The sequence below is a fragment of the Streptomyces sp. NPDC005761 genome, assembly GCF_040630635.1.
GTDB lineage: Bacteria > Actinomycetota > Actinomycetes > Streptomycetales > Streptomycetaceae > Streptomyces.
In genome coordinates, this window is record NZ_JBEXXX010000009.1 from 1 (window position 1) to 57671 (window position 57671).

Below are 57671 nucleotides of genomic sequence, written 5' to 3' on the forward strand. Positions count from 1 at the left end.
AAACGCCCGGTTACATTCCGAACCCGGAAGCTAAGCCTTTCAGCGCCGATGGTACTGCAGGGGGGACCCTGTGGGAGAGTAGGACGCCGCCGAACAATCATTGTAGAAAGCCCCGTGCCCTTGTGGCGCGGGGCTTTTCTGCGTTCCGGACCAGAAGCGAGAGGACTACGTCCGTCGCGTGTCCGGTGAGTCCTCGACCCACGCAGGTTTCCAGGTCCCGTCGGCCAACCGGTCGGGCTGTGTGGAACGGAGATGGTCGCGCAGGGCGGTGAGCGCGGGGTGTGGGTTGTCGCGACGCCAGATCAGTGAGTGGGGATAGACAGGCGTCGGCTCCGTCACCGGGATGCGCCGCAGACCATGGCCGGCGGGCCAGATCAGGCGGGTGTTCTCTCCCATGAAGGTGGCAAGGGCCGGAGTGTCGGCGATGGTGTCCAGAAGCGCGTCCGAGCCGAAGTTGGGACCTGTCGCCTCGATGGTGAGGCCGTACTCGGCGACGAGGGCGTCGTAGTAGGCGCCCCACTCGGTACCGGGGACGATGCCGGGCATCCAGATCCGGTGCCCAACGAGCTGCGCGACGGTCACCGACCTGGCGTCCGCCAGCGCATGGGCAGGGCCGGTGAGGAGTTGCAGCGGCTCGTCGAGGACCCGGACGGACTCGATGTCCTCAGGAAGCGCTCGGCCAGGCGCACCGACAGCGCGGAAGGAGGCATCGATCGCACCGGATCTGATGGCGGTCACAGCCGCTTCGATCTCGAACAGCATCAGGACGTCGAGCTCGATCTCCGGGTGCGCGCCGTGGAAGCCGCGCATCAGCCCTGCCTGCGCTCCACGCGATGCGATCACGTCGACGCGAAGCGGCCGCCGACCGGCGCGCACAGACGCGACTGCGCGCTCGGCCACACGCAACAGGTCGCGCGCGTGGGGGAGGAACGCCTGCCCGTCGATGGTGAGCTCGGCGCCGCGCGGGGTGCGGGTGAACAGCCGAACCCCGAGACTCTTCTCCAATACGGCGATGCGCTTGGAGACGGCTTGCTGGGTGATCGACAGGTCGGCGGCGGCTTCCTGGAACTGGCCCGCGTCGGCCACGGCGGTGAAGGTACGCACAGCTTCGAGATCCATGCCGATTCACGTTAGTCCACAACAAATGGTTGTGCTGAGCCGCTGGAGGGGTTGTTTGACCTGCTGTTGTCCTGCTCGATTAGCTATCCCTGGTCAATGTCTGTTTGTTCGGTAAGGCATCAAGGGTGGGCTGAGGATGGTGGGCAGGAGACCGCTGGGCCGGCAGTTCGGGTGGCTGTGGGCGGCGTACGCCATCAGTACGTTCGGGACGCGACTGGCGTTCGACGCCTTCGCTCTGATCGCGATTCTTGTGCTCCATGCAGGGCCTACCCAGGTATCGGTGCTGGCTGCCACGGGGCTTGCGGTGGGGGCCGCAGTAGCGGTGCCGCTGGGGCCGTGGGTGGAGTTTCGTCGCAAGCAACCGGTGATGGTCGCGATGGATCTGACCCGGTTCGTAACGTTGATGAGCGTTCCTGCCGCATACGTACTGGGTCTGCTGGGCTTCGTGCAGCTCATGGTCGTGTCGGTCGTCGTCGGTGCGGCCGACATCGCTTTCAACGCAGCCAGTGGCGCGTATCTGAAGGCACTCGTGCGACCGGAGGACCTGCTCGTCGCGAACGGACGGTTCGAGTCCACGACCTGGACCGCCACCGTGCTCGGGCCGCCGGCCGGTACGGCAGCAATCGGCTTCTTCGGGCCGGTGGCGACGGTGGTCGCCGATGCGGTCAGCTATCTGCTCTCAGCCGTCGGGATCCACGCGATCGGCGCCAGCGAGTCGCGCCCCGTACCCAGCGGTGGGCACAAAGCGCGACTCCGGCCTCGTGACCTGGGCGGAGGATGGCGCTACATCCTGACGCACCCGGCCCTGCGGCCCTTGTTCCTGAACACGGTCCTGGTCAACGGCCTGATCATGGCAACGTCGCCGCTGCTCGCCGTCCTCATGCTCGGCGACCTCGGCTTCGCCCCCTGGCAGTACGGCCTCGCCTTCGGCCTGCCCTGCGTCGGCGGCATCATCGGCTCACGGCTTGCCCGACCGCTTGTCGGACGCTTCGGACGGCACAAGGTCCTGGTGTCCGTCGGTGCGCTGCGCGCTTGCTGGTCGATCGGGCTGGCCTTCGTCCGGCCCGGCGCCGTCGGCCTGGTGCTCGTCATCGCGGTCGAATTCGGACTGATCACCTGCATGGGCGTGTTCAACCCGGTGTTCGCCACGTACCGGCTCGATCAGACAGCGACGGACCGGATCGTCCGCACTCTGTCGGCGTGGTCGGTCACGAGCAAGGTGACCATCGCGGCCATGACCGGGCTGTGGGGCTTGCTGGCCGGTGCGACCGGCCCCCGCACCGCGATCGCCGTCGCCGGCCTTCTCATGCTGTCTACCCCGTTCCTGCTGCCCCGGCATGACCGCGCGCCGTCCCACGAGCCGGATCCGAATCGGGTCCGAACATGACGCATCGCGGTTTTCGGTAGCCAAGGCGGCTGAGTTCATCCCCCCTCCCGTCCGGCCCGGTCCGCAGACAGCTGCGGTGGGCCGGCGACGTCACAGGCGCCCGGCCGCCTTGAGAGCCAGATAGGCGTCTGCGAGGGACGGCGCGAGACTGTCCGGGGTGGCGTCCACGACGATCACGCCATGACGCTGGAGTTGGTCCGCAGTCCGACGCCGTCCTTCCTGGGCCCGGGCCCCCGCGGCGGCCTCATAGATAGCGTCCACTGTGCCCCTCGCGGCTGCCATCACCTCGATGTGCGGGTCTCGTACCGCTGCCAGCAGTACGGTATGACGCTGGGTGAGACGTGGCAGCAGAGGCAGCAGACCCTCTTCGACAGGGGCTGCGTCAAGGCTGGTCAGCAGCACGAGCAAGGAGCGCCGAGGCGCGTTCGCCAACGCGGCGGCGCTGAGACCTCGGGCGTCGGTTTCCACCAGTTCCGGCTCCAGCGGGGCCAGTGCGTCGACCATGGCCGGCAGGACGTCGCCGGCCCCGCGACCCCGGACCTGGGCGCGTACACGGCGGTCGTAGGCGAGAAGGTCCACACGATCGCCCGCTCGGGTCGCGAGGGCGGTGAGAAGCAGTGTCGCGTCCATCGACGCGTCGAGACGGGGCACATCACCGACCCGGCCCGCCGACGTGCGGCCGGTGTCGAGGACGACGAGGATGTGCCGGTCGCGCTCGGGGCGCCAGGTCCTTACAGCGACCGCTGACTGGCGCGCGGTGGCTCGCCAGTCGATCGAGCGGGTGTCATCGCCGGGAACGTAGGCGCGCAGGCTGTCGAACTCCGTGCCTTCGCCCCGGGTGAGGACACTTGTGCGGCCGTCGAGTTCGCGCAGCCGGGCGAGGCGGGACGGCAGGTGTTTGCGGCTCGTGAAGGGCGGCAGGACACGTAGCTTCCATGGGACGTGGTGACTGCCCTGGCGGGCGGCGAGCCCCAGCGGACCGTAGGAGCGGACCGTGATCCGCTCGGCCTGACGGTCGCCACGTCGGGTGGGGCGCAGAAACGTGGTGACGCGGCGCCGTTCACCGGGCGGGACATCCAGTGTGTGGCGAGACGCCGACTGGTCCGTGCCTGTGGACCAACTGCTGGGCGGCCATGCGTCACGGAGGTGTGCGCGCAGGCGACGGCGGGAAGGATTGGCTACGGTGAGTAGCACTTCGGCCGCGTCGCCGAGTCGAACGGTTGTGTCACCGGATCGGGTGAAATGGAGCGGACGCACTGGCGCTGCCAGGGCGTAGTCGCACAGAATTGCTAGAGCAAGCGGGGCATCGACCGCGAGCATGCCCGTCCAGCTCGGGGCCAGGATGCCTACCAGGAGTGACCCCAGGGCGGCAAGCAGGGCGGTGCGTCCGGTGAGGGCCACCATTCACCGCCTCAACGGGGTACGGGGACATGGGCGAGAACTGCGGTGATGACGGAGTCGGGAGTGACCCCCTCCATCTCCGCCTCGGGCCGCAGCTGCAGGCGGTGCCGGAGCGTGGGGAGCGCGAGGGCTTTCACGTCGTCGGGGGTGACGTAGTCGCGGCCGGTGAGCCAGGCCCAGGCCCGGGCGGTGGAGAGCAGCGCAGTGGCGCCTCGGGGTGAGACCCCGAGGGAGAGCGAGGGGGATTCGCGCGTGGCACGACAGATGTCTACGACATAGCCGGCGATCTCGGGGGAGACGGTGGTCTTGGCAACGGCGGTACGTGCGGCCTCCAGGTCGGCAGGCCCGGCGACCGGTCGTATACCTGCCGCCTTCAGATCGCGGGGGTTGAAGCCGTCGGCATGGCGCGTCAGGACGTTGACCTCGTCGTCGCGGGACGGCAGCGGGACCGTCAGCTTGAGGAGGAACCGGTCCAACTGGGCCTCAGGCAGGGGGTACGTGCCTTCGTACTCCACGGGGTTCTGCGTCGCTGCCACGAGGAAGGGGTCCGGCAGGGGGCGAGGGGTCCCGTCGACGGTGACCTGACGCTCCTCCATCGCTTCCAGGAGGGAGGACTGAGTCTTGGGAGGAGTCCGGTTGATCTCGTCGGCGAGCAGGAGGTTGGTGAACACCGGTCCCGGCTGGAAGGAGAACTCGGCGGTCCGGGCGTCGTAGACGAGTGATCCGGTGACATCGCTCGGCATCAGGTCGGGAGTGAACTGGACGCGCTTGGTGTCGAGTTCGAGCGACGCGGCGAGTGCCCTGACCAAGAGGGTCTTGGCCACGCCGGGGACACCTTCTAGCAGCACATGGCCGCGGCAGAGCAGGGCGACCACGAGACCGGTGACCGCCGGGTCCTGGCCGACCACGGCTTTCGCGATCTCGGAGCGCAGCGCTTCAAGGGAGGCGCGGGCCGCAGCGTCGCCGGTGACGCTTTCGGTCGTCCCGGCGGAAATGGGGGGCGGGGCGCTCATGAGGTACGGACCTCTCTTTCGAGGGTGTCGAGTTGTTCTGCCAGAAGGACGAGAGCGGCGTCGTCGGAGGGGACCGAGCCGAAGAGCAGTTCATGCAGATGGAGGTCGCCAGCACCGCGCCGCGCGGATACGGCGGGGAGAAGCGTCGCGGGGGAGTTCGCGTCGCGCGGGGAGACGCCGACGAGAGGGGCCATGCGGGTACGAGTGGCGTGGCGCAGAGAGGCAGCGGCCCGGTCACGGGCCTTGGCCTTGCGCTGGAGGCGGGCACGGCCCTCGGTCGATTCGGAGGCTCGGATGGCCACGGGCAGCCTTTCGGCGACCACGGGCCCAAGGCGCCGTGCCCGCCAGACAGCGGCAAGTACGGCTGCAAGAGTGAGCTGGAGCGTTCCCCAGCGCCAGCCCGACGGGAACAGGTCGATGAAGCTGCTTTCGTCCTCCGCGCGGTCGTCGTTCGTGCTGTTGTCCTTGTCCCCGCTGCTGCCCGCGGCGGAGGGATCACTGAGCGAGGGGAGGTACCAGGTCAGATGTGGGCGCGAGCCGAGGAGTTGAAGGGCCAAGGAGGCGTTGCCCTCGTTGGCCAGACGTTCGTTGTAGAGGAAGTCGGGGGAACCGAGCAGAACGGTGTCACCCGATGCCGACTGCTCCAGCATCAGCAGCGAGGGCAGTCCGGCGGCCGGGTAGCAGGCGAGGGCGCCGAGACCGTCCGACGTGTAGCGGAAACCTCCGGTCTCGGCCTTGCCGGCCTGGCGTGCGGCGGGCAGAGGGCACTGCGGAGCACGTGGGGAGACCGCCACGGAGGATCGTGCGCGGACACCGGGAGCCAGTGCTCCCACGGAGGGCGGACCCGCAGCGAGGAGCACGGTCCGGCCGCCCGAATCGGTGGTCGCCGCACGGAGCGCTTCCTGCTGGAACGGCGTCAGCAGATTGGGGGCGGCGACGAGCAGTGTCGTGTCCGCATCGGCTGCGGAGGTGGCGGCCCGGAGCGTGGTGACGACGCGGACGGAGACGCCTCGATCCTTGAGCAGTTCGGCAACCGCCCTGCTGCCGTATCGGTCCGCGGAGCGGGGATCGAGACGACCGTGCTGATCCCCGGAGCGGGTGGCAGCGAGGGCGATGCCCGCGGCGACGAGCACGAGGAGGGCAAGCAGCAGTCCGCGAGCGCGGACCCAGACCTGACGCGGAGTGAGAGAGGCGGAGGTGGAGGGCGTGGTCGTCGCGGTCACTCCGCAGCCCCCGGAAACGTGCCGGACAGCTGGGGTGTCGTCGACTCGAGGTCGAGATCCAGGGCGAGCACGGTCAGGTACGTCTGCTGGTCGGCCGATCGGCCGCCGTACGTGACGTCGTCGAACGCCCGGGCTGCCGCCCGGAGCCGCGTGGCGTGCGCGGGAAGCGTGCGGCCCGCCTCGGCGGCCGCCTCATCGGCGGTGCGTCCGGGGCGGGCGTCGAGCAGAGCGCGTTCCTCCAGGGAGCGGACGATGGCGCGCATCCGCTCCTGGACCGCTTGGCTCCAGTGGCCTGCCGCGGCGTGGGCCTCGGCGGCGGCACGGTGTTCGGGCGCGCCGCGTAGGCCGCTTTCGAAGAGGGGGTCCGCTGCTCGCCGGGGGCGCTGTGGCGTGCCCAGGCGCCACAGGAGTGCGGCGATCAGGGCGATGACGATCACTACGAGCGCGACCAGCCCCACAGGCCCGCCCGGGGCTGCGCCGGAGGCGGTCGAGAGGAGATCGCCGATCCAGGTCCACACGTGGTCCAGAGCACGCTGGAGGGGGTTGGGATCGTTCTCGTGGTACATCGCTTTGGACAGTTCGTGCCGCGCGGCTTCGCGGGCGGGCACCCGTGGAGTATCCACGGGTATGCCGCCGCTTGCGCGGATCTGTAGCGCTGTTGCCGCTGTACCGCCCGCCCCCGACACGGTGTCAGCTCCTGTTGTCGTAGCCGGGCAGACCGGCTGCCCTGGCGAGGTCGAGGTCGAGTGCTTCGCGTCGGATGCGCTGGTCCACGTAGAGAAGGGCCATGACACCGGCGGACAGCGGATAGGTGATCGTCGCGACGACCACGTCGCCGATCGCGGAGACGATCAGGAACGGCCACCCGAAACTGGTGGCTCCGTCGGTGAGGAAGGAGCTCAGGCCGCCGTCGTCGACGGCCATGGCGATGATGCCGAACGGCATGCCGATCACGAGCGTCACGATGAGCGTCAGCAGCCAGGTGAGCGCGAGGATGCCGAAGGTACGCCACCAGGCGCCGCGCACCAGTTTGGCGGAGCGCCGCATCGATGCGGTGATCGACTGCCGCTCCAGCATCAGCGCCGGGGAGGCGAGACAGAAGCGGACCATGAGCCAGAGGAACACACCGCCGGCGGCGAGCAGCCCGATGAAGGCGAGGCCGACACCCGCCGTGTCGCCGATCAGGAAGCCCGGGAGGATCCCCGCGGTCATGATGGCCGCGGCCATGAGGGCCAGCAGGAGGGTCAGACCCAGCAGCGGCAACAGCCGGGGCCGGGCCTCGGCCCAGGCGTCGGAGAGCGTGACGGGGCGGCCCAGCACCGAGCGGCTGATCACCACGGTCAGCACCGCGGTGGTGAAGATCGTGGCGAGCATCGAGATGAGCAGGGGCGGAGCGGTGTTGAGCAGGCTGGAGCGGAGAGAGTCGGTGGCCTGGCGCAGGGCCTCCGAGCCGGTGGCATTCCGGTCGATCGAGGGGGGCTCGGGCAGCAGGTACTTCTGCACCAGCAGGATGGCGGTCTGAGCGATCACGGAGACGGCGAGAGTGATGCCGAGCACCGTGCGCCAGTGCGCGCGCATCGTGGATACGGCACCATCCAGGATCTCGCCGACGCCCAACGGCCGGAGCGGGATGACGCCGGGCTTGGCAGCAGCCGGCGAGCGCCCCCAACCGGGTTCCTGCGGGGGAACACCCCAGCCGGGATGGGGAGGCGGCGTGCCGGGGCCGGTTGCGGAATTGCTCGGTGGGGACCACTGTCCCGCGGGAGGCTGCGTGGAAGACCAGTTTCCCGCAGGACCGCTGCCGTCGACGGGCTCGGAAGGCCGGGGGACGCCTGCCTCCTGGTCGTCGGAGGGGGCAGATCCGGGCGAGGCCCAGCCCGGAGTGTCGTTCATTCTCGCTCCTTCACGGTCCTGTCCGCGCATCGGGGCGTCAGGTTGGCAGCCATCGTGCCACGCGTTGCACCCGTCCGGGCCTGGCGCTGTATCTCCTTCGTTCCTTCCGGTGCGGGCGTCCCTCGGGGCAGACTGGACGGATGGCTGATCAGGACGCGCAATCGCCGGTGGGCAGCGAGCCCGCCGCGCTTCCCGTACTTCGCTGGGACGAGCCCCCGGAAGGCCCGGTGCTGGTGCTTCTCGACCAGACCAGGCTGCCGGCGGAGGAGGCGGAGCTGGCGTGTACCGACGTCCCCGCGCTGGTGGAGGCGATCCGGACCCTGGCGGTGCGGGGAGCGCCGCTGCTGGGCATCGCAGGGGCCTACGGGGTGGCTCTCGCCGCCGCGCGGGGCTATGACGTGGCGGAGGCCGCGGGCCTGCTGGAGCAGGCGAGGCCCACCGCGGTGAACCTCGGGTACGGGGTCCGGCGTGCCGCCGGGGCGTACTGGGCGGCTGCCGACAAGGGCGCCGGTCCGGAGCACGCGGCGGCGGTGGCACTGGACGAGGCCCGGGCGCTGCACCGGGAGGATGCCGTGGCCAGTGGGCACATGGCGCGGTTCGGGCTCACCCTCCTGAACGAGCTGCTGCCCGGTGGCGGTCACCGGCTGCTGACCCACTGCAACACCGGGGCGCTTGTCTCGGGGGGCGAGGGAACGGCCTTCGCTGTGGCGCTCGGTGCGCACAGGGCGGGACGGCTCAGGCGGCTGTGGGTGGACGAGACCCGCCCGCTGCTGCAGGGCGCCCGGCTGACCGCCTACGAGGCGGCGCGCCACGGCATGCCGTACAGCCTGCTCACGGACAACGCCGCGGGCTCGCTGTTCGCCGCGGGGGAGGTGGACGCCGTGCTCATCGGGGCGGATCGCATCGCCGCGGACGGATCGGTGGCCAACAAGGTGGGGAGCTATCCGCTGGCGGTGCTCGCGAAGTATCACCACGTACCGTTCATCGTGGTGGCACCCACCACGACCGTGGATCTGCACACCGCGGACGGTTCCGCCATCACCGTGGAGCAGCGGCCGGCCCGGGAAGTGACCGAGGTCACACCGCCGCATCCGGGGGTCGGCGGAAGGAGTGCGGGCGGAGTGCCTGTGGCACCCGTGGGGGCCCCGGCGTACAACCCCGCCTTCGACATCACACCGCCGGAGCTGGTCACGGCGATCGTCACGGAGGAGGGCGTAATCTCCCCGGTCACAGGGGTCGGACTGGCAGAGCTGTGTGCCAGATCATCGCAGGTAACGATTAGCTAATGGGATGATGTCGTTTATGAAGGGACGCGTCCTTGTCGTCGACGACGACACCGCACTGGCCGAGATGCTCGGGATTGTGCTGCGTGGTGAGGGGTTCGAGCCGTCGTTCGTAGCGGACGGCGACAAGGCACTTGCTGCATTTCGTGAGGCAAAGCCGGACCTGGTCCTGCTGGATCTCATGCTGCCCGGTAGGGACGGCATCGAGGTCTGCAGGCTGATCAGGGCCGAGTCCGGTGTGCCGATCGTCATGCTCACTGCCAAGAGCGACACGGTTGACGTGGTGGTTGGCCTGGAGTCCGGGGCCGACGACTACATCGTCAAGCCGTTCAAACCTAAGGAGTTGGTTGCCCGGATCAGGGCACGTTTGCGCAGGTCCGAGGAGCCGGCACCCGAACAGCTGACCATCGGTGACCTGGTCATAGATGTGGCCGGGCACTCGGTGAAGCGGGACGGGCAGTCCATCGCCCTGACCCCGCTGGAGTTCGACCTGCTGGTCGCGCTCGCCCGTAAGCCGTGGCAGGTCTTCACGCGTGAGGTGCTCCTCGAGCAGGTCTGGGGATACCGCCACGCCGCTGACACCCGTCTGGTGAACGTGCACGTGCAGCGGCTCCGCTCCAAGGTCGAGAAGGACCCGGAGCGGCCGGAGATCGTCGTAACCGTCCGAGGTGTCGGCTACAAGGCCGGACCGAGCTGACATGACCCTGGGTAGCACTGCTCCGAAGCCCGGGGAGCCGGGAGTCCGTGCGGAGCGGGCTGCCGGTTCAGGGCACACGTCATCTCCGCTGGGGCGCTTCCTGCAGGGCGGCCGGTTGTTCCAGGACCGGGCGCCCGGCGGGCCGGTGCCGCGGCTGCTGATGCGCTGGGTGCGGCGTCCGCTGCTGCCTGCCGTACGGCTGTGGCGTCGCAACCTCCAGCTGCGGGTCGTCGCCGGCACGCTGCTGATGTCGCTCGGTGTGGTGCTGCTCCTCGGCCTCGTCGTGATCGGGCAGGTCCGCAACGGCCTGCTGGACGCGAAGGGCAAGGCCGCCCAGACACAGGCCGCCGGAGGGTTCGTGGCCGCGCAGGAGAAGGCGAACGCACCACTCCCCCCCGGACAGGGCGGTGACACCGCGGACGGCACGACGGCCAACAACTCCTGGCGGACCGAACTCGTCGACCAGCTGGCCAGCGGCGGGAAGAACGCCTTCAACGTGGTGGCGCTCAGTGCCGACCAGGGATCCCGCGCGCCGCGCGGCTCGGGCAGCGTCGAGGCCGCCAGCATTCCGCAGAAACTGCGCGAGTCGGTGAACAAGGGCCCGGGAGCGTTCCAGACGTACTCCCAGATCAAGTACGCGAACGGGCAGGAGCCACAGCCCGGTCTCATCGTGGGCAAGCGGCTCTACGACATCGACCGCAATCCGTATCAGCTGTACTACGTCTTCCCGCTGACGCAGGAAGAGAAGTCCCTGACCCTGGTCAAGGGCACGCTGGCGACCGCGGGTCTGTTCGTGGTCGTGCTGCTCGGGGCCATCGCGTGGTTCGTGGTGCGCCAGGTCGTCACGCCCGTACGCATGGCGGCGGGGATCGCCGAACGGCTCTCGGCCGGCCGGCTCCAGGAACGGATGAAGGTCACCGGCGAGGACGACATCGCCCGGCTCGGTGAGGCCTTCAACAAGATGGCGCAGAACCTCCAGCTGAAGATCCAGCAGCTGGAGGAGCTCTCCCGGATGCAGCGGCGCTTCGTCTCGGATGTCTCGCACGAGCTGCGGACGCCGCTGACGACCGTGCGGATGGCAGCAGACGTCATTCACGAGGCACGCGTTGACTTCGACCCTGTCACGGCACGTTCCGCGGAACTGCTCGGGGACCAGCTCGACCGGTTCGAATCACTGCTGTCCGATCTGCTGGAGATCAGCAGGTTCGACGCGGGCGCCGCGGCGCTGGAGGCGGAGCCGATCGATCTGAGGCAGGTCGTGCGGCGGGTGATCGGTGGCGCCGAACCACTGGCCGAGCGCAAGGGCACCCGGATCCGGGTGGTCGGCGACGAGCAGCCGGTGATCGCCGAGGCCGATGCGCGACGGGTCGAGAGGGTTCTGCGCAACCTGGTCGTCAATGCCGTCGAGCACGGCGAAGGACGCGATGTCATCGTGCGCATGGGTGTGGCAGGTGGAGCGGTGGCCGTGGCTGTCCGGGACTACGGCGTGGGGCTGAAGCCCGGTGAGGCGACCAGGGTGTTCAACCGCTTCTGGCGGGCCGACCCGGCTCGTGCCAGGACGACCGGCGGCACCGGCCTCGGGCTGTCCATCGCCGTCGAGGACGCACGGCTGCACGGCGGCTGGCTGCAGGCCTGGGGTGAGCCCGGCGGCGGCTCCCAGTTCCGGCTGACGCTGCCGCGTACGGCGGACGAACCGCTGCGCGGGTCGCCGATACCGCTGGAACCCGAGGACTCGCGGCGCAATCGGGAGAACCGGGAGCGGGCCGCATCCGCTCCTGCCCAGGGCAGCGAGCACCGGTTGATGGCGGTGCCTTCGCAGCCGGGCGGCACGGACCGGGCGGCACTGCCCGTACCGGCCCGCGCCCCCGTGCCCGCCCGGACCGCGCCGATATCGGTGCATCCGGCGGCCCTCCCCGGCAACGGCGCACGTGTGGTGCCGCGGCCCGCAGGGGAGCGGCCGGACCGTCACAGCGAATCTCCGGGGCAGGATCCGGGGCGGGAGGACACGACTCGTGGGCACTGACCGTCGTCAGGGCGGCCGTGGACGTGCGGTGGGGGCGACCGTGCTGCTCGGATGCGGCGCCGTGCTGCTGTCCGCGTGCGGCTCGATGCCCGTCACGGGTGACGTCAAGGCCGTGGACGCTTCGCAGCCCGGTGACTCCCAGGTGCAGGTGTACGCGGTCGCACCGCGTGACGGCGCCACTCCGAACGAGGTGGTCGACGGCTTCCTGGAGTCGATGACCAGCGACGACTCCGATTTCCGGACGACGCGGGAGTACCTCACGAAGGAGGCGTCGAGCAACTGGAAGCCGGGCGCGCTCACCACGGTGCTGGCCAAGGCTCCGAACCGGAGCGACCGGCCGGTCCACGAGAGCGATCGCAGTACCACCGAGGTGAGCTACACCCTGACCGGCGAAAAGGTGGCGACGGTCGACGACCAGAGCGCCTACCAGCCGATCGCCCCGGCGGACTACTCCCGCACCCTCCACCTGGTCCGGCAGAACGGTCCGGACGGCAAGGAATGGCGCATCGACATCGTGCCGGACGGCCTGGTTCTCGGGCAGTCCGACTTCAAGCGCCTCTACCGTTCCGTCAACAAGTTCTACTTCGCCACCGGGCCGACCGAGGCGCAGTCCACGCTGGTCGCCGACCCGGTCTACATCCGTAACCGGACCGATCCGGCCACCGGCATGGACACGGTGACGCAGGCGGTCCGCAGCCTTCTGAGGGGGCCGACCGACTGGCTGCGTCCGGTGGTCACGTCCCGCTTCCCCGCGGGCACCGGACTGCGCAAGGGCGTCACCTCCCTGACTCCGGACGACCGCAACGTGCTCAAGGTCCCGCTCAACAAGAAGGCGGACGGGGCCGGACAGCGCTCCTGCCGGATGATGGCTTCGCAGGTGCTCTTCACCCTCCGTGATCTGACATCCGCGCGGGTCGAGCAGGTCGAGCTGCAGCGTTCCGACGGTTCGGCGCTGTGCGTGCTGGGAGCGGACCAGGCCGAGGAGTACGCCCCCGACGGTTCGTCGGGCGGGCCCGACAGCCAGTACTTCGTCGCCAAGGGGCATGTGGAACGCATCCCCGGGAGTACCCGGGGCAGTGGTGAGCCGGAGCCGGTGGCCGGCCCGTTCGGCAGTGGCCCGCTGCGGGTGAGCGCGGTGGGAGTCGCCCGGGACGAGCAGTCGGCGGCAGCGCTCTCGCAGAACGGGGGCGCGCTCTACGTAGCCTCCATAGCCAGGGACGGGCAGCTTCCGGCACCGGCGCTGACCAGTAGGGCCGAGAACGCCGGGGACCGGCTGACGGCGCCCAGCTGGGACAGCCGGGGTGACCTCTGGGTCGCCGACCGCGACCCCGACAACGCGCGGCTGCTTCGACTGGCCGATGGCACGGGCAAGCCCCAGGAGGTCACTGTGCCGATCCTGGACGGCAGCCGGATCACGGCACTGCGCCTGTCCTCGGACGGGGTGCGCATCGCGCTGCTGCTGACCCGGGGCGAGCGGACGACGCTGAAGATCGGCCGGATCGAGAGGCAGGGCCCGCAGGGCAAGGAGCAGGTATCCGTGGTGGACCTGCGTCAGGCCGCGCCGCAGCTGGCCGACGTCACCGCGATGTCGTGGTCGGGCGGCAGCCGCCTCGTGGTGGTGGGCAAGGAGGAGGGAGGGGTGCAGCAGGTCCGCTATGTGCAGGCGGACGGTTCGACACCCTCCTCGGGCGTGCTGCCCGGCGTCAACCAGGTACGGGCCATCGCGGCAGCGGACGACGAACAGCTGCCGCTGATGGCGGACACGGTCGGCGACGGAATAGTGAAGCTGTTGCCCGGCGACAACTGGCAGACGGTCCTGAAGGAGGGCTCGGCGCTGGTCTACCCGGGCTGACCTCCGCCGCAAGTGCTCCGAGGCGGCCCGGCCGTTGTCCACAGGGGTGGTCCGGCTGCCCCGGTGCGGGCACAGTGGAGTCATGCGCGGGTGGTGGCGGGAGATCGCCGGCTTGGTCCTGCCGGTGGACTGCGGGGGCTGCGGCAGGCCGCGGACCGAGCTGTGCGAGGAGTGCGCCGCGCAGTTGTACGGCCGGGTGCCCCGCCGGGTGAGACCCGACCCGGAGCCTGCGGGCCTGCCCGTCGTGCATGCGGCCGCGGGATACGAGAACGCGGTACGCGCGGTGCTGCTGGCCCACAAGGAGCGGGGCGCACTTGGCCTCGCCGGAGCTGCCGGAAGGGCGCTGGCGGGTGCTGTGAGGGCCGGGGCAGGGGCGTTGCCCGACGGGGGTCCGCTGTTGCTGGTACCCGTACCGTCGGCGCGGCGGGCAGCCGCCGCCCGCGGGCACGATCCGGCCTGTCGGATCGCCCTGGCGGCCGCGGCGGAACTGCGGCGGGCGGGCCTGTCCGCGCGAGTGGCGGGCGTGCTGCGACAGCGGCGTCCGGTGGCCGACCAGTCGGGGCTCGGAGCCCGGGACCGCCGGGCGAATCTGGCGGGGGCGCTCGGGGTCGTGGCCGGGGGCGGGAGGCTGCTTGCCGCCGGACGGGTGGTGCTGGTGGACGACTTGTTGACGACAGGCGCCTCGCTGGCCGAAGCGGCCCGGGCGATCGAGGCGGACGGCGGATGGGGAAGCGCCGGGACCGGGGTGCGTCACGCGGCCGTCGTCGCAGCTTCTCCCGCTGCCTACGAAATAAACCGGAACTGGAACTGAACTTGCATCGTTGCTGGTAGTGAGTGGGTAAAGAGACCTGAACGGAGGTACGTGCGAGTAGCGGGTGCCGACATCCGTCCTGGCAGGCTATGTTCGGTTGTGAGGAATGGTGAATGCCAGGTCTCGAGGAATGCACCACCAGGTTTCGGGCAGGCGACCCACCGAAGTTCGGAAACCGGGAATTCGGTGGGGTGGAGACCTTGCCGACGGGGGAGGAGGAGGTGGAAGTCACCGAGTCCGCGGCTCCGGTCAACACCGGGGCCTGGTGCAAAAGGGAGATGCTCCGCCGCTGAGCGGAGCGATCCGGGAACGGAGTTCTGCGTGGACATCGTCGTCAAGGGCCGCAAGACCGAGGTGCCCGAGCGGTTCCGCAAGCACGTGGCCGAGAAGCTGAAGCTGGACAAGATCCAGAAGTTCGACGGCAAGGTGATCAGCCTCGACGTGGAGGTGTCCAAGGAGCCGAATCCTCGTCAGGCAGACCGCTCCGACAGGGTGGAGATCACGCTCCGCTCGCGTGGACCGGTCATCAGGGCAGAAGCGGCCGCAGGCGACCCGTACGCAGCGTTGGACCTGGCCACAGGCAAGCTGGAGGCGCGGCTGCGCAAGCAGCACGACAAGCGCTACAGCCGCCGCGGCACGGGGCGTATCCCCGCTGCGGAGGTCGGTGAAATGGTGCCGGACGCGGCGTCGTTCAACGGCGACGGCGAGCTGGTCGCCGACGAACCGGCACAGCCCGTCCCCACCACCAGGATCGGCTCGCTCGAGGTACAGGGCGAAGGACCGCTGGTGATGCGTGAGAAGACGCACGTCGCGGCGCCCATGTCGCTCGACCAGGCGCTCTACGAGATGGAACTGGTCGGTCACGACTTCTATCTGTTCGTCGACTCCGAGACGAAGGAACCCAGTGTCGTCTACCGACGGCATGCCTACGACTACGGTGTCATCCATCTGAGGACCGACCCGCTGGCCGCCGATGAGGCGGGCGGCGCGGGCGGCGCGCTCGGCGGCTGACGCCACCACTTCGTGGTGCCCCTGGAGCGTCTGTGCGCCCCCAGGGGCACCCGCGTGCGACCACGGGATCACCGCTCCGACGTCCAGGCATGAAATCATGGCGGCCCAAGCCAATCGGTGCTCTGTGAACTGCCGTTGGCGGACAGTTTGTGAACTTCAGGCCGTGGCCTTCAGGGGGAGGAACGATGGCGGACACCTTCGGGCCCGTGCGCGATGCGAATGATGCCGACGACGCCGGCGGTGACCGTACCGGCGCGGACGACGACAACGGTTCCCGCAGGGAGCCGATCCGAGTCCTTGTGGTCGATGACCACGCCCTGTTCCGCAGAGGCCTGGAGATCGTCCTCGCGCAGGAGGAGGACATCCAGGTCGTCGGCGAGGCGGGCGACGGGGCGGAGGCGGTCGACAAAGCGGCCGATCTGCTGCCCGACATCGTCCTGATGGACGTACGCATGCCCAAGCGGGGGGGCATCGAGGCCTGCACCTCCATCAAGGAGGTGGCACCCAGCGCGAAGATCATCATGTTGACGATCAGTGATGAGGAAGCGGACCTCTACGAAGCCATCAAGGCGGGTGCCACCGGTTATCTCCTCAAGGAGATCTCCACGGACGAGGTCGCCACCGCGATTCGCGCCGTCGCCGACGGGCAGTCCCAGATCAGCCCGTCCATGGCGTCCAAACTCCTCACCGAGTTCAAGTCGATGATCCAGCGGACCGACGAGCGTCGGCTGGTCCCGGCGCCGCGGCTCACCGAACGTGAGCTCGAAGTCCTCAAACTGGTTGCAACGGGCATGAACAATCGGGATATCGCGAAGGAACTCTTCATTTCCGAGAACACCGTGAAGAACCACGTCCGCAACATTCTGGAGAAGCTCCAGCTGCACTCCCGGATGGAAGCCGTGGTCTACGCCATGAGGGAGAAGATCCTCGAGATCAGGTGACCGGGGCCGGGGTAAAGCCCCGGGAATGGCTCCTCACGCCAGGACGCGGGCGATTTCCCGGGTGAGCGGCCCGCGCAGCTCGGGCGCGTCCACCCGCTCCAGCCGCACCTCCGTGCAGCCGACCCAGGAAGCGGCTTCCGCCAGCGCCTGCGCCATCGGCGCCACGGCCTTCGCGCCCGCCAGGGACACCTGCCGGGCGACCAGCGTCGTGCCCTCGCGGGCCGGGTCGACCCGGCCCTGCAGCCTGCCACCCGCAAGGAGCGGCATCGCGAAGTAGCCGTGGATCCGCTTGGGCTTGGGGACGTACGCCTCAAGACGGTGCGTGAAGCCGAAGATCCGCTCGGTCCGTGCCCGCTCCCAGACCAGCGAGTCGAACGGCGACAGCAGCGTCGTGCGGTGCCGCCCGCGCGGCTCGGTGGCCAGGGCCTCCGGGTCCGCCCACGCAGGCTTCGCCCAGCCCTGCACCGACACCGGCACCAGACCGGAGTCCGCCACCACGGAGTCGAACTGCTCGCCCTTGAGGCGGTGGTAGTCCGCGATGTCCGCGCGGGTGCCTACTCCCAGTGACCGTCCCGCGAGCGCCACGAGCCGGCGCAGGCACTCGGCGTCGTCCAGATCGTCGTGCAGCACGGCGTCGGGCAGGGCGCGCTCCGCGAGGTCGTAGACCCGCTTCCAGCCACGCCGCTCGGTGCACACCACCTCGCCGTACATCAGGGCCCGCTCGACGGCCACCTTCGAGGCGGACCAGTCCCACCACTCCCCGCCGTTCTTCGCGCCGCCCAGCTCCGTCGCCGTCAGCGGGCCCTCGGCGCGCAGCTGCTTGATGACGGTGTCGTAGGCGCCGTCCGGCAGATCGTGATGCCACTGCGGGCGTGAGCGGTAGGCGCGGCGGCGGAAGGCGAAGTGGGGCCACTCCTCGACCGGCAGGATGCAGGCCGCGTGCGACCAGTACTCGAAGGCGCGACCGCCCGACCAGTACGCCTCCTCGACCGACTGCCGGCCGATCATGCCCAGGCGCGCGTACGGAATCAGTTCGTGCGAGCGCGCGAGCACCGAGATCGTGTCGAGCTGGACGGCTCCGAGGTGGCGCAGGACCCCGGGCACCCCGGCCCGGCGGTCCGGGGCGCCGAGGAAACCCTGGGCCCGCAGCGCGATCCTGCGGGCCTGATCGGCGGAGAGTTCGGCTGCGGGAGGCTGCACAGGCGTCATGCCACGCACCCTAGAGGGCGCCACTGACATCACGGCCGGGCCGGCGGCCCTGTCACGACCGGGCGGGGGTCTCCGCCGGCAGATAGGCGTCGGTGCCGGGCAGACCGAGGTCGGACGGCAGCAGCGCGCCGACCCACGTATCGCGGCGCACACCCTTGTTGATCAGCCCGGAGCGCTGGTCGCCCTCCATGCGGAAGCCCGCACGCAGCGCGACGGCCCGCGAGGGGAGGTTGCCGGTCTCGGCCCGCCACTCCAGCCGGTCCCCGGCGAGCGAGGTGAAGGTCCAGTGGGCGGCGCGCAGGACCGCCTCCGTCGTGTAGCCGAGACCGCGGTGCTCCTTGGCGGTCCAGAAGCCGACCTCGTACGTCCCCGGCCCGGTGCGCCGGTTGATTCCGAGCGCACCGGCCAGTGCGCCGCCGTCGCGCAGCACCACGGCGAAGTTGTACATGGAGTCGTCCTGCCAGCCACCGGGCGAGAGCTGCTGGGTGAAGAGCTCCGCGTCGGCGCGGCCGTAGGGCGAGGGGACGACTGTCCAGCGCTGGATGTCGGGGTCCTGGCAGGCCGCGTGCAGGGCGTCGGCGTCGCCCGGGACGAAGGGGCGCAGCAACAGGCGGTCGGTGGTGAGAGTGATCGGCTCCATGTACGGATTCTGGTGAGGGAACCGTCGTGTGGCGAGTACTTTTCGGGCTTCCCGGCACCTTCGGCGCCCTTCGGCCGTTGACTCGGAAGGGCACCGCGAGGTCAACGCGGTGGCAGCCCTCCCGGCGCGGCGGGGTCCTCGCTTACGATGGCCGTTGCGGTGGGGCCCACCTGCCGTGCCCGCGCCAGAGTCCATAACACGACCCAGTGCCAGGCCCGACCGGCAAGGAGACCAGCCTCAGTGTCCGTCTTCAACAAGCTCATGCGTGCAGGCGAAGGCAAGATCCTGCGCAAACTGCACCGCATCGCGGACCAGGTCAGCTCCATCGAAGAGGACTTCGTCAACCTCTCCGACGCCGAGCTGCGGGCGCTCACCGACGAGTACAAGGAACGGTACGCGGACGGCGAGAGCCTGGACGACCTGCTCCCCGAGGCATTCGCGACCGTCCGTGAGGCCGCCAAGCGGGTCCTCGGACAGCGCCACTACGACGTCCAGATGATGGGCGGCGCAGCCCTGCACCTCGGTTACGTGGCCGAGATGAAGACCGGCGAGGGCAAGACCCTCGTCGGCACCCTGCCTGCGTACCTCAACGCGCTTTCCGGCAAGGGCGTGCACCTGATCACGGTCAACGACTATCTGGCCGAGCGTGACTCGGAGATGATGGGCCGGGTCCACAAGTTCCTCGGACTGACCGTCGGCTGCATCATCGCCAACATGACTCCGGCCCAGCGCCGCGAGCAGTACGGCTGCGACATCACGTACGGGACGAACAACGAGTTCGGCTTCGACTACCTCCGCGACAACATGGCCTGGGCGCAGGAGGAGCTCGTCCAGCGCGGCCACAACTTCGCGATCGTCGACGAGGTCGACTCGATCCTGGTCGACGAGGCCCGTACGCCGCTGATCATCTCCGGCCCCGCCGACCAGGCCACCAAGTGGTACGGCGACTTCGCCAAGCTGGTCACGCGCCTCACCAAGGGCGAGGCGGGCAACCCGCTCAAGGGCATCGAGGAGACCGGCGACTACGAGGTCGACGAGAAGAAGCGGACCGTCGCGATCCATGAGCCCGGTGTGGCGAAGGTCGAGGACTGGCTCGGCATCGACAACCTCTACGAGTCGGTGAACACCCCCCTCGTCGGGTACCTCAACAACGCCATCAAGGCCAAGGAACTCTTCAAGAAGGACAAGGACTACGTCGTCATCGACGGCGAAGTCATGATCGTCGACGAGCACACCGGCCGTATCCTCGCCGGCCGCCGCTACAACGAGGGCATGCACCAGGCGATCGAGGCGAAGGAAGGGGTGGACATCAAGGACGAGAACCAGACGCTCGCCACGATCACCCTCCAGAACTTCTTCCGCCTCTACGGAAAGCTCTCCGGCATGACCGGTACGGCGATGACCGAGGCTGCCGAGTTCCACCAGATCTACAAGCTCGGCGTGGTGCCCATCCCGACCAACCGGCCGATGGTCCGGGCCGACCAGTCGGACCTGATCTACCGCACCGAGGTCGCGAAGTTCGCCGCCGTCGTCGACGACATCGCGGAGAAGCACGAGAAGGGCCAGCCGATCCTGGTCGGCACCACCTCGGTCGAGAAGTCCGAGTACCTCTCGCAGCAGCTCTCCAAGCGCGGTGTCCAGCACGAGGTCCTCAACGCCAAGCAGCACGACCGTGAGGCGACGATCGTCGCCCAGGCCGGCCGCAAGGGCGCCGTCACGGTCGCGACGAACATGGCCGGCCGCGGTACGGACATCAAGCTGGGCGGTAACCCGGACGACCTCGCCGAGGCCGAGCTGCGCCAGCGCGGTCTCGACCCGGTGGAGCACGTCGAGGAGTGGGCGGCCGCTCTGCCCGCCGCGCTGGAGAAGGCCGAGCAGGCCGTGAAGGCGGAGTTCGAGGAGGTCAAGGACCTCGGCGGGCTGTACGTCCTCGGAACCGAGCGGCACGAGTCGCGTCGTATCGACAACCAGCTCCGTGGCCGTTCCGGCCGCCAGGGCGACCCGGGCGAGTCCCGCTTCTACCTCTCGCTCGGCGACGACCTGATGCGCCTGTTCAAGGCGCAGATGGTCGAGCGCGTCATGTCGATGGCCAATGTGCCCGACGACGTGCCGATCGAGAACAAGATGGTGACGCGGGCCATCGCGTCGGCGCAGTCGCAGGTCGAGCAGCAGAACTTCGAGACGCGTAAGAACGTCCTGAAGTACGACGAGGTGCTCAACCGCCAGCGTGAGGTCATCTACGGCGAGCGGCGGCGGGTTCTGGAGGGCGAGGACCTGCAGGACCAGATCCGCCACTTCATGGACGACACGATCGACGACTACATCCGCCAGGAGACGGCGGAGGGCTTCGCCGAGGAGTGGGACCTGGACCGGCTGTGGGGCGCGTTCAAGCAGCTCTACCCGGTGAAGGTCACGGTTGCCGAGCTGGAGGAGGCCGCCGGGGATCTCGCCGGTGTCACCGCCGAGTTCATCGCCGAGTCCGTCAAGGATGACATCCACGAGCAGTACGACGAGCGTGAGAAGACGCTCGGCTCCGACATCATGCGTGAGCTGGAGCGGCGTGTGGTGCTGTCCGTCCTGGACCGCAAGTGGCGTGAGCACCTCTACGAGATGGACTATCTCCAGGAGGGCATCGGCCTGCGTGCCATGGCGCAGAAGGACCCGCTGGTCGAGTACCAGCGCGAGGGCTTCGACATGTTCAACGCCATGATGGAGGGCATCAAGGAGGAGTCCGTCGGCTACCTGTTCAACCTGGAGGTCCAGGTCGAGCAGCAGGTCGAGGAGGTTCCCGTCCAGGACGCGGCGACGTCCCTGTCCAAGGAGGACGCCGTTCCGGCGGCGCGTCCGGAGATCCGGGCCAAGGGGCTCGACGCTCCGCAGCGTCCGGACCGGCTGCACTTCTCCGCTCCCACGGTGGACGGGGAGGGCGGTGTCGTCGAGGGCGACTTCTCCAACAGCGACAGCGGGGCCTCCGCGGAGTCCGACGGACTCACCCGGGCGGAGCGGCGCAAGGCGCAGAAGAGTGGTGGCGGTGGGCGTCGCCGCAAGAAGTAGCGTGCGCTGATCGTCTGTCTGCGGCCGGGGCCGGGCACCGTTGGGTGTCCGGCCCCGGCCGTTGTGCGTTCGGTGGGGCGAGGTGCGCCTGCGGTGGGCCCCGCCCCTGCCCGCCCCGTCCGCAACCGGGGCTCCGCCCCGGGCCCCGCTCTCCTCGAACGCCGGAGGGGCTGGGAGTACGGGCCGGGGGAGACCTGAGGGTTGGGCGGGTTCGTTGGGGCCGGGGTGGCGGTCAGTGGGGTCGGAGGGTCCGGGGGCTGGTTCCTGCCCCAGAAAGGGGTCAGGGCCGGCGTACCGGGGTGTTGCCCAGTTCCACCGCGGCGCAGCGCCAGCGGAGGTCGGGGCCCTGTTCCAGGCGGAAGGCCATGGCGCGGACCTGTTCGCCCGCCGCGACGCTCGCGCAGGCCTCCACGACGCCGGGGGCCGGCTGGGCGCCTCGGCACATGCGAATGACAGGGCGGGCACCCCGGCTCCTGAGCGGGGTGGCCGGGGCAAGTTCGGCGAGTTGGTCGTAGGCCTCGCCGATCGTGTGGCCGAGCATCCAGTGGACGGGGCGCTGGCCGCTGAGCACCGCCAGGAGGCGTTCCGCGAACCAGTGGTGGGGCCGGATGCCCTGTGCGGTCCGGCGGCGTTGTGCGGGTACGGCTTCGGGCCTGCGTGCGTCGTGCCGTCCGGCGGGCCGGGTCCTGTTCGTGCTCATCTGTCGCCCCCGTGCTTCAGAGGCCCGGCTCAGTACCGGGCGGTAACTTCTGCTGTGGATCTTCTACGGGGACGGCGGAGGCGGCCGCAAGCGTCGGTAGGCCGGGGGTGGAAGGCCCCGGATTCACCTATCCGGGTGGCGGGGCCGGTGCGGTGAGGGGGCCCGGGGCGGGCCGGGCAGGGTGAGGGCCGGTTGCCGGGTGGACGGGGCGGGGGCCGGACACGTAACCCCAAAGGGGGACGCCCCACGTATCCTGAGGGCGTTCCGACTACGAAAGCGACCCCAGCCATGCGCGTGTACGTCCCCCTGACCCTCTCCGGGCTCGCAGCGGCGCACCGGGCGGGCGAGGTCGGCCCCGGCCCGCTGACCGCCTACGCGGTGACCCCCGCGCTGCGGGAGTGGTACGTCTCCGACGACATCGAGGAGCTGGAGTACGCGGCGCTCAACCGGGCCGCGTCCGCGTCGCTGCGGTTGGTCGCGGGAGACCCCGGGGTCGCCCGCCGACGTGTCGTCGTCGCCGTCGACGTGCCGGACGGGGCCGCGGTCGCCGATCCGGACCACATCCTGGACGCCTCCTCGCTCGGTGAGGTCACCATCGCCTCCGCGGTCGCGCTGGCCGAGGCCGCCGCCGTGCACGTCGACTCGGACGAGGCCGACAAGGACGTCACCGCCGCCGCGGCCGCCCTGGGAGCGGCCGACCTCGGCGACGACGACGCCCAGTTCACCGTCGACGGCGCCGAGGACCACGAGCTCCTGTGGTTCGGCATTCAGGAGATCCCGAATCTGATCGGGTGAGGGCCCGCGGACGGCCGTACGAAGGGCTGTTCGTCCGGTTGTCGGTGGCAGCGGGTATTTTTCTTCCATGGGGACGCACGGGAAGCACCGCACGCATCTGGTCTGGGACTGGAACGGCACTCTGCTCGACGACAACACCGCGGTCGTCGGTGCGACGAACGCGGCGTTCGTCGAGGTCGGTCTGGCGCCGATCACCCTGGAGCAGTACCGGGAGATGTACTGCATCCCGATACCCCGCTTCTACGAGCGTCTGATGGGCCGGCTGCCCACGGAGACCGAGTGGGAGCTGATGGACGGGGTCTTCCACCGCCACTACACCGAGCAGCGCACGTCCTGCGGGCTGACCGAGGGGGCCGCCGAATTGCTCGCACAGTGGCAGCTGACGGGCCGGAGCCAGTCCCTGCTGAGCATGTACGGGCATGAGCACCTGGTCCCCGTCGTGCGGGGATTCGGCATCGAGCGGCACTTCCTGCGCGTGGACGGGCGTACCGGGCCGTCCGGCGGCAGCAAGGCGCAGCACATGGAGCGGCACTTCGCGGCGCTGGACGGAATATCCCCCGAGTACACGGTGGTCATCGGTGACGCCGTGGACGACGCGGTCGCCGCGGCCCACGTCGGAGCGAAAGCGGTGCTCTTCACCGGCGGTTCGCACAGCCGGGCCAGTCTGGAGGCGGCCGGGGTGCCCGTCGTGGACACCCTGGCCGAGGCCGCGGCCCTCGCCCAGCAGCTGAGCGAGTAGCCGGCGGCCCGCGAACGGGCTCAGACGACCGGGGCCTTGGTGCGGAGCACGGCCAGGAAAGCACGCATCCAGGCCGAGTGGTCCGGCCAGGCACGGGACGAGACCAGGGTCCCGTCCACCACGACCTCGCTGTCCTCGAAGGCGGCCCCGGCCGTCTCCATGTCCGGCTCCAGCGCGGGATATGCCGTGACCCGGCGGTTCTTCAGCGCGCCGGCCGCCGCGGTCATCAGCGGGCCGTGGCAGATCTGCGCCACGGGGCGGTCCGTGTCGAAGAACGCCGAGAGGATCGTGCGCAGGTCCGCGTCGTTGCGCAGATATTCGGGGGCGCGGCCGCCCGGGACGACCAGGGCCACGTAGTCGTCCGGGTCGACCTCGGAGAAGGCCAGGTCGGCGGGCCAGGTGTAGCCGGGCTTCTCGGTGTAGGTGTCGAAGCCGGGTTCGAAGTCGTGGACCACGAAGCGGAGCGTCTTGCGGGAGGGGGCGGCGATGTGGACCTCGTACCCCTCCTCGCGCAGCCGCTGGTACGGGTAGAGGACTTCGAGGGACTCGGCGGCGTCGCCGGTGACGATCAGGATCTTCGGTGCCATGGCGGGGCTCCCCACGGTGCGTCGGCCTGTTCCGTTTACCGGTACCAGAGTGCGGTAGTCAGGGCCCGTGCGCTGTCCAGAGTGTCAAAGTTCGGCGCCTTCTTTTGTACACATACGGCTCGTGACGGTGACGGGGGCGGGCGAGATAGCCTGGACCCCGTGATCAGCGCGATACGCCTCGGGGGCAGCGAAGCCCCCGGCCTGAGCCCGGAGTGCCACAGCGCCCGGGCCATGACTGATCCCCTCAGCCCGGCCCGACCGCCAAAAATGGCCAATAAGGTCCCGGGCGTCTCTCATAGCGGCATAGCGTCGACTCAGACCGGAAACCCCGTGTCGCGGCGATACGTCGTCTTTTTCACCTACGTCACGCAACGGCGCGCGACAGGAGCCAGAGGACATGCAGACCAAGCTGGACGAAGCCAAGGCCGAGCTGCTCGCACGGGCTGCCCAGGTAGCTGACAACAGCCCGGGCGGTGGTGTCGGTGGCCCGGGCGGTACCCCCCGGGTGCACGTCGCGGCCAACGGCGCCGACGACGGCACGGGGGCCGGGCAGGAGCGCCCGGGCCAGGACGTACTGCTCGCCTATCTCCAGCGCTACTACCTCCACACCGCTCCGGAGGACGTCGCCGGCCGGGATCCGGTCGACGTCTTCGGCGCCGCTTCCTCCCACTACCGTCTCGCCGAGAACCGGCCACAGGGCACGGCCAACGTCCGGGTGCACACCCCGACCGTCGAGGAGAACGGCTGGACCTGCAGCCACTCCGTCGTCGAGGTCGTCACCGACGACATGCCGTTCCTGGTCGACTCCGTCACCAACGAACTGTCCCGTCAGGGCCGCGGCATCCACGTCGTGATCCACCCGCAGGTCATCGTCCGCCGTGATGTGACCGGCAAGCTGATCGAGGTCCTCACCGAGGGCGTCGGCATCTCGACGGGCCCCCAGACCGGCCGCAAGAACGCCAAGGGGGCGAAGGACGCCAAGGCGGAGCTGCCGCACGACGCGCTCGTCGAGTCCTGGATCCACGTCGAGATCGACCGCGAGACCGACCGCGCCGACCTCAAGCAGATCCAGGCCGACCTGCTGCGTGTCCTGTCCGACGTACGGGAGACCGTCGAGGACTGGGAGAAGATGCGGGACGCCGCGCTGCGCATCGCTGACGACCTGCCCGGCGAACCGCTCGACGACCTCGCCGACGACGAGGTGAACGAGGCGAGGGAGCTGCTGCGCTGGCTCGCCGCCGACCACTTCACCTTCCTCGGCTACCGCGAGTACGAACTGACGGACACCGACGCGCTGGCCGCCGTGCCCGGCACCGGCCTCGGTATCCTGCGCTCCGACCCGCACCACAGCGAGGACGAGGCGCACCCGGTCAGCCCCTCCTTCGACCGGCTGCCCGCCGACGCCCGCGCCAAGGCCCGCGAGCACAAGCTCCTCATCCTGACCAAGGCCAACAGCCGGGCGACCGTGCACCGCCCCAGCTACCTCGACTACGTCGGCGTGAAGAAGTTCGACGCCGAGGGCAACGTCATCGGCGAGCGCCGCTTCCTCGGCCTGTTCTCGTCCGCCGCCTACACCGAGTCCGTTCGCCGGGTGCCGGTCGTCCGCCGCAAGGTCGCCGAGGTGCTGGAGGGCGCGGGCTTCTCGTACAACAGCCATGACGGCCGCGACCTGCTGCAGATCCTGGAGACGTACCCCCGCGACGAGCTCTTCCAGACGCCGCCCGACCAGCTGCGCTCCATCGTCACCTCGGTGCTCTACCTCCAGGAGCGGCGCCGGCTGCGTCTCTACCTGCGCCAGGACGAGTACGGGCGCTACTACTCCGCGATCGTCTACCTGCCGCGCGACCGCTACACCACCGGTGTGCGCCTGCGGCTGATCGACATCCTGAAGGAGGAGCTGAACGGCACCAGCGTCGACTTCACCGCCTGGAACACCGAGTCGATCCTCTCCCGGCTGCACTTCGTCGTCCGTGTCGCCCCCGGCAGCGAGCTGGTGGGCCTGACCGACGCCGAGGCCGACCGCATCGAGGCCAGGCTCGTCGAGGCCGCCCGTTCCTGGGCCGACGGCTTCCAGGAGGCACTGGGCGCGGAATGCGGCGAGGAACGCGCGGCCGAGCTGCTGCGTCACTACGGCCATTCGTTCCCCGAGGGCTACAAGGCCGACCACTCGCCGCGTTCTGCCGTCGCCGACCTGGTCCACCTCGAAGCCCTCAAGCAGGACGAGAAGGACTTCGCCCTCAGCCTGTACGAACCGGTCGGCGCCGCCCCCGGCGAGCGCCGGTTCAAGATCTACCGGACCGGTGAGCAGGTCTCCCTGTCCGCCGTCCTCCCGGCGCTCCAGCGGCTCGGTGTCGAGGTCGTCGACGAGCGGCCGTACGAGCTGCGCTGCGCCGACCGTACGCACGCCTGGATCTACGACTTCGGGCTGCGCATGCCGCAGGCCACGTCCAACGGCGGGTACCTGGCCGACGACGCCCGCGAACGGTTCCAGGAGGCCTTCGCCGCCGTGTGGACCGGCGAGGCGGAGAACGACGGCTTCAACGCACTGGTGCTGAGCGCCGGTCTGAACTGGCGGCAGGCCATGGTGCTGCGCGCCTACGCCAAGTACCTGCGCCAGGCCGGATCCACGTTCAGCCAGGACTACATGGAGAGCACTCTCCAGAACAACGTCCACACCACCCGGCTCCTGGTCTCGCTCTTCGAGGCCCGGATGGCGCCGGAGCGCCAGAGCGCCGGCACGGAGCTGACCGACGGCCTCCTCGAGGAGCTCGACGGCGCCCTGGACCAGGTCGCCTCGCTCGACGAGGACCGGATCCTGCGGTCCTTCCTCACCGTCATCAAGGCCACGCTGCGCACCAACTTCTTCCAGCGCGCGGACAGCGGCAAGCCGCACGGCTACGTGTCGATGAAGTTCGACCCGCAGTCCATCCCGGACCTCCCGGCGCCCCGGCCGGCGTTCGAGATCTGGGTCTACTCGCCGCGCGTCGAAGGTGTCCACCTGCGCTTCGGCAAGGTCGCCCGCGGTGGTCTGCGCTGGTCGGACCGGCGCGAGGACTTCCGTACGGAGATCCTCGGCCTCGTCAAGGCGCAGATGGTCAAGAACACCGTCATCGTGCCGGTCGGCGCGAAGGGCGGCTTCGTCGCCAAGCAGCTGCCCGACCCGGCCGTCGACCGTGACGCCTGGATGGCCGAGGGCATCGCCTCGTACCGCACCTTCATCTCGGCGCTGCTCGACATCACCGACAACATGGTCGCCGGCGAGGTCGTGCCGCCCAAGGACGTCGTCCGGCACGACGAGGACGACACCTACCTCGTCGTCGCCGCCGACAAGGGCACCGCGAAGTTCTCCGACATCGCCAACGAGGTCGCCGTCGCCTACGGCTTCTGGCTCGGGGACGCGTTCGCCTCCGGCGGTTCGGCCGGTTACGACCACAAGGGCATGGGCATCACGGCCCGCGGCGCCTGGGAGTCCGTCAAGCGGCACTTCCGGGAGCTCGGTCACGACACGCAGACCGAGGACTTCACCGTCGTCGGCGTCGGCGACATGTCGGGCGACGTGTTCGGCAACGGGATGCTGCTCTCCGAACACATCCGGCTCGTCGCGGCCTTCGACCACCGGCACATCTTCATCGACCCCAAGCCCGACGCCGCGACCTCGTACGCCGAGCGTCGCCGCCTCTTCGACCTGCCGCGCAGCTCCTGGGCCGACTACGACAAGCAGCTGATCTCCGCGGGCGGTGGCATCCACCCGCGCAGCGCCAAGTCCATTCCGGTCAACGCACACATGCGCGAGGCGCTCGGCATCGAGGCAGGGGTCACCAAGATGACGCCCGCCGACCTGATGCAGGCCATCCTCAAGGCCCCCGTCGACCTGGCGTGGAACGGCGGCATCGGGACGTACATCAAGTCCTCCGCCGAGTCGAACGCGGACGTCGGGGACAAGGCCAACGACGCCATCCGCGTCAACGGCGAGGACCTGCGCGCCAAGGTCGTCGGCGAGGGCGGCAACCTCGGGGCCACCCAGCTCGGCCGTATCGAGTTCGCCCGTACCGGCGGCCGGATCAACACCGACGCGATCGACAACAGCGCCGGTGTGGACACCTCCGACCACGAGGTGAACATCAAGATCCTGCTCAACGGCCTGGTGCGGGACGGTGACATGACGGTTAAGCAGCGCAACAAGCTGCTCGCCGAGATGACCGACGAGATCGGCCGCCTGGTGCTGCGCAACAACTACGCGCAGAACACCGCACTCTCCAACTCGGTGGCCCAGGCGCCCTCCCTGCTCCACGCCCAGCAGCGCTTCATGCGCAGGCTGGGCCGTGACGGGTATCTCGACCGGGCCCTGGAGTTCCTGCCCACCGACCGGCAGATCCGTGAACTGCTGAACGCCGGCAAGGGGCTCAGCCAGCCCGAGCTGGCCGTACTGCTCGCCTACACGAAGATCACGGCGGCGCAGGAACTGATCGGGACGAACCTGCCGGACGACCCGCATCTGCAGAAGCTGCTGCACGCCTACTTCCCGCAGCAGCTGCGCGAGCGCTTCCCGGACGCGGTCGACGGGCACGCGCTGCGGCGCGAGATCATCACCACGGTCCTGGTGAACGACACGGTGAACAGCGGTGGTTCGACCTTCCTGCACCGGCTGCGGGAAGAGACCGGTGCCTCGATCGCGGAGATCGTACGGGCCCAGTTCGCGGCCCGGGAGATCTTCGGCCTCGGCGAGGTGTGGGACGCCGTCGAGGAGCTCGACAACAAGGTCTCCGCCGAGGTGCAGACCCGGATCCGGCTGCACTCGCGCCGGCTCGTCGAGCGCGGTTCGCGCTGGCTGCTCGGCAACCGGCCGCAGCCGCTGGAGATCGCCGGGACGATCGACTTCTTCCGCGAAGGGGTCGAGCAGGTCTGGGCCGAGCTGCCCAAGATGCTGATGGGCGCGGACCAGGAGTGGTACCAGGGCATTCTGGACGAGCTCACCGAGGCGGGTGTCCCGGACGCGCTCGCGCAGCGTGTCGCCGGATTCTCGTCGGCCTTCCCGGCGCTCGACATCGTGGCGATCGCCGACCGCACGGGCAAGGACCCGCTGTCCGTCGCCGAGGTGTACTACGACCTCGCGGACCGGCTGGGCATCACCCAGCTGATGGACCGGATCATCGAGTTGCCGCGGGCGGACCGCTGGCAGTCGATGGCCCGTGCCTCCATCCGCGAGGACCTGTACGCGGCCCACGCGGCGCTCACGGCCGACGTGCTGAGCGCGGGCAACGGGTCCTCCTCGCCGCAGGAGCGGTTCGAGGCTTGGGAGGAGACGAACGCGGCGATCCTGTCGCGCTCGCGCTCCACGCTGGAGGAGATCCAGGGGTCGGACGCGTTCGACCTGGCGAACCTGTCGGTGGCGATGCGGACGATGCGGACCTTGCTGCGTACGCACGCGTAGGCGGTGGCCCGGGGGAGGCGGCTGCCGGGTGCGTCCCGGTGGCCGCCTCGCCCTCGATCGCCGGACGGGCCGGACGGCCGGACGGGCCGGATCGCCGGACGGGCCGGAAGGTGCGGCCCGTCCGGGGCTCGGGCTCTGTCCTCGATCGCCGGCCGGGCTTGAGGGCGGGCTGGGATGCCGGGGCCGGGCTTGAGATGTCCCGGGCCGGGCTTGGGATGCCGACGCCGGGCAGCGGCTATTTCTTGCCGGTGAACTTCTCGTAGGCCGCCACGACTTCCTTGGCCGGGCCGTCCATCCGCAGGGTTCCCGCCTCCAGCCAGATCGCCCGGTCGCAGGTCTCGGTGATCGACTTGTTGTGGTGGCTGACCAGGAAGACCGTGCCGGCCTGTTCGCGCAGCTCGATGATCCGTTCCTTGCTGCGCCGCTGGAAGCGGGCATCGCCCGTGGAGAGCGCCTCGTCGATCAGCAGGACGTCGTGGTCCTTGGCCGCGGCGATCGAGAAGCGCAGCCGCGCGCCCATGCCCGAGGAGTACGTGCGCATCGGCAGGGTGATGAAGTCACCCTTCTCGTTGATGCCGGAGAAGTCCACGATGCCGGCGTAGCGTGCGCGGATCTCCTCGCGGCTCATGCCCATCGCGAGTCCGCCGAGCACGACGTTGCGCTCGCCGGTCAGATCGCTCATCAGCGCCGCGTTCACCCCGAGCAGCGAGGGCTGGCCCCGGGTGTGGACGCGGCCCTTCGTGGCGGGCAGCAGACCGGCGATCGCCTTGAGCAGGGTCGACTTCCCCGAGCCGTTGGAGCCGATCAGCCCGATCGCCTCTCCCTTGTACGCGGCGAAGCTGACCCCCTTCACGGCGTGCACCTCGCGCACCCCCGGGGTCTGCCGGCGCGAGACGATCCTGCTCAGGGCCGAGGTGGCGCTGCCCTTGCCGGTGCGGGCGCCGTTGACCTTGTACGTGATGTGGACGTCGTCGACGACGACCGTCGGTACCGCGGAATCCGTGCTCTCAGCCACGTCCGTAACTCTCCTCGGCCTGCCAGAAGTAGAGGAACCCGCCCACGCCGCACACCAGTGCCCAGCCGGTGGCGACGGCCCACACGTGCGGAGGAAGCTGTGCGCCGTGGAAGCTGTCGATGAGGGCGAATCGCATCAGGTCGATGTAGACGGCGGCGGGATTGATCTCCAGCGCCAGCTTCGCCAGGTACGGGACCCGGTCGCCCGCCAGGCTCGTGTCGAGGCTCCACATGACGCCCGAGGCGTACATCCAGGTGCGCAGGATGAAGGGCATCAGCTGGGCGATGTCCGGGGTCCGGGCGGCCAGCCGGGCGAAGACCATCGAGACACCGGTGTTGAACACGGCCTGCAGGCCCAGGGCCGGCACGGCCAGCAGCCAGGAGGTCTGCGGGTACTGGCCGAAGGTCAGCAGGATCAGCACCAGCGCGGCCAGTGAGAAGAGCAGCTGCTGGAGCTGTTGCAGCGCCAGGGCGATCGGCAGCGAGGCCCGCGGGAAGTGCAGTGCCCGTACGAGGCCGATGTTGCCGCTGATCGCGCGGGTGCCCGCGGTGATCGAGTTGCTGGTGAAGGTCCAGATGAAGACACCCGTGACCAGGAACGGGACGAAGTCGCTGACGCCCTGCTTCGTCTTCATCAGGACGCCGAAGATGAAGTAGTAGACCGTCGCGTTGAGCAGCGGCGTCATGATCTGCCAGATCTGGCCGAGTTTCGCCTGGCTGTACTGGGCGGTCAGCTTGGCCGTGGCGAAGGCGGTGATGAAGTGCCGCCGCCCCCACAGCTGCCGGACGTACACCGGGAGGGCCGGGCGGGCTCCGCTCACGGTCAGCCCGTGGCGGGCGGCGAGGGCGGCGAGCTCGCCGGGGGCGTGGAGGGGCGGGAAGACGGACGGCAGGGCGTCCGCCGGGGCCGGGGCTGTTGTCTGGCTCACCACGATCGCTTTCGAGGGAAGGCGGGCAGGGCGGGAAATGCTCGGCACTGCGACGGAACGGGACCGTATCGTCGCAACGCCGAGGGTAGGACGTGTCGACGTCGCTACGCAACCGTTTCGTCGTCGCGGACTATGATTCGGCCATGACCACCGACCCGGGAAGCCGCCGCCGTGTCCCTGCCGGAGCCGCTGTGCTGCGCGAGGACGTGACCGACGCGATCCGCAGCGCGGTCTTCGAGGAGCTGGCCGCTGTCGGCTTCGCCCGGATGTCCATCGAGGGCATCGCCCGGCGGGCCGGTGTCGGGAAGACCGCGGTCTACCGACGCTGGAAGTCCAAGCTGCACCTGGTCCTGGACCTGGTCTCGGCCGTCGCCGTGCAGGGCATGCCGGCCCCGGCCACCGGTTCGCTGTACGGGGACGTCCGCGCCGTGCTCGAACTGGCCGCCTACGCGCTCCGCCATCCGCTCGCCTCCCAGGTCATCCCCGACCTCCTGGTCGAGGCGGCCCGCAACCCGGAGATCTCCGCCACCATCAAGGCCGCCCTGCTCGATCCGCATCAGGGCATCGCCGCCGTGGTCGTCCGGGACGCCGTCGCGCGCGGGGAACTGCCGCGGGACAGCGACCCGGACCGCGCACTCGACCTGATCGTCGGGCCCCTCTACTGGCGGCTCGCGGTCGTCAGGGGCGAACTTCCCGCGGGCTACCTGGACGACCTGGCGGCCTCGGCCGTGGCCGCCCTCACCCGCTGACCGGGGCCGCGGCCTGGGCAGGGCAGGGGCTGCGGCACGGCGTGTCGGCGACCGGCGTCAGCATCGCGCCCCCGACATCACTCTTTGGGGACCGTAACCGGTGACCCCCGGCCGTTCACGGGGTTGAGCCATACGGATAGCCAGGCCCCCGATGAACGGACGTGCTCGCCATGCCGCCACGGCTCAGTGTCGTTGTCCCCGTCTACAACGTGGAACCCTTCCTGACGGACTGCCTGAAGTCCCTCGCGGAACAGTCCGTCACCGACCTCGAAGTGGTGATGGTCGACGACGGGTCCACCGACGGCAGTGCCGCCCTGGCCGCCGATTTCGCCGCACAGGACGACCGCTTCCGGCTGGTCAGCCAGAAGAACGGCGGACTGGGGCACGCCCGCAACACCGGCGTCCGCAACTGTGACCCGGAGAGCCGTTACCTCGCCTTCGTCGACAGCGACGACGTCGTCCCGCCGCGGGCGTACGAACTGCTGGTCGGCGCCCTGGAGCAGACGGGCTCGGACATCGCGTCCGGTAACGTGCTGCGGCTACGGGCCGACGGCAGGCTCCAGCAGTCACCCATGTTCCGGGCGCCCATGGCGACCACGCGGCTGCGCACCCACATCTCCCGCGACCGGGAACTCGCGGGAGACCGGATCGCCTGCAACAAGGTCTTCCGCCGCTCCTTCTGGGACGAGCACGGCTTCGCCTTTCCCGTCGGCGCGCTCTACGAGGACATCCCGGTGGTGCTGCCCGCCCACTTCCTGGCCGGTTCCGTCGACATCGTGAAGGACCCCGTCTACCACTGGCGGGACCGCCCGGGCTCGATCACCGCGGGCCGGGCCGTCGTCCGCGGCATCCGCGACCGGGTCGCGCACGTACAGGGCGTCTGCGCCTTCCTGGAGGAGAACCGCACGGCCGCCGACAAGAGCCACTACGAGGCACACGTCCTCGCCAACGACCTCTGGTACTTCATGGAGGTCCTGCCCGACGGCGACGACGAGTACCGGGACGCCTTCCTGGCGCACACCAACGCCTTCATCGACCAGGTCGACCCGACGGTGCTCGACCGGCTTCCGCTGAGGCTGCGGCTGATGTGGCACCTGGTGCGCGAGCGCCGCACGGACGAACTGCTGGCCCTGCTCGACTTCGACAAGCGCGAGCCCGGCGCGTTCGTCGTACGCGGGGTGCGCCGTCGGCGGGCCGTCCACCCGGCGCTGACCCGGCCGGTGCCGGGCCGGGTGCTGCGCGTCGGTGAACGCGATCTGCCGCTGGTCGCCCGGTTGCGAGAGGTCAGCTGGCGGGACGGCAAGCTGCACCTGAAGGGGTACGCGTACGTCCGCAACCTGCCCGTCGCCTCGGTCCCCTCTGAATTCCGGGCCGGCTGGCTGCGGGCCGGCGGGCGGCAGGTGGTGCCGCTCCGGCTGCGCAGGACCGGTGAGCCGGAGGCGACCGCGCGCTCCCGGCAGAGTCTGCACGACTACGACCGCTCGGGCTTCGAGGCGGTTCTGGACCCGGCCAGGCTCCGTCTCCCCGCCGAGGGCGGGCCCGGCCACGTCGCCTGGCGCCTGGAACTCGGCGTCGCGAGGAACGGGCTCCTGCGGCGCTCCGCGCCTACCACCGCGGAGGCCCCCGTGGCGCCGCCCGTGCACCGGCCGGACGGCGACCACCGGATCGTGCCGGTCTTCGACGCCGACCGCCTGGTCCTGCACGCCGAGCGGATCGACGCACGCTTCGAGACGCACCGCGCGGGCGAGTCGGCCGACGGGGCGGCCGCCGTCGTCGTCGACGGCATGCTCCGGAACCGGCTCGGTGGCCAGGAGCTGCGGCTGAGCCTCACCCACCGCTCCTCCGGCGCCGCCTTCGACTGCCCGGTGACGGTGCACGACGACACCACGCCCTCGGCGAAGGGCTGGCGGCGCTTCACGGCCGCGATCCCGCTCACCGCGCTCCTCGATGCCCGGCCGGCATCCACACAGGGGCGGTCGGGCATCCCGTACAGCGTCCATCTCATCGGCCCGGGCGGCCGGCGCACTCCCATCGATGTGCCGGGTCCCGTCCTGCCCGGCCGCTACCCGCTCGCACCGGCGGGCGACGAGCCCCGCGAGCTCGGCCTCAACGTGAGCGCGCGCGGCAATCTGCTGATCAGCGACCGCCCCGTCCAGCCCGCCGTCGAACTGGCCGCCTGGACGCAGGACGGGAAGCTGCTCCTGGAGGGCACCTTCCCGGACGACCCCGGGCGCCCGGTCGAGCTGGTGGCCCGGCACAGCGGCCACCACGAGGAGGTGGTCTTCCCCGTCGCGTTCACCGGACCGCAGGACGAGCGGCGGTTCACGGCCGAGCTGCGGCCGGGCGCTGTCGAGACGTGCGGGGGCGGCGAGCTGCCGCTGGGGGAGGGGAACTGGTACTTCTTCCTCCGCGAGAAGGGCGCCGCCGACGAGACCCGTGACGCGGCCCTGCGCCTCCCGGCCGCCGTCCATCACACCCTGCCCGCGGCCCGCACGCTGGCGGGCCGCGAGTACGTCGTCGAACGGCGCTTCCACGACCAGCTCCTGCTGAGCTGCGCGCCCCCGCTCGACGCAGCGGAGCGGGGCCCCCGTGCCCGGCGGCTGCTCAGCGCGGCCTACGCGGCACAGCGCACCGCGGCGCTGCGCGAGACCGTGCTGTTCAGCAGCTTCGACGGCCGGCAGTACTCGGACTCACCGCGGGCCGTGCACGAGGAGCTGATCCGGCGGGGGACCGGCGCGGAGCATCTGTGGGTCGTGCGCGACCGGCAGGCACGCATCCCGGCCGGGGCCACCGCTGTGGAGTACGGCTCGGCCGCCTGGCACGAGGCACTGGCCCGCAGCCGGCACATCGTCACCAACACCCAGCTGCCCGAGTGGTTCGAACGGCGCGAGGGCCAGACCGTCGTCCAGACCTGGCACGGGACCCCGCTCAAGCGCATCGGCCTCGACCTCGCCGGGACCGCCCAGGCGAACCGCGCCTACATCGCCACCCTCGAACAGCGTGCCCGCCAGTGGAGCTTCCTGGTCTCCCCCAACACGTACGCGACCCCCGTGCTGCGCCGGTCCTTCGGCTACGAGGGTGAGGTCCTGGAGTGCGGTTACCCGCGCAACGACCTCTTTCACGCCCCGGACCGGACCAAGGTCGCCGCCGCGGTACGGGAGACCCTCCAGATCCCCGAGGGCAAGCGGGTCGTGCTCTACGCACCGACCTGGCGCGAGGACCGGCCGAGCAACCGAGGCCGCTACACCATGGACCTGCGGCTCGACCTCGCCGCGGCCGAGCGGGAACTGGGCGCGGACACCGTGCTGCTGGTGCGCCGTCACTACCTGGTCACCGACCGGCTCCCGGACAGCGGCACAGGCTTCGTCCGCGATGTCTCGCGCTACCCGGAGGCCGGCGAGCTGATGCTGATCAGCGACGTGCTGGTGACCGACTACTCCTCGATGATGTTCGACTTCGCGCAGACCGGTCGCCCGATGCTCTTCCACACCTACGACCTGGAGCACTACCGCGACACGTTGCGCGGATTCGCCTTCGACTTCGAAGCGCGGGCACCCGGCCCCCTGATCCCGGACTCGGCGGATCTCGTCGAGGCCCTGCGCGACCCGGCCCGGGCGACCGCGGGACACGCGGGAGCGTACGAGGCCTTCCGGCAGGACTTCTGCGACCTCGACGACGGCCGCGCAGCCGCGCGGGTGGCCGACCGGATGCTGTAGCCCGCACCCTCCTGCCCTGCCGCACCCGGACGGGAAGGACGCGGGGTGAACTGCGGGGTGACGTGGCGGTGAACCCGAATTGACGCACAGCCCGTCCGAACTGCGTGAACCTTTCGAGTGATTCGGAGAACGTGGCGTTTGCACGGACGCGCAGGGAATCCGTGCCGTCAGCCGAATAAGTATGTTCATCGGTGCGTTGCATAGCGACGTCGGGTTGCTACGTTCTGTTTTCATGGGTATCCGAATGTGGTGCGAGACCTGGGATGTGCGACGGGCCAGAGCCGCTGTACTTGTTGCCGCGGCGGTCGGCCTTCTCACTCGCACGGTCATCGCGGCGAATGTTCCGGGCCCCGCCGACGTGCGCTTCTTCCAGGGGTTCGCCAAGGCCATCGCCGTGCACGGACCCATTCGAATCTATGAGCAGCCGCTGCCCGGACTGCCCGTCTACAACCACCCGCCGCTGGCGGGCTGGATGCTGCTCGGCCTGAACAGTCTTTCGGAATTCGGGACTTCGTTCGCCACGCTGATCAGATGGCCCGCGTCGATCGCCGATTTCCTCTGCGTCCTGCTCGTGTTCGAAATCGTCCGCAGACGCGCCCCGCTGCGCACCGCGGTGCTGTGCGGGACCGGCGTGGCCGTCAGCCCCGTGCTGATCGCCACGTCCGGCTACCACGGCAACACCGACTCGGTCGCCGTCATGTTCGCCCTGGCCGCCGCCCACCTGCTCGCCGACCGCAAGTCCCCGCTCGCCGCGGGCGTGGCCGCGGCCCTCTCGATCAGCGTCAAGTTCATCCCCGTCGTGGTGATCCCGGCGCTCCTCGTCGCCGCGCTGCGGGGCGGCCGGCCGGTGCTGGTCCGCTTCGCCGCCGGGTTCGCCGCCGTGTTCGCGCTCGTGTGGGGGCCGGTCCTGGCCACCGTTCCGCAGGACCTCCAGCGCAACGTGCTGGAGTACGCGGGCGGCAGCTACCGCTTCTGGGGGCTGGTCCGCTTCGCCGACCTGTCCGGCCTGCCGGAACCCGTCATCGCGTTCATGCAGGGCGGCGGTCACTTCCTCTTCGTCCTGCTGTGCGTGGCCGCCGGGGCCCGGCTCGCGTGGCTCCGGCCCGCACAGCTGCCGGGCGTGGTCGCCGTGACGCTGGGACTGCTGCTCCTGCTGTCCACCGCCTCCGGCCTTCAGTACCTGACCTGGGCGGCGGCCGGAATGTTCGTCCTCGGGGCCTGGGAGGGGTTCGCGTACAACGCCGTGCTCGGACTGACGGCCGCCCTCGGATACAGCGGACGCTCCGCCGTGCGCTGGAGCGAGCCGGTGCTGTACCTGGGCGCCGCCGGCTGGCTCGTCCTCGCGGCCGGACTGGCCACCGGCGTGCACCGCCTGCTCGCCCCACAGCCCGGTGGGGGCCCGGCCGGCCGCACCGGCCAGGAGCAACCCACCGTTTCCCGTCCCTCCCAGCCCTCCGGCTCCGCCGTCACCTGACCGCGACGCCGGAGCGGCACCCGCCAACGTCCCCTCCCCGACCCCAGCCACGAGCACCGAGCGCAACTGGAGAACGCCCCGTGAAGGAAAGCCCGAGCCCCAGGATCGGCATCCTGGTGGTCGCGTACAACGCGGAGACCACGCTGGAGAAGACCCTCGACCGGATTCCGGAGGATTTCCGGTCCCGGGTCGACGAGATTCTGATTCTCGACGACGCGAGTCATGACGCGACCTTCACCGCCGGCTGCCGCTGGTCGCAGGCCGAGGGAATGCCGCGGACCGTGGTGATGCGGCACACCAAGAACCTCGGATACGGCGGAAACCAGAAAGCCGGATACGCGCTGGCGGCCGCGCACGGACTCGACATCATCGTGCTGCTGCACGGCGACGGACAGTACGCCCCCGAATTGCTGCCCGAAATGGTCGCACCGATCGAACGCGGTGAATGCGAAGCCGTTTTCGGGTCACGGATGATGAAATCCGGCAGCGCCCTCAAGGGTGGCATGCCGATGTACAAGTGGCTGGGCAACCGCATTCTCACCCGGCTGGAGAACGGGCTGCTCGGATCGAAGCTCACCGAATTCCACTCCGGTTACCGGGCCTACAGCGTCGAGGCGCTGAAGAAGCTGCCCATCGACCGGAACACGGACGCGTTCGACTTCGACACCCAGATCATCGTCCAGCTGCTGAACGCGGGAATGCGGATCAAGGAGATCCCGGTCCCCACGTACTACGGGGACGAGATCTGCTACGTCAACGGCATGAAGTACGCGAAGGACGTGGTCAAGGACGTCCTCGAATACCGGCTGGCGGTGAAAGGGTTCGGCACCTGTGCCTGGATCCCCAAGCCCGTGGAGTACGCCTTCAAGGAGGGTGACGGCTCCTCGCACGCCGTCATTCTGGAGAAGATGCGGAAGATGCCCCCCGGCCGGGTCCTGGACCTCGGCTGTTCCGGCGGGCTGTTCGCGCAGCGCCTCGAAGCGCTCGGCCACGAGGTGACCGGGGTGGACTACGTCGAGGTCCCCGGGGTGCGCGAGAAGTGCACCCACTTCCATCTCGCCAACCTGGAGGAGGGGCTGCCGGCCGAGATCGGCACCGGCTTCGACTACGTCGTGGCCGGAGACGTCATCGAGCACCTCTCCCGGCCCGAGCGGGTGCTCCGGGAAGTCGCCGGCGTGCTGCGGCCGGGCGGCGAGGTGCTGCTCTCCGTGCCCAACTTCAGCCACTGGTACTCACGGCTGCGGGTCGCGCTCGGGGCGTTCGACTACGACCGCAGGGGCATCCTCGACGAGACGCATCTGCGTTTCTTCACCCGGGCCAGTCTGCGCCGCACCGTACGCGCCGCGGGCTACGACGTCCTGGACATCGCCTCGACCGGGGCGCCGTTCTGGTCGCTCCTGGGCCGCGGGCCGCTCGCCGCCGTACTCGGCGGGCTGTCGAGGCTGCTGACCCGGATCCGGCCGACGCTGTTCGGCTATCAGCACGTCGCACTGCTCACCCCGCATGCGGCCGAAACGATCATCGCTGGAGAGCACGTCGATGTACAGGACATCCTCAACCGACAGTACGTCCCCGCCGACCGGGTCGGCGTCTGAGGCGACGATCCCCGAACCCACCCCCGCCCCGGCATCCGAGTCCCGGGCCTCCGCCGTCAGGAGCAAGGCCTTGACCCTCCCCAGTCTGATCCTGCTGCTGTTCGCCGTGTTCTCGTCGGCGGGTGGCCAGATCATGCTCAAGCACGGGATGAAGGGTGCCGTCGCGACCGCCGGGCGGGACGGCGGCTCGGTTGCGCTGCGTGCGGCCACCAGCCCGTGGGTCGTCCTCGGCCTCGTGGTCTTCGCGGTGTCCGCCCTCGCCTGGATGTCGACGCTGGCCAAGGTCCCGCTCTCCATCGCCTATCCGTTCAACGCCCTCGGCTACCTGCTGATCGTGGGGGCCGGGGCGACGGTGCTGCACGAGCGGACCTCGATGTGGACCTGGGGCGGCTCGCTGCTCGTGGTGATCGGCCTCGCCACGGTCATGGCGGGTCAGCAACGCTGAGCCCGCGCATGCCGAAGGGCCCGCCACCCGGTGGCGGGCCCTTCGGCATGCGCGGGCTCAGGCCGTCGTGGGCTCCTCGCCCAGCAGCACCCGGCGCACCACGCGCTCGGCGGCCCGGCCGTCGTCGTACGGGCAGAAGCGTGCCCTGAAGGCCGTCAGGAGCTCCCTGTTCTCCGGGCTGTCCCAGCTGCCGTCGTTGAAGATCCGCGCCAGCTCGTCCGTGGTCGTCGCCACGGCCCCCGGGGTCTCGCCGGGCCTGCCGGAGAGCAGGTCGAAGACGACGCCGCGCACCGTGCGGTACGTCTCCCAGTCCGGGGCGTGCACGACGATCGGGCGGTTCAGGTGCGCGTAGTCGAACATCACCGACGAATAGTCCGTGACCAGCGCGTCGGCCGCCAGACACAGGTCCTCGATCCGCGGGTGGTCGCTGACGTCGATGACCGACGGGCTCGTGGGCAGCCCCGCGCCTCCGTAGAAGTAGTGCGCGCGCACCATGACCACGGTGTCCGGGCCGACGGACGCGCAGAACCGTTCCAGGTCCAGGCGGCTGGTGTAGGCGGCCTCGTAGTCGCGGTGGGTCGGTGCGTACAGCAGGGCGCGCTGTCCGGGGCGGATACCCAGACCCTCGCGGACCGCCCGGATCTGTTCGGGGGTCGCCGACGCGAGGACGTCGTTGCGCGGGTACCCCGTCTCCAGGCTCCGCGCCGCACCCGGGTAGGCGCGGGCCCAGACCTCGGTGGAATGGGGATTGGCGGAGACGCTCCAGTCCCACCGGTCGACCCGCTTGAGCAGCCGGTCGAAGTTCAGCCCCTGGGCCGCCGCCGGATAGTCCTGCTGGTCCAGGCCCATGATCTTCAGCGGGGTCCCGTGGTGTGTCATCACATGGACCTGGCCGGGCCGCTTGACCACGTGGTCGGGGAAGTTGACGTTGTTGAAGAAGTACGTGGCGCGGGCCATCGTCGCCCAGTAGCGGCGGGTCCCGGGCACCACGTGGTCGATGCCCTCCGGGACCGAGTCCACCTGGTTCTTCGAGACGACCCACACCCCGCGCACCCCCGGCGCCAGCTCCCGGGCCTTGCGGAAGACGGCCTCCGGATTGCAGCTGACCCCGCGGTTCCAGTACGCGGCGTAGACGGCGAGCCCGCGGTCCAGCGGGAGCTTGCGCTGCCACCAGTAGTAGCGCCTGCTCAGGCTGCGCTTGGCCCGGTCCCGCAGGGCGTCCGGCGCCGCCCGCAGCCCGCGGCGCAGGGCCAGGGCCGTGTCGAGGGCACCGAGCGCGGTGTACCGGCCGCCACCGATCAGCCGGGGACGCAGCCCGCGCGCCCCGCCCGCGAAGCGGTGCCCGGCGGGCCGGTACGTGCGGTGGAAGGCGGCGACGGAGCGTACGTACCTCCTGCGCCGTCGCGTGACCGTCGCATAGCCGGACAGCAGCTCCTGGACGGCCCGCTCGAACAGGAGCGGCTGCACGTCGAGCAGCCGGGGGCGCTCGCGGAGGAACTCCATCAGCCCGGCGTACGCGTCGACGAGGTCGGTGGATGCCGTGTCCGGCGTCGTCCCGTCGTCGAGGCCCGGCAGGTAACGCTGCTGGCGGTGTTCGACGCACGCGGTGGGAAGGACGGCCACGGACTCGGCGGCGGCGACGGTCTGGAGCGCGTAGATGCGCTCCCCGTGCCGTCCGGGCCCGAAGGCCAGCTTCTCGCCCTCGTGCAGGGCGCGGCGCACGGCCCGGTTCCAGGACACCGGGGCGATGTCGAGGAGCGCGGACTGTCCCGTCGCGGCAAGGGGGCCGTCGGAGAGCTCGCCCAGCCGCTCCAGCGACCTGCTGGGCCGGGACCGCCCGCGGAACGGCCGCTTGTGATGGCCGAACAGCAGCAGATCGGGGTCCCCAGCGGCCTCGAGCCGGCCGGCCACGGTACCCAGCGCGCCCGGCAGGAGGACGAAGTGCGCATCGAGGAACAGCAGGTAGTCCCCGACGGCCCGCTCGGCTCCGGCGTTGCGGCATCCGTCCGGACCCGCGCCGTCCGGGAGGTGGATCGCCTGTACCCGGGCGTCCCGGGCGGCGAACTCGTCGAGCAGCAGCCCCGATCCGTCCGGCGCCCCGTCGGCGACACCGATCACCTCGATGTCCGTGAACGGCTGGGAGAGCACCGACTCCAGGCATTCGCGCAGACTTCCCCGGGCGCGGCGGACGGGGATGATGACACTCAGGCGGGGCATACGGACTCTTTCTCGGACACGGGCGTACGGAACGACGGGGCCGGGACGCAGTGCGCACAGGGCCGCGCGTCGACGTGGAGGCGGGTACTCCGTAAACGCCCGATGGAGTGACAGGGTTACGCACAACCCTGTCGGCCACGCGAAACGCCAACGGGGGCATCCCTGTTGGAGTAATCAGAGATGCCCCCGGTTGACGTACCGGTGTGCGATTCGCCGAGAGCTGCGGCTATTTGACCGCGCCCGCCATCACGCCCGAGACGAACTGGCGCTGGAAGGCGAAGAACACCGCGAGCGGGATCACCATCGACACGAAGGCGCCGGGCGCCAGTACGTCGATGTTGTTGCCGAACTGCCGCACCTGCTGCTGGAGCGCCACGGTGATCGGCGGGGAGTCGGAGCCCGCGAAGATCAGTGCGACCAGCATGTCGTTCCACACCCAGAGGAACTGGAAGATCCCGAGCGAGGCGATCGCCGGTCCGCCCAGCGGCATCACGACCCGGGTGAAGAGCCGGATCTCGCCCGCCCCGTCGAGCCGCGCCGCTTCCAGCAGTTCGCGCGGGATCTCCGCGAAGAAGTTGCGCAGCAGGAAGATCGCGAAGGGCAGACCGAAGGCCGTGTGGAAGATGATCACGCCGAAGGTCGTCTCGAAGATCCCGACCGCGCCGAAGAGCTTGGAGACCGGGATCAGGGCGACCTGCACCGGGACCACCAGCAGCCCCACGACCACCAGGAACCACCAGTCGCGGCCCGGGAACTCCATCCAGGCGAAGGCGTATCCGGCGAGCGAGCCGATCACCACGACCAGGACCGTCGACGGGACGGTGATCATGACCGTGCTGAACAGGGAGTCGGTGATGGTCGAATTGTCCAGCAGCCGGGAATAGTTGTCGAAGGTCAGCTCGGAGGGGGCGGTGAAGATCTTCCACCAGCCGGTCGCCGCGATCCTGTCCGCGCTGCGCAGCGAGGAGAGGAACAGTCCGACCGTCGGCATCAGCCAGAACAGGGCCACCAGGATCAGGACGACCCGCATCACTCCGCCGCCGGCCAGGGCCGCGATCCTTGAGCCGAGGGACCGTCCGGTCCTGGCCGCGGAGGCGCCCGGGGCGTCGCCCGCCCCGGCGGGCGGGGCCGTGGTCGAGGGTGTCGTCATCGGCGCCCCTCCTTCCGTATCCGCCTGATGTTGAAGAGCATCACCGGGACCACCAGCAGCAGCAGGAGTACGGCGATGGCGCTGCCGATCCCCAGGTCCGCGTCCGTGCCGAACGAGGACCGGTAGAGCTGGAGCGCCAGGACGTTCGCGTCGTCCTGCGAGGATCCCGGCGCGATGATGAAGACGAGGTCGAAGACCTTCAGGACGTTGATCATCAACGTCACCAGCACCACCGCGAGGACCGGCGCGAGCATCGGTACGGTGATCCGGCGGAACACCTGCCACTCGTTGGCCCCGTCCACCCGGGCCGCCTCCAGTAGTTCACGCGGCAGACCCGCCAGGCCGGCCGCGATCAGCACCATGGCGAAGCCCGCCCACATCCAGACGTAGCTCCCGATGATGCCGGGGGTCACGAACGACGGACCGAGCCAGTCCACCCCGTTGTACGGCTCCTTGAAGTTCGAGGCCGGGAGGCGGAGTTCGGCCCCGTCCGCGGAGGCGGGCAGGGTGAAGACGCCGTCGGCGCCCGCTGTGGCGGAGGCGACCACCTTGCCGTCCTTGACGGCCTCCACCTTGATGCCCTTGAGCCCGAGCTCCTTGGCGTCGATGACGTTGGGCTTGCCACCGCCGCCCTTGGTGAAGTCCAGCCACGCGGTGCCGGTGATCTTCCCGTCCCCCCCTGTCTGCGGGGCGCGGGCCGGCTTCGCGTCCGTGGGCATCTTCGCGGGCAGCACTCCGACCAGCGGCAACTGGACCGGCTCCCCGGCCCGCACCGGCTCCTTCGTCACGAAGGAGCCGCCGCCCGCGGCCTTCAGCGGATGGACGGGCAGCGGATGTGCCTTGGGGAAGCCCGCCGACTCGGCGAACGTGTCGTGCACACCCACCCAGACGGCGTTGGCGACCCCGCGCTCCGGTGCCGCGTCGTACACCAGCCGGAAGATGATGCCGGCCGCGAGCATCGAGATCGCCATCGGCATGAAGACGATCAGCTTGAACGCCGTGCCCCAGCGGATCCGCTCGGTCAGCACCGCGAAGATCAGGCCGAGAGCGGTGGCGACCGTCGGTGCGAAGACCACCCAGATCGCGTTGTTCTTGACCGCCGTACGGATGGTGTCGTCCGTGAACAGCGCCTTGTAGTTGTCGAAGCCGGCGAATCCGGTGCCCGCCTGGTCGAAGAACGACCGGTAGACGGAGTACACGATCGGATACACCACGAGCGCGCCGAGCAGCACCAGCGCGGGCAGCAGGAAGAGCGCCGCGATGATCCTGCGGGTACCGGTCACGCTCCTGCTGCTGGGCACCTTGCGCAGGGGCGGCTCCCCGGGCACGGGCTTCCTGGGGGCGGGCACCGAAGTCCCGCCGGACGGTTGCGTGTCGGCGGGGAGCGCCTCGTCGGCGCCCCCCGCTGCGGCTGTCGTCATCGCGTCAGCTCTTGTACGCCTTGGCCGCGTCGGACTCCAGTTTCGCCTGGGTCCCCGCGATGTCCTTCGGGTTCTTCAGGAAGTCCTGGAGGGTCTTCCACTCGCCCTTCCCCGGCGTCCCGCCGAACGACTGCGGAGCCTGGTCGGACATGTCGAACCGGACGGCGTCACCGGCCGCGATCAGCGCCTTCGCCATCGTGCGCTGTACCTCGTTGGGGTACGCGGCGGCGTCCAGGGCCTTGTTCGGCGAGATGAACCCGCCCTGCTCGGCCCAGATCTTCGCCGCGTCGGTGGAGGCCAGCCAGGTCAGCAGGGCCTGGGCGCCCTTGCCGTCCTTCAGGGCCACCGCCGCGTCGCCGCCGGTCACCACGGGCGACTCGGCGCCGACCGCCGGGAACGGGAAGACCTTGGCGTCCGTGCCGATCTTGGCCTTCGTCTGCGCGATGTTGATGCCGACGAAGTCGCCCTCGAAGACCATGGCGCCCTTGGGCTGGTCACCGCCGGTGAAGGTCTGGGTGACCGAGGCCGGGAACTCCGTCTGCAGTGCGCCGTCGGCGCCGCCCGCGATCAGGGAGGGCTTGCCGAACAACTGCCCCAGCGTGGTCAGGGCGTCCTTGACGGACGGGTCCGTCCACTTGATCTTGTGCTGGGCCAGCTGGTCGTACTTCTCCGGGCCGGCCTGGGACAGGTAGACGTTCTCGAACCAGTCGGTCAGCGTCCAGCCGTCCGCGCCGCCGACCGAGACCGGGGTGACCCCCGAGGCGGACACCGTCTCCGCGGTCGCCAGGAAGTCCTTCCAGGTCTTCGGCTCGGATGCGCCCGCGTTCTCGAACGCCTTGGCGTTGTACCAGATCAAGGACTTGTTGGCGGCCTTGAAGTACACGCCGTACTGGGCGCCGTCGACCGCGCCGAGGTCCTGCCACACCTGGGAGTAGTTCTTGGCGAGCTGGGCCTTCGCCTCCGCCCCGACCGGCTTGGCCCACTTCTTCTCGACGGCCTGCTGAATGGCGCCGACCTGCGGGATCATCGCCACGTCCGGCGGCTGACCGCCCGCGATCTTCGTACCGAGGAAGTTCACGATCGGGTCCTGCGCCGGGACGAACGTCACCGTTGCGCCCGTGCGCTTCTCGAACTCCTTGAGGACCTTGACGAAGTTGGCCTGCTCGGGCCCGGTCCAGACCGCGGCGACCGAGATCTTCTCGCCGTCCAGTTTCGGTAATACGACGCTCGACGTGCTGTCGGCCCCCTTGGAGGAGCCACCCTCGTCCTTCGCGTCCTTCTTGCCGTCACCGTCGTCGCTGCAGCCGGTGAGGGCCAGTGCGCCGATGGCGGTGAACACCATGGCGGCCCTGCGAATCCGAAGCGTTGTGCGCATCCCTGCCCCGTCTCTCCTGTGCGCGTGCACGGAGCGGCACCGGCGGACTTCCGACGGCGCCGCTCATTTATCACGTCGTCCTGTGCGCACAGTCCTACGCCCGGTATCCGGGCGCCGCAATACCGCCAGTGGGCCCAACTCCTTGATCGTAATGGGCTCGTGACGTGAGGTCAGGGCAGGTATGGGGCGATTGAGGACGGCGGGTACGACCCGGTGGGCCCGCAGGCGCTCACGGGTGCGTGGGTGCCAGCGGGGGGAGGGGCTCGGCGTTCACCGAACGGGCCGCCCGCTCCAGCGCACTGGCCAGCAGCGCCAGGTCGGTGGGCCCGTTGCCCAGCTCGCGGACCGGGCGACGGGTGGGAGGATCGCCCATCCGCTCCCACTCCAGCGGCACGACCGTGGGCCGCAGCGTCGCCGTACGCGGAATGCGGCCGGTCACCCGGCCGCCCTGGAACGGCGTCACCCGCCCGTCGGGATGCCCCAGCCGCCCGCGGCCCGGCGACGGCTCGTCCGGCGACGGCGGCACGGCGGGCGGATCCAGTACGACGCGCAGCCGCGCCCCGCGGGCCAGTTCGGTGTCCTCCGTGCGGTCCGGGCGGGCGGATGCCGCCACCAGGTGGATGCCGAGCCGCCCGCCGTCCCTGGCCACGGCCTCCAGCGCCCGGACGACCGAACCCGCGGCCGGCCGGCCCGGGCTGCCCAGCGCGGGGGCTATCAGCGCGTCGTAGTCGTCGACGAGCACGACGAGCCTGGGCAGCGGCGAGGGGCCCGGGTCCGCAGCCCTGGCCGAGGCGGGCCGCAGCCGCAAGGTGCCGCTCAGCGCGGACTCGACGTCGCCGCGCTGCTCGGACGGCCCGGCGGGACGCTGTCCGACCATCCGCTGCGCCACCTCGTGCCGGCTGTGCCAGTCGGCGAAGCCGAGCCCGCCGAGGAGCTCGGCCCGCCTCTTCACCTCACCGCCGAGAGCCTGGGCGAACTCCCGCATCCGGACCGGATCGGAGGCCACCAGGTGCGTGAAGGCGTGCGGGAGTTCGGTGCAGGGGAGCAGACTCTCCCCGCGCTCGCCGCCTGCCCCGTCGACCAGCAGGAGACCCAGCCGGTCGGGCCGGTCGGCGGCGGCCAGCGACGCGGCGACCGCCCTCAGCAGTTCCGTACGCCCGCTGCCGAGGGGCCCCTCGATGAGCAGGTGCGGCCCCTCCTCGGAGAGGTCCACGCTCACCGGGCCCCGGGGCCCGGCCCCGAGCACCACGACAGGCCGCCCCGCCGCCCCGGCCGGCAGGCCCGCGACGGAGGCGGCCCGGGGACCGGACGCCCGCCCGGACTCGGCACCGCGCGCGACGACCTGGGGAGCGTCACCCTGGCGCGGCCCGCTGACCCGGCTCGAGGACCGCCCGGATCCGGCGCTGCGCAGACTGTCGGCGCCCTGGACGTCTCCGGCCCCGCCCCAGGAGCGGGTGTCCGAACCCGGCAGGGTGCGGGAACTCGGCGTGCCCCCCGGCCCACCGTCGTAACGCTGCGCCCCCACACGGGGGTACGGCGTGCGGCCGGAGCCCGGGGCATCGGCGGTTCCCGGGTACGGGGTGCGGCCGGAGCCGCGGGATTCGGGGTACGGGGTGCGGCCGGAGCCCGGCCCGTCGTACGCGTCGCCGGGGGCACGGCGCGGTACACCGGCGTGGGTGTCGTTGCTGTTACTGCCGGGGTAGGGCGTGCGCCCCGAGCCGCGGGATTCGGGGTACGGGGTGCGGCCGGATGCGTGGTCGTCCGCTGCGCCGGGGTACGGGGTGCGGCCCGAGCCCTGGGGGCGGCCGTCGTCGTCCGCGCCCCGTGGGGCGCCGGGGCGCGATGGGTCGGCGGCCGTGCGCTGGGTGCCGACGCGGGGGCCGGGGCCGCCCGGTCGGGCGGTGCGGGCCGAGCCGCGGGCGTCGTCGTCGGCGGCTTCCCTGCCGCCGGTCCAGCTGCCCGCTCCGCGGACCGTCGCCCCCGGCTGTTCGTCCGCCGCCGAGGCCCAGCGGGCCATCAGTGAGGCCGGCGTGGCGCGGGCCAGGCCCAGCTCGTCCAGGAGGCGTGCGGACGGCGGGAGCGCCACCGATGCGCGGTGGCCCGGCAGCGCGTTCGAACCCTCGGCCCGCAGGGGAGCCAGTGCCCGGGCGAACCGCTCCGCCCAGTGTGCCGACACCGCGTCCACCGCGGCCACCGTGCCGTGGCCGGCCGCACGGCCGCCCGCGGTGCGCAGCAGCCGCAGGGCTGTTGCCACATCACCGCTGAGCATGGCCACGGCCCCGCACTCCCGGAAGGCGATCGAGGCATGGCACGCCGCCTCGTACGTCGCGGCGACCGGAGAGGTGGGGGTGGCTGCCGGGGTCTCCGCCAGACAGATCAGATGGATGCCCGCCGCCGCACCGGCCGCGGCCAGCCGTGCGGTGTTCTCCCGCAGCACCGCGGAACCGGGGTCGCCGTCGACGACCACCACGGTGAACGGACCTTCGTAGTGACGGGCGGCCTCGGCGACCGTGCCGGGATCGAGGCTCGCCCAGCCGGGGCCGAGCGGGCCCTCGTCCAGCCGGCGCACCAGCTCCGTCGTCCGGGCGACCGCCTGCTCACGGTCGTACGCCAGCAACAAGCGGCAGTCCTGACCGTGCATCGGCCGCAGATGCGGCAGCCAGCCGAGCCAGGCCCACTCCCGGCGCCGCTCGTCCGCGCCGCGTGCCCGGTCCGTGCTGATCAGCACGATCTCCAGATCGGCGGGGGAGTGCAGGGCGGCCAGCTGGGCCACGGCGGAGCGGGCGAGCCCCGCCAGCCGTTCCCGCGGGCCGGCGAGCCCGAGCGAACCGGCCTCCCGCAGACCCACCGTCACCGGCACGGCGGGCAGATCCGCCCGGTCGGTCGTGCCCAGCCGGACCACCAGCGCCTCCGGGTGCGCGGTGTCGCGCTCCCACAGCCGGGGCCCCGGGCCGAGCGCGGTCAGCAGGACGGTGGCCGGATCCGGCCAGGTGCCCTCGGGGGCCGTGGGCAGGGCGGTGAACGTCGCGGCGGGGTCCGGGGGGCCGGCCTCGTCGGTCGCGCTCTCGTGCACCGGATCGGCCTTGCCGCCCGCGAGCCGTCGGGCCCAGGCGCCTATGCCACTACGCCGGGGCGCCCCGTCGTCAGGCACCCGGCCCGTACGCCCGGAGCCGGAGTGCGGCCGCGCCGGGGCCGGACTGTCGGGGCCCGACGAGGGCTCGTGCTCATGGGAGGCGTCCGGCCCGCCGCGCTCCTCCGGTGTGTCGTAGGCGGGTCCGTACGCGTGGTCCGGGGCCGCCGGGGCGGCCGGTGCCCGGGCCACCCGCAGATGGCCCTCGCCGTCCGGCGCCGTATCCAGCGCCGGCGTCCGCGCACCGGAGGTGAGCCGGAGCGTCGACTCACCGAGGCGGAGCAGCGCGCCGGGACTCAGCCGGACCGGACGGTCGCGGACGTCCGTGCCGTCCAGCGAGGTGCCGTTGGTGGAACCGAGGTCGGCGACGGAGACCCGGCCCTCCGGGGAGACCGTCACCGCGCAGTGCAGCCGGGACACGTCGGGGTCGTCGAGCGGGACGTCGGCGTCGGCCGAGCGGCCGATCCGGATCTGCCCGCCGTGCAGCAGGTGGACCCCGCCCGCGTCCGGCCCCGCGATCACGTGCAGTTGGGCAGGGACGGCGTCGTCCGGCGTCTCGTCCTCGCCCGGGACCTGGAGCGAGAGCACCGCCCCGTCGATCAGGGGCGGCTCCCCGAGCGCGCACCGCTGCGCGTCGAGCCTCTCCCGTCCGGCGAACAGCACCACCGCGCCGCTGCCGAGAGAGCCGTCGGGCCCGGAGACGGAGGCGGCCAGGTGGGACGCCACGGCGGCCAGCGCCGTCCCCGCGGGGGCGGTCACCAGCACGTCGCAGGCGCGCGCCGGGGTCTGGCCGCTGCGCGGCGCGAGGACGGTCAGCCGGATCTGCATCGCGTCAGCGGTCCCTTCTGCGCGCGGTGTCCGGCAGGGGATACGCACTGTGATTCCCCCCACCCGGCACGGACGCGTCGTCCGGTACAGGTTCGTCACGTACCGCAGAGCTCCCGCCCCCACAGTTCCGTGCTGGAGGCATCCTCGCACCTGCCACTGACAACACGCCCGGGGGTCGCCGCTAAGTGATCTTGAAAGGTCTGCTGTGCGCCCAAAAGTGCCTGCTTGGCCGGTTCCCGGAAGGGCTCGCAGGCACCCGGACTCCCCTCTGCGCGACCCGGACCGGCGTCCGGAGCCGTTCGGCCGGACTTCCCGGCGGCAACCACCGGCCCGGGACGAGCGTCTTTCTCCGCGGCCTGCCCGACCCGGTCGTCCACCCCGGTCGCCCCACTAGAGTGGGCCGGAAACTCCGGACGTGTCCGGGGACCGCAAGCACCACGATCAGCAGGGAGCGCATGACGTGCGGCCGGTAGGCAGCAAGTACCTGCTCGAGGAGCCGCTGGGACGCGGCGCCACGGGCACCGTCTGGCGCGCCCGCCAGCGTGAGGCCGCGGGCGCCGAGGCGGCCGTCGCCGGGCAGCCCGGCGAGACCGTGGCGATCAAGGTCCTCAAGGAGGAGCTCGCCAACGACGCGGATGTCGTGATGCGCTTCCTGCGCGAGCGCTCCGTCCTGCTGCGGCTGACCCACGAGAACATCGTGCGTACCCGCGACCTGGTCGTGGAGGGCGATCTCCTCGCCCTCGTCATGGACCTCGTCGACGGACCCGACCTGCACCGCTACCTCCGCGACAACGGCCCGCTCACCCCGGTCGCCGCCTCGCTGCTCACCGCGCAGATCGCGGACGCGCTCGCCGCCAGCCATGCCGACGGCGTCGTCCACCGCGACCTGAAGCCCGCCAACGTGCTGCTCGACGAGCGCGACGGCCAGATGCATCCGATGCTCACCGACTTCGGCATCGCCCGGCTCGCCGACTCCCCCGGTCTGACCCGGACCCACGAGTTCGTCGGGACGCCGGCCTATGTGGCGCCCGAGTCGGCCGAGGGCCGCCCGCAGACCTCCGCCGTCGACATCTACGGCGCCGGAATCCTGCTGTACGAGCTGCTCACCGGCCGGCCGCCGTTCGCCGGCGGTACCGCGCTCGAGGTCCTGCACCGGCACCTCAGCGAGGAGCCCCGCCGCCCCAGCACCGTCCCCGCCCCGCTGTGGACGGTGATAGAGCGCTGCCTGAGCAAGGACCCGGACCGCCGTCCCAGCGCCGAGAACCTCGCCCGTGCGCTGCGTACCGTCGCCGCCGGCATCGGCGTGCACGCGAACTCCGCGCAGATCGCGGCCGCCGACGGGGTGGGCGCCCTGCTCGCGCCCGACCCGGCGCCCACCGCCGTCCCGGAGACGCCGGGAGCGGCCGACCCCACGCAGGTGCTCCCGAGCAACGCGGGCTCGTACGACCCGAACGGCTACGACCCCAACGCGGCCACCAGCGTCATGCAGCACAACGCGGGGCCGGGTGGTCCGCACGCCGACCCGACCGCGGTCATGCCGCCCGTCCCGCCGCGCCCCGAGGGGACGCCGCAGTCCGACGGGCCGCACCCGTGGCAGTCCCAGCTCCAGGCCGCTCGCGACCGCAACGAGCAGACGCAGGTCCAGTACCTCGACCCGAGCCAGGACCCACTGCGCCGCCGCCCTCAGCGCCAGCAGCAACAGCAGCCGCAACAGCCGCGCCGCCAGCAGCAATACCCCCAACAACAGCAACAGCAACAGCAGCAGCAGTACCGCCAGCAGCCTCAGCAGCAGCAGTACCAGCCGCAGCAGTACCAGCCGCAGCCTCAGCGCCAGCAGTACGCGCCCCAGCAGCCCCAGCAGCCCCAGCAGCCCCAGCAGCCGGACCGGCGCCCGCCTCGTGAGCCGAGGCAGCGCGGCGCCAACCCGATGAAGATCCCCGGCCTCGGCTGCCTGAAGGGGTGCCTGTTCACGCTGGTGCTGCTCGTCGTCGCGAGCTGGCTGATCTGGGAGCTCACCCCGCTGAAGGACTGGATCGGCCAGGGGCAGAGCTACTGGGACGCGATCACCGACGCCTTCTCCACCGTCACCGACTGGATCTCGAAACTGGGCGGCGACAGCGCCGACAGTGGCAGCGGAACCTGACGGGACTCTGTAGCCATATCGACTTCTGCGGACCAATTCCGCGGCAATTCGCCCGCAGAAGTGAAGGTTGGCGCCATCCAGGGCACGCAACCCCCCGATCGCCGCGTAGCTTTGTCGACCGGGGGTTGTTGTGCGAGGGTCCATCGCCAGCCGCTGAGGGAGCAGTCTTGGCACGGAATATCGGCAGCCGGTACACCGCCCACCAGATTCTGGGGCGCGGCAGCGCCGGCACGGTGTGGCTCGGCGACGGCCCCGAGGGGCCCGTCGCCATCAAGCTGCTCCGCGAGGACCTCGCGTCCGACCAGGAACTCGTGGGCCGCTTCGTGCAGGAGCGCACCGCCCTGCTCGGGCTCGACCATCCGCACGTCGTCGCCGTGCGCGACCTCGTGGTGGACGGAAACGACCTGGCCCTGGTGATGAACCTGGTCCGCGGCACGGATCTGCGGACCCGGCTCGACCGCGAGCGCCGGCTGGCCCCCGAGGCTGCCGTCGCGATAGTCGCCGACGTCGCCGACGGCCTCGCCGCGGCGCACGCCGCCGGGGTGGTCCACCGCGACGTCAAGCCGGAGAACATCCTGCTCGACATGGAGGGCCCCCTCGGACCCGGCAACTCCCACCCCGCACTGCTCACCGACTTCGGTGTGGCCAAGCTGATCGACACCCCGCGCCGCACCAAGGCCACCAAGATCATCGGAACGCCGGACTACCTGGCCCCCGAGATCGTGGAGGGCCTCCCGCCGCGCGCCGCCGTCGACATCTACGCGCTGGCGACCGTGCTGTACGAGCTCCTCGCGGGCTTCACCCCGTTCGGCGGCGGCCACCCCGGAGCCGTCCTGCGCCGGCACGTCACCGAGACCGTCGTGCCGCTGCCCGGCATCCCCGAGGAGCTCTGGCAGCTGCTGGTCCAGTGCCTGGCCAAGGCCCCGGCCTCCCGGCTGCGCGCCTCGGAGCTGGCGGCCCGGCTTCGCGAGCAGCTCCCGCACCTGGCCGGCATCCCGCCCCTGGACGTGGACGAACCGGACGACGAGTCCGAGCCCGAGCCGCACGGCCAGGCCTACGACGAGCAGCAGTACACCCCGGCGTCCGAGGAGCCCCGGCGCCGCGGTGCCGTGCCGCTGGTCCCCGGTTCGTCACCCGACTCCAACCGGGACACCCACACGAGCATGCGCGTACCGGCTCCCGACGAGCTGTCCGGAGGCCCCCGGGGCACCGCTCGCGCTCCGCGCGCCCCGGGCAGGCCCCGTCCCGGCTCGGCCCGCAACAAGTCGGCGGCCATCCGCAAGCGGCGCCTCACCCTGGGTGTCGCGGCGCTGGTGCTGGTCGCGGCGGCCGGGGTGGGCGGCTGGCTGGCGCTGAGCGGCGACGACGCGGGAGCGGCACCGCAGGACACGAAGAATTCGGCCCCCGCCGCCCCCTGACCGCCCCCCGCGCAGCCGTGATCATGCGGTCCGAGGAACGCCCGCGCCGACAGCCGTTACGCTGGACCCGTGGCAGTCGTCGATATTTCCGAAGAGCTGAAGTCCCTCTCCTCGACCATGGGGTCGATCGAGGCCGTCCTGGACCTGGATGCGCTGAGGGGTGACATCGCCGTGCTCGAGGAGCAGGCGGCAGCGCCGTCCCTCTGGGACGACCCGGAGGCGGCGCAGAAGATCACCAGCAAGCTTTCGCACCTCCAGGCCGAGGTTCGCAAGACCGAGACCCTGCGCGGCCGGATCGACGACCTCGAAGTCCTCTTCGAGCTCGCCGAGGACGAGGGCGACGCTGATGCGCTCGCCGAGGCCGAGTCCGAGCTGGAGTCCGTCCGCAAGGCACTGGACGAGATGGAGGTCCGCACGCTCCTCTCCGGCGAGTACGACGCGCGCGAGGCCCTGGTCACCATCCGGGCCGAGGCCGGTGGCGTCGACGCCGCGGACTTCGCCGAGAAGCTCCAGCGCATGTACCTCCGCTGGGCCGAGCGGCACAACTACAAGACCGAGGTCTACGAGACGGCGTACGCCGAGGAGGCCGGCATCAAGTCGACCACCTTCGCCGTCGAGGTGCCGTACGCCTACGGGACGCTCTCCGTCGAGCAGGGCACCCACCGGCTCGTCCGGATCTCCCCGTTCGACAACCAGGGCCGCCGCCAGACGTCCTTCGCGGGCGTCGAGGTGCTGCCCGTGGTCGAGCAGACCGACCACATCGAGATCGACGAGTCCGAACTGCGCGTCGATGTGTACCGCTCCTCCGGCCCCGGCGGCCAGGGCGTCAACACCACGGACTCCGCGGTGCGCCTGACCCACCTGGCGACCGGCATCGTCGTCTCCTGCCAGAACGAGCGCTCGCAGATCCAGAACAAGGCGTCCGCGATGAACGTCCTCCAGGCCAAGCTCCTCGAGCGCCGTCGCCAGGAGGAGCAGGCGAAGATGAACGCGCTCAAGGGCGACGGCGGCAACTCCTGGGGCAACCAGATGCGTTCGTACGTCCTGCACCCGTACCAGATGGTCAAGGACCTGCGTACGGAGTTCGAGATGGGCAACCCGGAAGCGGTCTTCAACGGCGAGATCGACGGCTTCATCGAGGCCGGCATCCGCTGGCGCAAGCAGAGCGAGAAGTAGTCCCGCCGGGCGGGACGTACGCGAAGGGGGGTGGGGGAGCCGTGGCTCCCCCACCCCCCTTCGCTCATCCGCCGTGCGGTCAGGACGTGGTGCGGCCCAGGCACTGCTTCAGCTCGTCGACCTCGTAGAAGTAACTGCCCTTCGCCACCGGCTCGCAGCCCTTCCTGAACGCGGTCTGCTTCTCGTTGTAGAGCATCCGCACCAGGTACTTGTTCCCCTTCCGGAACAGGTCCCACTGGATGTTCGTGGCCATGGACGCCACCGACTCGCCCCGCCACGGGTTGGCGGCGTACGTGTACGGCTCGGCCTCCGAGACGGGCTTCGTGCTGCCGGGCAGGCCCATGAGCGCGGCCAGCGGGATGATCTCCTCCGCGTGCGTGAACCGCAGCTCGGCGCCCGCGTCGCTCGTACCGGCCCGCTTGGCGTCGATCTTCGTGAAGAAGTCGTCGAGCAGGACGTTCGCCATCCGGTACGTGATGTCGCTGTCGGCGAAGCCGGGGCCCTTCTCGTAGAAGTCCTCGGCGTCGCTCAGGTAGGCGAACCACCGTGCGTCACGGGGCGCGATGTAGCGCTCCATGTTCCAGTCGCCCTCGTCGGCCATGGCCGGAGCGATGCTGTAGAGGGCGTAGACCGCCTGCGCCGCTTCCACCTCGGTGGCGATCGGGTCGAACTCGCCCGCCGAGATCCGCTCGACGAACGCGGGCTTGAAGATCTTCCTCAGCACGTTGCGGGCAGCGGTGTGCGAGGCCGGCTGGTCGGTGATCCCGTCGAGGGTGGCGGCGAGCCGCTCGTCGTTCTCGACGTAGTCCCGGTACTCCGCGCCGCCTGCCGACTTGTGGAAGTAGAGCAGGTCGGCGTCGGTCCTGGCCGGCGTGATGAGCGGGGCCAGCGCCGGGTCGTTCGCGGCGAGGGCCTCGGCGAACAGGTTGCCGCTGTCGACGGCCCGGTCCTTGCCGGAGTTGACGATGTTGATCCGCTCGGACTTCTCGGCCATCTCCCGGAACAGTCCGGGAAGCCGCTGCTCCAGCCGCGCGGCCGTGTCCTGGATCTCGCGCACGCCGCGACCGCTGAGCTGCCCGTAGCCGATCGTCTCCATGGCGGCGAGCAGCGACTTCGTCTCGCCGCCGAACCGCTCGCCGTCGCGGGTCAGCTGCCCCTCGCTCCGCGCCTTCTCCCACAGGGCCAGGATCAGGTCACCGTCCTCGCTGTCTGACGCCGCGCGGGAGCCGTGGCGGGAGACGTTCTCGGTGAACACCGGGACGAAGCCCTTGGGAGCGTGCTGGTACGTTCGCGGGTTCTGCTGTGGCGCGTACGGGGTCTTGGTGGCGTAGTGGCCGGAGGAGCCCGACGTGGCCTGCGCCGGCAGTGCCGCCGGCAACAGGGCGGAGACAGCGAGCGTCAGGGAGAGTGCGGCGGTTCGCATCTGCATGGGTTCACCGGGTTCGGGACGAGTCGGGCGGGTCGGATGCCCGCATCATGAGCGTCCCGGATGAACCGGACATGGCCGCAGCCCGACCGCACGGCGTCCGAAACGGGCCGGTGACGAAAGGGAGTTGGCGCGGCGAGTTGCGTAGATGGCGTGGTGAGTGCGTCACAGTCGTGGTGCTGAATGAGGGTCAACCAGGCGTAAAACGGTGCACATTGTGCAGAACGGCCTTGACGTAGTCCTTAACTCTGGACAGGGTGCTGAGGCAGCATGCGTATGTCTGGGACGGGTGTGATCGGGGGCGGGCGGCATGGCCACGGCACGACGTGGGCCGGCGTTCGGAGCAAACCCCGCCGGGCCCTGGCCCCGCATATGGCTGCTCCATTGACGAGAACAGCTACTGGGGGTAGCAGCAGATGACGAAGAAGACGCGAGTCCGCGTCGCGCGGATAGCCGCGGGCGCGGTCATTGCCGCGGGTGCCTCGCTGACCGCCGCGGGTGCGGCGCAGGCCATCGGTATCGGCGTCGGAGTCGAAGCCGGTGACAACGGCATCCAGGTCGGTGTCCAGGCCGGCGACGGCGACGACGCCGGACCGATCGGTGGCGTCGACGCGGGCGCGGACGCTGGTGCCGACGCGGGCGCCGATGCCGGCGCTGACGCTGGTGCTGACGCCGGTGCCGATGCGGGCGCGGACGCTGGTGCCGACGCGGGCGCCGACGCGGGCGCCGATGCCGGCGCTGACGCCGGTGCCGATGCGGGCGCGGACGCTGGTGCCGACGCGGGCGCCGATGCCGGCGCTGACGCCGGTGCTGACGCGGGCGCGGACGCCGGTGCTGACGCGGGCGCCGATGCTGGTGCCGATGCGGGCGCGGACGCTGGTGCCGATGCCGGCGCTGACGCGGGCGCGGACGCTGGTGCCGACGCGGGCGCCGATGCCGGCGCTGACGCCGGTGCCGATGCGGGCGCTGACGCTGGTGCCGACGCGGGCACCGACGCCGGTACGGACGCGGGCGCAAACGCCGGTACCGACGCGGGTGCGAACGCCGGTACGGACGCGGGCAGCTCCACCACCGGTTCCGGCGACGGCGACAACGGCGCCGGTACCTGCACCGTCGACCTCGACGGTGCCGAGTGCGCCGACAACACCGACACCGACTCGGTCGGCAACCAGCCGGCCGAGCAGGGCAAGGGCAAGGACGAGCTCGCCGAGACCGGTGCCGCCGAGACCACGTTCCTGCTGGTCGGCGCCGCGACGATGATCGCCGGAGGCATCGGCTTCCGGATCCTCCCGCGCCTGGTGAACGGCCGCGCGGCCGTCTGACGGGCAGCAGCGGTACCCGTACGACACACAGGGGCCCCGGATACCGATCGGTATCCGGGGCCCCTGTGTATGTTCGTACGAAAGCGAGGGGGCGGCCGGCCCGGCGAAGGGCGGGCGCGCGGACAGGCGGATGCGCTAAACGGTCTGGTGCGCCAGGAGAGCCAGCGCGGCCAGCAGCACCACCATCAGGGCAACCAGCATCGCCGGGCTGAGCCCCGCGAACGCTCCCTGCTCCTGTTCCTGCTGCAGTCGCGCACGGCTGGCCCGGCATACGGGACAGCGCCCCTCGTTCACGGGCGCCGCGCAGTTCGCGCACACCAGTCGGTCATAGGTC

General features: G+C 70.7%; 40 protein-coding genes and 1 rRNA gene (1 of these 41 running past the window's edge). 22 read left to right on the plus strand and 19 right to left on the minus strand.

Annotation, left to right across the window (positions count from 1 at the left end; all coding sequences use genetic code 11):
* Positions 1-95, plus strand: a 5S ribosomal RNA gene (gene rrf / locus ABZ434_RS11130); the annotation flags it as partial.
* Between the two features lie 70 nt (positions 96-165).
* Here the strand turns inward: rrf and ABZ434_RS11135 are convergent.
* Positions 166-1119: a LysR family transcriptional regulator gene (locus ABZ434_RS11135; RefSeq protein WP_359134209.1), complete on the minus strand. Its 954-nt coding sequence runs from the start codon at positions 1117-1119 to the stop codon at positions 166-168.
* Between the two features lie 136 nt (positions 1120-1255).
* On the opposite strand from ABZ434_RS11135, the gene ABZ434_RS11140 reads away from it, so the two are divergent.
* Complete coding sequence (locus ABZ434_RS11140) at positions 1256-2506, plus strand: MFS transporter (protein ID WP_359134211.1); 1251 nt, start codon at positions 1256-1258, stop codon at positions 2504-2506.
* A gap of 90 nt (positions 2507-2596) precedes the next feature.
* Here the strand turns inward: ABZ434_RS11140 and ABZ434_RS11145 are convergent, their stop codons facing one another.
* The 5 genes from ABZ434_RS11145 to ABZ434_RS11165 are packed head-to-tail and all read right to left on the minus strand — an operon-like array spanning position 2597 to position 8036.
* On the minus strand, positions 2597-3907 hold the full coding sequence (locus tag ABZ434_RS11145) for a DUF58 domain-containing protein (RefSeq protein WP_359134552.1): 1311 nt from the start codon (positions 3905-3907) through the stop codon (positions 2597-2599).
* Between the two features lie 11 nt (positions 3908-3918).
* A complete protein-coding gene (locus tag ABZ434_RS11150) occupies positions 3919-4920 on the minus strand; it encodes a MoxR family ATPase (RefSeq protein WP_359134213.1) in 1002 nt (333 codons plus the stop codon).
* On the minus strand, positions 4917-6143 hold the full coding sequence (locus ABZ434_RS11155; protein WP_359134215.1) for a DUF4350 domain-containing protein: 1227 nt from the start codon (positions 6141-6143) through the stop codon (positions 4917-4919). Before ABZ434_RS11155 ends, ABZ434_RS11150 begins: the two co-directional genes overlap by 4 nt.
* On the minus strand, positions 6140-6829 hold the full coding sequence (locus ABZ434_RS11160; protein ID WP_359134217.1) for a DUF4129 domain-containing protein: 690 nt from the start codon (positions 6827-6829) through the stop codon (positions 6140-6142). The genes ABZ434_RS11155 and ABZ434_RS11160 overlap by 4 nt, the downstream gene beginning before the upstream one ends.
* A gap of 4 nt (positions 6830-6833) precedes the next feature.
* Complete coding sequence (locus ABZ434_RS11165) at positions 6834-8036, minus strand: glycerophosphoryl diester phosphodiesterase membrane domain-containing protein (RefSeq protein ID WP_359134219.1); 1203 nt, start codon at positions 8034-8036, stop codon at positions 6834-6836.
* Between the two features lie 140 nt (positions 8037-8176).
* Here ABZ434_RS11165 and mtnA point away from each other — a divergent pair, with 140 nt between their 5' ends.
* From mtnA to ABZ434_RS11200, 7 genes are all read left to right on the plus strand, one after another.
* Complete coding sequence (mtnA, locus tag ABZ434_RS11170) at positions 8177-9322, plus strand: S-methyl-5-thioribose-1-phosphate isomerase (RefSeq protein ID WP_359134221.1); 1146 nt, start codon at positions 8177-8179, stop codon at positions 9320-9322.
* A gap of 4 nt (positions 9323-9326) precedes the next feature.
* Positions 9327-10016 carry a two-component system response regulator MtrA gene (gene mtrA / locus ABZ434_RS11175; RefSeq protein WP_005316841.1) on the plus strand — a complete coding sequence of 230 codons (690 nt, stop codon included), beginning with the start codon at positions 9327-9329 and terminating at the stop codon, positions 10014-10016.
* Position 10017: 1 nt separating this feature from the next.
* Positions 10018-12039, plus strand: a complete 2022-nt coding sequence (mtrB, locus tag ABZ434_RS11180; RefSeq protein WP_359134223.1) for an MtrAB system histidine kinase MtrB — start codon at positions 10018-10020, stop codon at positions 12037-12039.
* An 85-nt stretch (positions 12040-12124) separates the two neighbouring features.
* Complete coding sequence (locus ABZ434_RS11185; protein ID WP_359134556.1) at positions 12125-13891, plus strand: LpqB family beta-propeller domain-containing protein; 1767 nt, start codon at positions 12125-12127, stop codon at positions 13889-13891.
* 82 nt (positions 13892-13973) lie between these two features.
* Entirely contained in the window at positions 13974-14702 is a 729-nt protein-coding gene (locus tag ABZ434_RS11190) for a ComF family protein (RefSeq protein WP_359134225.1), read from the plus strand.
* Between the two features lie 321 nt (positions 14703-15023).
* On the plus strand, positions 15024-15713 hold the full coding sequence (gene raiA / locus ABZ434_RS11195) for a ribosome-associated translation inhibitor RaiA (protein WP_359134227.1): 690 nt from the start codon (positions 15024-15026) through the stop codon (positions 15711-15713).
* Positions 15714-15898: 185 nt separating this feature from the next.
* Entirely contained in the window at positions 15899-16654 is a 756-nt protein-coding gene (locus ABZ434_RS11200; protein WP_359134229.1) for a response regulator transcription factor, read from the plus strand.
* Between the two features lie 33 nt (positions 16655-16687).
* On the opposite strand, the gene ABZ434_RS11205 is transcribed toward ABZ434_RS11200, so the two are convergent.
* Together ABZ434_RS11205 and ABZ434_RS11210 are read right to left on the minus strand one after the other, a co-directional pair.
* The gene (locus ABZ434_RS11205) at positions 16688-17863 is read right to left on the minus strand and encodes a crosslink repair DNA glycosylase YcaQ family protein (protein ID WP_359134232.1); all 1176 of its coding nucleotides are present in this window, start codon (positions 17861-17863) and stop codon (positions 16688-16690) included.
* A gap of 52 nt (positions 17864-17915) precedes the next feature.
* Positions 17916-18503, minus strand: coding sequence for a GNAT family N-acetyltransferase (locus ABZ434_RS11210; protein WP_359134235.1), 588 nt, complete (start codon positions 18501-18503; stop codon positions 17916-17918).
* A gap of 240 nt (positions 18504-18743) precedes the next feature.
* On the opposite strand from ABZ434_RS11210, the gene secA reads away from it, so the two are divergent.
* Positions 18744-21557, plus strand: coding sequence for a preprotein translocase subunit SecA (secA, locus tag ABZ434_RS11215; protein ID WP_359134237.1), 2814 nt, complete (start codon positions 18744-18746; stop codon positions 21555-21557).
* A gap of 280 nt (positions 21558-21837) precedes the next feature.
* Here the strand turns inward: secA and ABZ434_RS11220 are convergent, their stop codons facing one another.
* Positions 21838-22257, minus strand: a complete 420-nt coding sequence (locus tag ABZ434_RS11220) for an Rv3235 family protein (protein ID WP_359134239.1) — start codon at positions 22255-22257, stop codon at positions 21838-21840.
* A gap of 288 nt (positions 22258-22545) precedes the next feature.
* On the opposite strand from ABZ434_RS11220, the gene ABZ434_RS11225 reads away from it, so the two are divergent.
* The gene (locus ABZ434_RS11225; RefSeq protein ID WP_359134241.1) at positions 22546-23052 is read left to right on the plus strand and encodes a hypothetical protein; all 507 of its coding nucleotides are present in this window, start codon (positions 22546-22548) and stop codon (positions 23050-23052) included.
* Between the two features lie 67 nt (positions 23053-23119).
* Positions 23120-23791, plus strand: a complete 672-nt coding sequence (locus ABZ434_RS11230; protein WP_359134243.1) for an HAD family hydrolase — start codon at positions 23120-23122, stop codon at positions 23789-23791.
* 20 nt (positions 23792-23811) lie between these two features.
* Here ABZ434_RS11230 and ABZ434_RS11235 read toward each other — a convergent pair whose 3' ends face one another.
* Positions 23812-24378, minus strand: coding sequence for a DJ-1/PfpI family protein (locus tag ABZ434_RS11235; protein WP_359134245.1), 567 nt, complete (start codon positions 24376-24378; stop codon positions 23812-23814).
* Between the two features lie 397 nt (positions 24379-24775).
* Between ABZ434_RS11235 and ABZ434_RS11240 the strand changes: the two genes are divergently transcribed.
* Positions 24776-29809, plus strand: a complete 5034-nt coding sequence (locus tag ABZ434_RS11240; protein WP_359134247.1) for an NAD-glutamate dehydrogenase — start codon at positions 24776-24778, stop codon at positions 29807-29809.
* A 235-nt stretch (positions 29810-30044) separates the two neighbouring features.
* Here ABZ434_RS11240 and ABZ434_RS11245 read toward each other — a convergent pair whose 3' ends face one another.
* Positions 30045-30824, minus strand: coding sequence for an ABC transporter ATP-binding protein (locus ABZ434_RS11245; RefSeq protein WP_359134249.1), 780 nt, complete (start codon positions 30822-30824; stop codon positions 30045-30047).
* Positions 30817-31755, minus strand: a complete 939-nt coding sequence (locus ABZ434_RS11250; RefSeq protein WP_359134251.1) for an ABC transporter permease — start codon at positions 31753-31755, stop codon at positions 30817-30819. The genes ABZ434_RS11245 and ABZ434_RS11250 overlap by 8 nt, the downstream gene beginning before the upstream one ends.
* Positions 31756-31895: 140 nt before the next feature.
* Here ABZ434_RS11250 and ABZ434_RS11255 point away from each other — a divergent pair, with 140 nt between their 5' ends.
* The 5 genes from ABZ434_RS11255 to ABZ434_RS11275 all read left to right on the plus strand — a co-directional run bounded on the left by ABZ434_RS11255 (position 31896) and on the right by ABZ434_RS11275 (position 39731).
* A complete protein-coding gene (locus tag ABZ434_RS11255) occupies positions 31896-32501 on the plus strand; it encodes a TetR/AcrR family transcriptional regulator (protein ID WP_359134253.1) in 606 nt (201 codons plus the stop codon).
* A gap of 170 nt (positions 32502-32671) precedes the next feature.
* On the plus strand, positions 32672-36217 hold the full coding sequence (locus ABZ434_RS11260; protein ID WP_359134558.1) for a CDP-glycerol glycerophosphotransferase family protein: 3546 nt from the start codon (positions 32672-32674) through the stop codon (positions 36215-36217).
* Between the two features lie 232 nt (positions 36218-36449).
* The gene (locus tag ABZ434_RS11265; RefSeq protein ID WP_359134255.1) at positions 36450-37691 is read left to right on the plus strand and encodes a glycosyltransferase family 39 protein; all 1242 of its coding nucleotides are present in this window, start codon (positions 36450-36452) and stop codon (positions 37689-37691) included.
* Positions 37692-37771: 80 nt separating this feature from the next.
* The gene (locus tag ABZ434_RS11270; RefSeq protein ID WP_359134257.1) at positions 37772-39286 is read left to right on the plus strand and encodes a bifunctional glycosyltransferase/class I SAM-dependent methyltransferase; all 1515 of its coding nucleotides are present in this window, start codon (positions 37772-37774) and stop codon (positions 39284-39286) included.
* A gap of 70 nt (positions 39287-39356) precedes the next feature.
* Positions 39357-39731 carry a hypothetical protein gene (locus ABZ434_RS11275; protein WP_236064105.1) on the plus strand — a complete coding sequence of 125 codons (375 nt, stop codon included), beginning with the start codon at positions 39357-39359 and terminating at the stop codon, positions 39729-39731.
* Between the two features lie 57 nt (positions 39732-39788).
* Here the strand turns inward: ABZ434_RS11275 and ABZ434_RS11280 are convergent, their stop codons facing one another.
* The 5 genes from ABZ434_RS11280 to ABZ434_RS11300 all read right to left on the minus strand — a co-directional run bounded on the left by ABZ434_RS11280 (position 39789) and on the right by ABZ434_RS11300 (position 49852).
* Positions 39789-41948 (minus strand): bifunctional glycosyltransferase family 2 protein/CDP-glycerol:glycerophosphate glycerophosphotransferase, encoded by a 2160-nt coding sequence (locus ABZ434_RS11280; protein ID WP_359134260.1) that lies wholly within the window; start codon positions 41946-41948, stop codon positions 39789-39791.
* 226 nt (positions 41949-42174) lie between these two features.
* The gene (locus tag ABZ434_RS11285) at positions 42175-43098 is read right to left on the minus strand and encodes a carbohydrate ABC transporter permease (RefSeq protein ID WP_359134262.1); all 924 of its coding nucleotides are present in this window, start codon (positions 43096-43098) and stop codon (positions 42175-42177) included.
* The gene (locus ABZ434_RS11290; protein ID WP_359134560.1) at positions 43095-44381 is read right to left on the minus strand and encodes a sugar ABC transporter permease; all 1287 of its coding nucleotides are present in this window, start codon (positions 44379-44381) and stop codon (positions 43095-43097) included. Before ABZ434_RS11290 ends, ABZ434_RS11285 begins: the two co-directional genes overlap by 4 nt.
* A gap of 142 nt (positions 44382-44523) precedes the next feature.
* Positions 44524-45894 carry an ABC transporter substrate-binding protein gene (locus ABZ434_RS11295; protein WP_359134264.1) on the minus strand — a complete coding sequence of 457 codons (1371 nt, stop codon included), beginning with the start codon at positions 45892-45894 and terminating at the stop codon, positions 44524-44526.
* A 229-nt stretch (positions 45895-46123) separates the two neighbouring features.
* On the minus strand, positions 46124-49852 hold the full coding sequence (locus ABZ434_RS11300; protein ID WP_359134266.1) for an FHA domain-containing protein: 3729 nt from the start codon (positions 49850-49852) through the stop codon (positions 46124-46126).
* Between the two features lie 460 nt (positions 49853-50312).
* Here ABZ434_RS11300 and ABZ434_RS11305 point away from each other — a divergent pair, with 460 nt between their 5' ends.
* The 3 genes from ABZ434_RS11305 to prfB all read left to right on the plus strand — a co-directional run bounded on the left by ABZ434_RS11305 (position 50313) and on the right by prfB (position 54589).
* Complete coding sequence (locus tag ABZ434_RS11305; protein WP_359134562.1) at positions 50313-51995, plus strand: protein kinase; 1683 nt, start codon at positions 50313-50315, stop codon at positions 51993-51995.
* 167 nt (positions 51996-52162) lie between these two features.
* Positions 52163-53413, plus strand: a complete 1251-nt coding sequence (locus ABZ434_RS11310; RefSeq protein WP_359134268.1) for a serine/threonine-protein kinase — start codon at positions 52163-52165, stop codon at positions 53411-53413.
* A gap of 69 nt (positions 53414-53482) precedes the next feature.
* Complete coding sequence (prfB, locus tag ABZ434_RS11315) at positions 53483-54589, plus strand: peptide chain release factor 2 (protein ID WP_219569831.1); 1107 nt, start codon at positions 53483-53485, stop codon at positions 54587-54589.
* Between the two features lie 79 nt (positions 54590-54668).
* On the opposite strand, the gene ABZ434_RS11320 is transcribed toward prfB, so the two are convergent.
* Positions 54669-56018 carry a histidine-type phosphatase gene (locus ABZ434_RS11320; RefSeq protein ID WP_359134270.1) on the minus strand — a complete coding sequence of 450 codons (1350 nt, stop codon included), beginning with the start codon at positions 56016-56018 and terminating at the stop codon, positions 54669-54671.
* Between the two features lie 413 nt (positions 56019-56431).
* Between ABZ434_RS11320 and ABZ434_RS11325 the strand changes: the two genes are divergently transcribed.
* Entirely contained in the window at positions 56432-57337 is a 906-nt protein-coding gene (locus tag ABZ434_RS11325) for an LPXTG cell wall anchor domain-containing protein (protein WP_359134272.1), read from the plus strand.
* 135 nt (positions 57338-57472) lie between these two features.
* Here the strand turns inward: ABZ434_RS11325 and ABZ434_RS11330 are convergent, their stop codons facing one another.
* Positions 57473-57671 carry the 3' portion of a hypothetical protein gene (locus tag ABZ434_RS11330; RefSeq protein ID WP_356319254.1) on the minus strand. Its footprint extends 2 nt past the window's final position, so only the last 199 of its 201 coding nucleotides appear in the window; the start codon is cut by the window's right edge — 1 of its three bases falls inside, at position 57671; its stop codon occupies positions 57473-57475.

Bases quoted from the DNA above. Each gene is read 5' to 3' on its own strand.
- ABZ434_RS11135 (WP_359134209.1), bottom strand. From the start codon at position 1,119: ATGGATCTCGAAGCTGTGCGTACCTTCACCGCCGTGGCCGACGCGGGC.
- ABZ434_RS11140 (WP_359134211.1), top strand. From the start codon at position 1,256: ATGGTGGGCAGGAGACCGCTGGGCCGGCAGTTCGGGTGGCTGTGGGCG.
- ABZ434_RS11150 (WP_359134213.1), bottom strand. From the start codon at position 4,920: ATGAGCGCCCCGCCCCCCATTTCCGCCGGGACGACCGAAAGCGTCACC.
- ABZ434_RS11165 (WP_359134219.1), bottom strand. From the start codon at position 8,036: ATGAACGACACTCCGGGCTGGGCCTCGCCCGGATCTGCCCCCTCCGAC.
- mtnA (WP_359134221.1), top strand. From the start codon at position 8,177: ATGGCTGATCAGGACGCGCAATCGCCGGTGGGCAGCGAGCCCGCCGCG.
- mtrA (WP_005316841.1), top strand. From the start codon at position 9,327: ATGATGTCGTTTATGAAGGGACGCGTCCTTGTCGTCGACGACGACACC.
- mtrB (WP_359134223.1), top strand. From the start codon at position 10,018: ATGACCCTGGGTAGCACTGCTCCGAAGCCCGGGGAGCCGGGAGTCCGT.
- ABZ434_RS11185 (WP_359134556.1), top strand. From the start codon at position 12,125: ATGCCCGTCACGGGTGACGTCAAGGCCGTGGACGCTTCGCAGCCCGGT.
- ABZ434_RS11190 (WP_359134225.1), top strand. From the start codon at position 13,974: ATGCGCGGGTGGTGGCGGGAGATCGCCGGCTTGGTCCTGCCGGTGGAC.
- ABZ434_RS11200 (WP_359134229.1), top strand. From the start codon at position 15,899: ATGGCGGACACCTTCGGGCCCGTGCGCGATGCGAATGATGCCGACGAC.
- ABZ434_RS11205 (WP_359134232.1), bottom strand. From the start codon at position 17,863: ATGACGCCTGTGCAGCCTCCCGCAGCCGAACTCTCCGCCGATCAGGCC.
- ABZ434_RS11210 (WP_359134235.1), bottom strand. From the start codon at position 18,503: ATGGAGCCGATCACTCTCACCACCGACCGCCTGTTGCTGCGCCCCTTC.
- ABZ434_RS11220 (WP_359134239.1), bottom strand. From the start codon at position 22,257: ATGAGCACGAACAGGACCCGGCCCGCCGGACGGCACGACGCACGCAGG.
- ABZ434_RS11225 (WP_359134241.1), top strand. From the start codon at position 22,546: ATGCGCGTGTACGTCCCCCTGACCCTCTCCGGGCTCGCAGCGGCGCAC.
- ABZ434_RS11230 (WP_359134243.1), top strand. From the start codon at position 23,120: ATGGGGACGCACGGGAAGCACCGCACGCATCTGGTCTGGGACTGGAAC.
- ABZ434_RS11235 (WP_359134245.1), bottom strand. From the start codon at position 24,378: ATGGCACCGAAGATCCTGATCGTCACCGGCGACGCCGCCGAGTCCCTC.
- ABZ434_RS11240 (WP_359134247.1), top strand. From the start codon at position 24,776: ATGCAGACCAAGCTGGACGAAGCCAAGGCCGAGCTGCTCGCACGGGCT.
- ABZ434_RS11255 (WP_359134253.1), top strand. From the start codon at position 31,896: ATGACCACCGACCCGGGAAGCCGCCGCCGTGTCCCTGCCGGAGCCGCT.
- ABZ434_RS11260 (WP_359134558.1), top strand. From the start codon at position 32,672: ATGCCGCCACGGCTCAGTGTCGTTGTCCCCGTCTACAACGTGGAACCC.
- ABZ434_RS11265 (WP_359134255.1), top strand. From the start codon at position 36,450: ATGGGTATCCGAATGTGGTGCGAGACCTGGGATGTGCGACGGGCCAGA.
- ABZ434_RS11280 (WP_359134260.1), bottom strand. From the start codon at position 41,948: ATGCCCCGCCTGAGTGTCATCATCCCCGTCCGCCGCGCCCGGGGAAGT.
- ABZ434_RS11285 (WP_359134262.1), bottom strand. From the start codon at position 43,098: ATGACGACACCCTCGACCACGGCCCCGCCCGCCGGGGCGGGCGACGCC.
- ABZ434_RS11295 (WP_359134264.1), bottom strand. From the start codon at position 45,894: ATGCGCACAACGCTTCGGATTCGCAGGGCCGCCATGGTGTTCACCGCC.
- ABZ434_RS11300 (WP_359134266.1), bottom strand. From the start codon at position 49,852: ATGCAGATCCGGCTGACCGTCCTCGCGCCGCGCAGCGGCCAGACCCCG.
- ABZ434_RS11320 (WP_359134270.1), bottom strand. From the start codon at position 56,018: ATGCAGATGCGAACCGCCGCACTCTCCCTGACGCTCGCTGTCTCCGCC.
- ABZ434_RS11325 (WP_359134272.1), top strand. From the start codon at position 56,432: ATGACGAAGAAGACGCGAGTCCGCGTCGCGCGGATAGCCGCGGGCGCG.